The 45,714-nt window shown below is 43.9% G+C and carries 48 protein-coding genes, 1 riboswitch and 1 other annotated feature (1 of these 50 running past the window's edge); of the genes, 8 read left to right on the top strand and 40 right to left on the bottom strand.

Annotation, left to right across the window (positions count from 1 at the left end):
• From ABLT31_RS22860 to ABLT31_RS22975, 24 genes are all read right to left on the bottom strand, one after another.
• Positions 1-494: the 5' portion of a carbohydrate kinase family protein gene (locus ABLT31_RS22860; RefSeq protein ID WP_367756044.1), read on the bottom strand. 478 nt of this gene lie to the left of the window's left edge; 494 of the gene's 972 nt are visible here — the first part of the coding sequence; the start codon lies at positions 492-494; its stop codon lies off the left edge, out of view.
• A 22-nt stretch (positions 495-516) separates the two neighbouring features.
• Positions 517-1,971, bottom strand: coding sequence for a glycoside hydrolase family 32 protein (locus ABLT31_RS22865; protein WP_367756046.1), 1,455 nt, complete (start codon positions 1,969-1,971; stop codon positions 517-519).
• 10 nt (positions 1,972-1,981) lie between these two features.
• A complete protein-coding gene (locus ABLT31_RS22870; RefSeq protein WP_367756048.1) occupies positions 1,982-2,815 on the bottom strand; it encodes a carbohydrate ABC transporter permease in 834 nt (277 codons plus the stop codon).
• On the bottom strand, positions 2,812-3,744 hold the full coding sequence (locus tag ABLT31_RS22875) for a carbohydrate ABC transporter permease (protein ID WP_367756050.1): 933 nt from the start codon (positions 3,742-3,744) through the stop codon (positions 2,812-2,814). Before ABLT31_RS22875 ends, ABLT31_RS22870 begins: the two co-directional genes overlap by 4 nt.
• A 262-nt stretch (positions 3,745-4,006) precedes the next feature.
• Positions 4,007-5,398: an ABC transporter substrate-binding protein gene (locus tag ABLT31_RS22880; protein ID WP_367756052.1), complete on the bottom strand. Its 1,392-nt coding sequence runs from the start codon at positions 5,396-5,398 to the stop codon at positions 4,007-4,009.
• Positions 5,399-5,555: 157 nt separating this feature from the next.
• Positions 5,556-6,749, bottom strand: coding sequence for a response regulator (locus ABLT31_RS22885; protein WP_367756054.1), 1,194 nt, complete (start codon positions 6,747-6,749; stop codon positions 5,556-5,558).
• Entirely contained in the window at positions 6,739-8,499 is a 1,761-nt protein-coding gene (locus tag ABLT31_RS22890; RefSeq protein WP_367756056.1) for a cache domain-containing sensor histidine kinase, read from the bottom strand. The genes ABLT31_RS22885 and ABLT31_RS22890 overlap by 11 nt, the downstream gene beginning before the upstream one ends.
• Positions 8,500-8,527: 28 nt before the next feature.
• Positions 8,528-9,769 (bottom strand): ABC transporter substrate-binding protein, encoded by a 1,242-nt coding sequence (locus ABLT31_RS22895; protein ID WP_367756058.1) that lies wholly within the window; start codon positions 9,767-9,769, stop codon positions 8,528-8,530.
• Positions 9,770-10,340: 571 nt separating this feature from the next.
• The gene (locus ABLT31_RS22900) at positions 10,341-10,526 is read right to left on the bottom strand and encodes a tautomerase family protein (protein WP_367756061.1); all 186 of its coding nucleotides are present in this window, start codon (positions 10,524-10,526) and stop codon (positions 10,341-10,343) included.
• A 14-nt stretch (positions 10,527-10,540) separates the two neighbouring features.
• Positions 10,541-11,614 carry an NAD(P)/FAD-dependent oxidoreductase gene (locus ABLT31_RS22905; protein ID WP_367756063.1) on the bottom strand — a complete coding sequence of 358 codons (1,074 nt, stop codon included), beginning with the start codon at positions 11,612-11,614 and terminating at the stop codon, positions 10,541-10,543.
• A gap of 2 nt (positions 11,615-11,616) precedes the next feature.
• Positions 11,617-11,946 (bottom strand): (2Fe-2S)-binding protein, encoded by a 330-nt coding sequence (locus ABLT31_RS22910; RefSeq protein ID WP_367756065.1) that lies wholly within the window; start codon positions 11,944-11,946, stop codon positions 11,617-11,619.
• Positions 11,939-13,072: an NAD(P)/FAD-dependent oxidoreductase gene (locus tag ABLT31_RS22915; RefSeq protein WP_367756067.1), complete on the bottom strand. Its 1,134-nt coding sequence runs from the start codon at positions 13,070-13,072 to the stop codon at positions 11,939-11,941. Before ABLT31_RS22915 ends, ABLT31_RS22910 begins: the two co-directional genes overlap by 8 nt.
• Complete coding sequence (locus ABLT31_RS22920; protein WP_367756069.1) at positions 13,062-13,388, bottom strand: (2Fe-2S)-binding protein; 327 nt, start codon at positions 13,386-13,388, stop codon at positions 13,062-13,064. The genes ABLT31_RS22915 and ABLT31_RS22920 overlap by 11 nt, the downstream gene beginning before the upstream one ends.
• Before the next feature lie 29 nt (positions 13,389-13,417).
• On the bottom strand, positions 13,418-14,524 hold the full coding sequence (locus ABLT31_RS22925; RefSeq protein ID WP_367756071.1) for an adenine nucleotide alpha hydrolase family protein: 1,107 nt from the start codon (positions 14,522-14,524) through the stop codon (positions 13,418-13,420).
• Positions 14,525-14,534: 10 nt separating this feature from the next.
• Positions 14,535-15,275: a GntR family transcriptional regulator gene (locus ABLT31_RS22930; RefSeq protein ID WP_367756073.1), complete on the bottom strand. Its 741-nt coding sequence runs from the start codon at positions 15,273-15,275 to the stop codon at positions 14,535-14,537.
• 42 nt (positions 15,276-15,317) lie between these two features.
• Complete coding sequence (locus ABLT31_RS22935) at positions 15,318-16,124, bottom strand: ABC transporter permease (RefSeq protein WP_367756075.1); 807 nt, start codon at positions 16,122-16,124, stop codon at positions 15,318-15,320.
• Positions 16,121-17,026 carry an ABC transporter permease gene (locus ABLT31_RS22940; RefSeq protein WP_367756077.1) on the bottom strand — a complete coding sequence of 302 codons (906 nt, stop codon included), beginning with the start codon at positions 17,024-17,026 and terminating at the stop codon, positions 16,121-16,123. Before ABLT31_RS22940 ends, ABLT31_RS22935 begins: the two co-directional genes overlap by 4 nt.
• A gap of 1 nt (position 17,027) precedes the next feature.
• The gene (locus ABLT31_RS22945; RefSeq protein WP_367756080.1) at positions 17,028-18,104 is read right to left on the bottom strand and encodes an ABC transporter ATP-binding protein; all 1,077 of its coding nucleotides are present in this window, start codon (positions 18,102-18,104) and stop codon (positions 17,028-17,030) included.
• 11 nt (positions 18,105-18,115) lie between these two features.
• Entirely contained in the window at positions 18,116-19,210 is a 1,095-nt protein-coding gene (locus tag ABLT31_RS22950) for an ABC transporter substrate-binding protein (RefSeq protein ID WP_367756082.1), read from the bottom strand.
• A 607-nt stretch (positions 19,211-19,817) separates the two neighbouring features.
• Positions 19,818-21,494 carry a 2-isopropylmalate synthase gene (locus ABLT31_RS22955; protein ID WP_367756084.1) on the bottom strand — a complete coding sequence of 559 codons (1,677 nt, stop codon included), beginning with the start codon at positions 21,492-21,494 and terminating at the stop codon, positions 19,818-19,820.
• A 64-nt stretch (positions 21,495-21,558) separates the two neighbouring features.
• Positions 21,559-21,819: a binding site (T-box leader), on the bottom strand.
• Between the two features lie 231 nt (positions 21,820-22,050).
• Entirely contained in the window at positions 22,051-23,175 is a 1,125-nt protein-coding gene (locus ABLT31_RS22960) for a chymotrypsin family serine protease (RefSeq protein ID WP_367756086.1), read from the bottom strand.
• Positions 23,176-23,398: 223 nt separating this feature from the next.
• Positions 23,399-23,596, bottom strand: a complete 198-nt coding sequence (locus ABLT31_RS22965) for an MBL fold metallo-hydrolase (protein ID WP_367756088.1) — start codon at positions 23,594-23,596, stop codon at positions 23,399-23,401.
• Between the two features lie 150 nt (positions 23,597-23,746).
• Positions 23,747-24,019: an MBL fold metallo-hydrolase gene (locus ABLT31_RS22970; protein ID WP_367756090.1), complete on the bottom strand. Its 273-nt coding sequence runs from the start codon at positions 24,017-24,019 to the stop codon at positions 23,747-23,749.
• A gap of 513 nt (positions 24,020-24,532) precedes the next feature.
• Positions 24,533-24,985, bottom strand: coding sequence for a hypothetical protein (locus tag ABLT31_RS22975; RefSeq protein WP_367756092.1), 453 nt, complete (start codon positions 24,983-24,985; stop codon positions 24,533-24,535).
• A gap of 735 nt (positions 24,986-25,720) precedes the next feature.
• On the opposite strand from ABLT31_RS22975, the gene ABLT31_RS22980 reads away from it, so the two are divergent.
• The 3 genes from ABLT31_RS22980 to ABLT31_RS22990 are packed head-to-tail and all read left to right on the top strand — an operon-like array spanning position 25,721 to position 27,366.
• On the top strand, positions 25,721-26,344 hold the full coding sequence (locus tag ABLT31_RS22980; protein ID WP_367756094.1) for an HD domain-containing protein: 624 nt from the start codon (positions 25,721-25,723) through the stop codon (positions 26,342-26,344).
• 26 nt (positions 26,345-26,370) lie between these two features.
• Entirely contained in the window at positions 26,371-26,961 is a 591-nt protein-coding gene (locus tag ABLT31_RS22985) for a polyphosphate kinase (RefSeq protein ID WP_367756096.1), read from the top strand.
• 18 nt (positions 26,962-26,979) lie between these two features.
• Positions 26,980-27,366 (top strand): hypothetical protein, encoded by a 387-nt coding sequence (locus tag ABLT31_RS22990; protein ID WP_367756098.1) that lies wholly within the window; start codon positions 26,980-26,982, stop codon positions 27,364-27,366.
• 264 nt (positions 27,367-27,630) lie between these two features.
• On the opposite strand, the gene ABLT31_RS22995 is transcribed toward ABLT31_RS22990, so the two are convergent.
• The gene (locus tag ABLT31_RS22995; protein WP_367756100.1) at positions 27,631-28,008 is read right to left on the bottom strand and encodes an Hsp20/alpha crystallin family protein; all 378 of its coding nucleotides are present in this window, start codon (positions 28,006-28,008) and stop codon (positions 27,631-27,633) included.
• Positions 28,009-28,199: 191 nt separating this feature from the next.
• Here ABLT31_RS22995 and ABLT31_RS23000 point away from each other — a divergent pair, with 191 nt between their 5' ends.
• A complete protein-coding gene (locus ABLT31_RS23000; protein WP_367756102.1) occupies positions 28,200-28,643 on the top strand; it encodes a cupin domain-containing protein in 444 nt (147 codons plus the stop codon).
• A 96-nt stretch (positions 28,644-28,739) separates the two neighbouring features.
• Here the strand turns inward: ABLT31_RS23000 and ABLT31_RS23005 are convergent, their stop codons facing one another.
• From ABLT31_RS23005 to ABLT31_RS23020, 4 genes are all read right to left on the bottom strand, one after another.
• The gene (locus tag ABLT31_RS23005; protein ID WP_367756104.1) at positions 28,740-30,524 is read right to left on the bottom strand and encodes an LTA synthase family protein; all 1,785 of its coding nucleotides are present in this window, start codon (positions 30,522-30,524) and stop codon (positions 28,740-28,742) included.
• Between the two features lie 112 nt (positions 30,525-30,636).
• Positions 30,637-31,182, bottom strand: coding sequence for a class I SAM-dependent methyltransferase (locus ABLT31_RS23010; protein WP_367756106.1), 546 nt, complete (start codon positions 31,180-31,182; stop codon positions 30,637-30,639).
• A gap of 552 nt (positions 31,183-31,734) precedes the next feature.
• Positions 31,735-32,100: a phage holin family protein gene (locus ABLT31_RS23015; protein WP_367756108.1), complete on the bottom strand. Its 366-nt coding sequence runs from the start codon at positions 32,098-32,100 to the stop codon at positions 31,735-31,737.
• An 85-nt stretch (positions 32,101-32,185) separates the two neighbouring features.
• A complete protein-coding gene (locus ABLT31_RS23020) occupies positions 32,186-32,683 on the bottom strand; it encodes a CBO0543 family protein (RefSeq protein WP_367756149.1) in 498 nt (165 codons plus the stop codon).
• A gap of 345 nt (positions 32,684-33,028) precedes the next feature.
• Here ABLT31_RS23020 and ABLT31_RS23025 point away from each other — a divergent pair, with 345 nt between their 5' ends.
• Positions 33,029-33,547 carry a DUF3231 family protein gene (locus ABLT31_RS23025; protein ID WP_367756151.1) on the top strand — a complete coding sequence of 173 codons (519 nt, stop codon included), beginning with the start codon at positions 33,029-33,031 and terminating at the stop codon, positions 33,545-33,547.
• A 163-nt stretch (positions 33,548-33,710) separates the two neighbouring features.
• Here ABLT31_RS23025 and ABLT31_RS23030 read toward each other — a convergent pair whose 3' ends face one another.
• The 5 genes from ABLT31_RS23030 to ABLT31_RS23050 all read right to left on the bottom strand — a co-directional run bounded on the left by ABLT31_RS23030 (position 33,711) and on the right by ABLT31_RS23050 (position 36,491).
• A complete protein-coding gene (locus ABLT31_RS23030) occupies positions 33,711-33,866 on the bottom strand; it encodes a hypothetical protein (RefSeq protein WP_367756110.1) in 156 nt (51 codons plus the stop codon).
• Between the two features lie 100 nt (positions 33,867-33,966).
• Positions 33,967-34,842 carry a pirin family protein gene (locus ABLT31_RS23035; RefSeq protein WP_367756112.1) on the bottom strand — a complete coding sequence of 292 codons (876 nt, stop codon included), beginning with the start codon at positions 34,840-34,842 and terminating at the stop codon, positions 33,967-33,969.
• Between the two features lie 38 nt (positions 34,843-34,880).
• Positions 34,881-35,297, bottom strand: coding sequence for a DoxX family protein (locus ABLT31_RS23040; RefSeq protein ID WP_367756114.1), 417 nt, complete (start codon positions 35,295-35,297; stop codon positions 34,881-34,883).
• 34 nt (positions 35,298-35,331) lie between these two features.
• Positions 35,332-36,036, bottom strand: a complete 705-nt coding sequence (locus ABLT31_RS23045) for a pirin family protein (RefSeq protein WP_367756116.1) — start codon at positions 36,034-36,036, stop codon at positions 35,332-35,334.
• 62 nt (positions 36,037-36,098) lie between these two features.
• Positions 36,099-36,491, bottom strand: coding sequence for a DoxX family protein (locus tag ABLT31_RS23050; RefSeq protein WP_367756118.1), 393 nt, complete (start codon positions 36,489-36,491; stop codon positions 36,099-36,101).
• Positions 36,492-36,625: 134 nt separating this feature from the next.
• Between ABLT31_RS23050 and ABLT31_RS23055 the strand changes: the two genes are divergently transcribed.
• Positions 36,626-36,952 carry a winged helix-turn-helix transcriptional regulator gene (locus ABLT31_RS23055; RefSeq protein WP_367756120.1) on the top strand — a complete coding sequence of 109 codons (327 nt, stop codon included), beginning with the start codon at positions 36,626-36,628 and terminating at the stop codon, positions 36,950-36,952.
• Positions 36,953-37,222: 270 nt separating this feature from the next.
• Here ABLT31_RS23055 and ABLT31_RS23060 read toward each other — a convergent pair whose 3' ends face one another.
• From ABLT31_RS23060 to ABLT31_RS23085, 6 genes are all read right to left on the bottom strand, one after another.
• On the bottom strand, positions 37,223-37,402 hold the full coding sequence (locus ABLT31_RS23060; protein WP_367756122.1) for a Spo0E family sporulation regulatory protein-aspartic acid phosphatase: 180 nt from the start codon (positions 37,400-37,402) through the stop codon (positions 37,223-37,225).
• A gap of 76 nt (positions 37,403-37,478) precedes the next feature.
• Positions 37,479-37,566: riboswitch (cyclic di-GMP riboswitch) on the bottom strand.
• A gap of 211 nt (positions 37,567-37,777) precedes the next feature.
• The gene (locus tag ABLT31_RS23065; RefSeq protein WP_367756124.1) at positions 37,778-38,068 is read right to left on the bottom strand and encodes a PAS domain S-box protein; all 291 of its coding nucleotides are present in this window, start codon (positions 38,066-38,068) and stop codon (positions 37,778-37,780) included.
• Positions 38,069-38,175: 107 nt separating this feature from the next.
• Positions 38,176-39,264, bottom strand: a complete 1,089-nt coding sequence (locus tag ABLT31_RS23070) for a GerAB/ArcD/ProY family transporter (protein WP_367756126.1) — start codon at positions 39,262-39,264, stop codon at positions 38,176-38,178.
• Between the two features lie 51 nt (positions 39,265-39,315).
• Positions 39,316-39,546 carry a hypothetical protein gene (locus tag ABLT31_RS23075; RefSeq protein ID WP_367756128.1) on the bottom strand — a complete coding sequence of 77 codons (231 nt, stop codon included), beginning with the start codon at positions 39,544-39,546 and terminating at the stop codon, positions 39,316-39,318.
• Positions 39,543-40,784, bottom strand: a complete 1,242-nt coding sequence (locus ABLT31_RS23080; protein WP_367756130.1) for a Ger(x)C family spore germination protein — start codon at positions 40,782-40,784, stop codon at positions 39,543-39,545. Before ABLT31_RS23080 ends, ABLT31_RS23075 begins: the two co-directional genes overlap by 4 nt.
• 5 nt (positions 40,785-40,789) lie before the next feature.
• On the bottom strand, positions 40,790-42,361 hold the full coding sequence (locus ABLT31_RS23085; protein ID WP_462976525.1) for a spore germination protein: 1,572 nt from the start codon (positions 42,359-42,361) through the stop codon (positions 40,790-40,792).
• Positions 42,362-43,280: 919 nt separating this feature from the next.
• Between ABLT31_RS23085 and ABLT31_RS23090 the strand changes: the two genes are divergently transcribed.
• On the top strand, positions 43,281-43,484 hold the full coding sequence (locus ABLT31_RS23090; RefSeq protein ID WP_367756132.1) for a copper ion binding protein: 204 nt from the start codon (positions 43,281-43,283) through the stop codon (positions 43,482-43,484).
• 596 nt (positions 43,485-44,080) lie between these two features.
• The gene (locus ABLT31_RS23095) at positions 44,081-45,454 is read left to right on the top strand and encodes a DJ-1/PfpI family protein (RefSeq protein WP_367756134.1); all 1,374 of its coding nucleotides are present in this window, start codon (positions 44,081-44,083) and stop codon (positions 45,452-45,454) included.
• The last annotated feature ends 260 nt before the right edge of the window (positions 45,455-45,714 follow it).

The following is a 45,714-nucleotide window of genomic DNA, read 5'->3' on the forward strand; positions in this document are numbered from 1 at the left end:
AAGGAGATGAATCGATGATGTTCTTTCGCTCGTTTCATCACTTGAAAATACGCATCTTGTGAAGGGCCTTCCAGCATCGCGGTAGCGGATCCGAAATGGATCATTTTCGACTGCATCATCCTGGGGAGATCCAACTCATCCAAGGCCAATAAGCCGTCAGCGCCCCTATGGAAAGTAAAGTCCCTTTCCCCATCAGCCTGCAGGGAAACGAAAGCCAATGTCGTCCGCGAATGAGGATCCAGAATAAGCATCGAGGTATCGACCTTAGCCTCCTCCAGCGTTCTCTTCAAGAAGTGTCCAAAAGAGTCGTCTCCCACCTTTCCGGCAAAAATGGCATGTCCGCCCAATTTGGAAATCGCTGCTGAAACGTTCGCCGGCGCTCCGCCCGCTTGTTTTGCAAAGTGAGCGCCGTCTGCTAAATCCACCTCAATATCCGTACAATAAAAATCAATAAGCACTTCCCCCATGCATACTACTGTGCAGGTATTCTTCATGCCTTCCACTCCTTTGCTGCTCTCATCCATGAAAAGCACCATAAGTCACTTGCTTGAATGCTGTACTGCCTTGCCCGTAAATGGATAGATCGCTTCCTTTATCCCGATCATAGGCGGCAAAGCTGACTACCTTCTCCCCCGAGTTAATGAACAGCTCGATGGAATGAAGGTCGATGAAAAATTCCAGCGTCCATTCTTCTTTTCTAGAATCGAAGCAATCCGTAATGATGATCGAATCCTGGCTGCCGTAGTCAGAGGTCAGGGAAATCCGGCTGCCTTCCGCATCGACTTCAACACGTGTAGATTTTGCTTCGTTTTTGTGAAGTTCCACCGTAAAGCGTTTCGTCCTCGAAGGGGATAGACTCAGGCGCAGATACCCTGTTTGTTCCCCTTGTATCTCCATTCTTTCATCCGGCCGCAATTCCATTTGTTCATGATGGATAGACGGAGTGAAATGGCTGCCCATTTCAATGGCTGGCTGTTGAATTAACGCATGATTCTTTATGGCCAATCGTCTTGGCAGGGACATCATCCCATTAAATCCATAGTCTTTCGGCGGCGCTGTTTGATGCCATCGGTGCATCCACCCGATGAGCAGTCTTTCGCCGTTTTGCCCTTCGGTGGATTGCGGGGCATAAAAGGTATGGCCGTAATCAAGAAGGCCGCTGCTTTCCGGCTTGAAGACTCCTCTTTCATAATCCATCTCCCCTAGGACATACGCGGTCTTATGGTTGACGTCCCCCTGAAACTCCGGATCGCAAGGCATAACGGAGTAGACGAGCACATCCTTATGGCCCAGGCGGAACAAATCCGGGCATTCCAACAGCGTATTTTCTTCAAATCTGCTTTGATAGATGGAAGCATGGAAGGTCCAGTCCAGCAGATTGCCAGACTTAAACATCAGGATTTCTCCGCGCCTCTGTTCATTTCTCACCGATAGCACGCAGTAATAGACACCATTCACTTCCATTACTTTGGGGTCTCTGAAATCACAAATCAAATACCCTTCCGGCAATTCTTTCTCCCCGATGACCGGATTCTTTTCAACCTTTTCAAATCGGATTCCATCCTCGGAAAAAGCCAGACATTGGCGTTCGATGACTTGCGCCTCATCCCGGTCAAATCCCAGGTTCGGATCAATGTGCCCGGTATACATCAGGAAAAGTTTACCGTCCTTTTCAATGGCACTCCCGGAAAAGCACCCATTGGCATCATACACTTTATCATTGGCCAGCGCGACGGGCTGGTATTGCCAGTGGACAAAATCATGAGTCGTGGCATGGCCCCAATGCATATCGTTCCAGTCCACATCATAAGGGTAATATTGATAAAACAAATGGTATGTTCCCCGATAAAAGCAAAACCCGTTGGGGTCATTCATCCACCCGATTTCAGGGGTGAAGTGAAAATAAGGCCGATTCGTTACCTTTTCTTTATTTAGTCGGATATATTCATTGGCTTTCTCTAATTTATTCATGGTTCCCCTCCTATTTGATGCCGCTTCGCATCGAGCCTTCAACAATGTATTTCTGGAAGACCATATATAAGATCACGATCGGAATGGTCACAAGGGTTAAAGCTGCCATAATATGGCTGGTAAAGATATTATAGGTGTCGCTGAAAATCGCGTTTAAGGCAACCTGAATCGGCATTAAATCCGAATTCGAAAGGGCCATCACCGGCCATAGGAAATCATTCCAGGAAGCCAGGAAAGTCAGGATCCCCACTGTGATATACATATTCAAACTCGCTGGAACGACGATGCGAAAGAAACTCCCGACCTCACCCAGTCCATCGATTTTTGCTGCCTCGATCAGTTCGCCCGGAAACGAGAGAAAATGCTGCCTGAATAAAAAGATATTCATCACGTTGACAAAGAACGGCAGTAAGTATCCGGTGACCGTATTGATCATCCCCAAATCATTCACGACTAAGAACAGCGGAAGAATCGTTGCCTCAATCGGGACAATCATAAGGGCGATAATAAAAATCAATACACTATCTTTAAAAGGAAATTGAAATCTGGCTAAGGCATAGCCTGCCAACGAGTTAATGGTTAATCCGAAAACGACGGTGACAGACGCATAAATCAAGCTGTTCAGCAGATTTCCAAATATACTGTAATAGCCTAGCAGCTCGATGTAGGATTTAAGGCTTAAGTCTGAAAGTTTTGGAACGACAGCATAGATCGTGCCGACATCCTTATAGATCACTTCATCGATTTTAAAAGAAGAAAGGATCATCCATACAAGAGGAACCAGGAATTGAAGGGCCAGACCCATCGCCAGCATGTAAAATAGGACTTTCTTTATGATCTTCACGCTGCTCGCTCCTCCTTAAACAGTTTTTTGATTCCCATGGATAATACCACCAGGAAAACGGTAAACAGCAAGGTAATCGCACTGGCATACCCTATATTTCTGTGACGGAATCCGTACTCATAGATGTATTGCAAAATGGTCATGGTCGAATAGTCAGGTCCCCCGCCCGTCATGACCATCGGCTGGACAATCAGCTTAAAGGCTTGAATGGTGGTGGTAATCACTAGGAACATGGTAATTGGCTTTAATGAAGGGAGAGTAATATACCAGAACTTTTGCAGGGTATTAGCGCCATCCATCTCTGCCGCCTCATATAATTGGGGGTCAATGTTTTTTAGGCCCGCTAGGAAAATCATCATCTGATAGCCGCAGCCTGACCAAGCGGAGATAAAAACAATGGTAACCATCGCCTGGCTGGCGCTTGCAAGAAATGGCTGTTTGGATAAGCCCATGTTGGAAAGAATTTGGTTGATCAACCCGGAGGTCGGGTTCAGCATGACGGTCCACAAAATCGAAATCACGACTAAGGATAAAACAGCGGGAGAAAAATAAGCCGTTCTAAAGAAGCTGTTTCCTTTCATCTTCTTGTTCGCGATCAGCGCCAGGCCAAGAGCCAGGGAAAGCTGAAGAGGCACCACCAGCAGGACAAACTTCAAGGTGTTGAAGAAGCTTTGGATCAGCACTTCGTCCGTCATCATCCGCGCAAAGTTGTCTAGGCCAATAAATTGCTTGTCGTTTGGCTTCAATAAATAATAATCCGTAAACGCGTACGTAAAGGCTAAAGCAATCGGCATGACAATAAAGAGGATCGCCAAGACCATGGCAGGCGTCAAAAATCCGAAGGCGGACAAGAGATCGGTTGATTTATAATTTTCATTCAGCTTTCTCACTTTTACAAATCGTTTAAGATGGAGGGTTAGACTTCTCACGGTTTCACATCCTTTATCTTATATGATTAACCTTGCGGACATAGGGTTCGTTATATGCGTACAGATTGCTATTTATTCAAATTGAGCGGACATTGTTTCCGTTATTTCGGTAAAATGCTGCTCTCTCTCGTTGTTTTTTAACCATTAGCGAACTCAGTGTCCTCTAAAACCTCCAATATGGCGTTTTCGAAGAAATAGCGAACCCTATGTCCTTTAAATAAAGAGGCGAGACCGAAGGCTCGCCTCTTCCTTTCTCCCTTGACTATTTCCGGTATTTCTCCAATTCCAAATCAATTTTCTTGACCGTTTCATCCAAATATTTTTGGATCGTTGCCGCGTCTGTTGCTTTATTCTGCGCAATCTTCAAGATGACATCTTTTGCAAACTTTTCGGACAGATAAGGATATCCCGGGGATACCGGACGGGACTTATTGGTGTTTTCCACTTGATATTTCAATACCTTCCATGCCTCATTGTGGTATGGATTATCCGTATTGGTATCAATCGCATCGATTGAATTCACCCTTCCCGGAATCGCGCCGATGGCCTTAAAGTACTCCCGATGCGCATCATCACTGTTAAGCCATTCCATGACTTCTACGGTCTGCTTGATGCGTTCTTCATCTTGGACCTGGCCATTTCGGACAAAGGTCCAGCTTCCGGATGGCGTATATAATCCATCGTAGGTTTCACTCATCTTTGGATAGCGAAGGGTCTTAAACTTCAGGTTAGGATAATTGTTGACGAAGTCGCTGATAAACCAGAATCCGCTTACAGATAAGGCCGTTTTTCCTGAATGGAATGCTTTTTGGGACTCGGAGGCATTGGCCAGCGGGTTGCCTTCAAACAATTGCGCATATTTCGTTAAAGCTTCCACGGTCTTTTCACTGTTTAACACCCCGTCTACGGTTACGCCATCTTCTGCCACGATATTGGTTCCATTCGCCCATAAAAGCGGGATAAAGAAATAGGTTCCCAGCTCATATCCGCCTGCAGGAATTTCATGCAGCGATAGACTGACGGCCGACTCATAATCCTTAAACGCGGGATCGCTGGTTGTTTGGGCGAAATCGTCTATTTGTCTGGCAAGAGCCACAAATTCATCCCATGTCCAATCTTCATCCGAAGAAGGGATCATCGCTTTGATATCATCCGGCAAGGCGTTAATCATGTCTTCATTGTAGGTCACGGCCACACCGGAATCCTGGTACCCCATCGCATAAAACTGCCCATTGATCGTTCCCTGGTCCATCATCGACTGAGTGAATCCTTCTTTAAATCCTGGCGACATATAATCATCCAATGGTCCGACAATGCCCGATTCAACATAGGCTGCCACATCCGGTCCGTCAAGCGTAAAAATATCCGGCACATTATTGGAGGTAATGGCTGCATTCAATTTGTCAATATAGCCTGATCCGGCACCGGCTCTGGTAATGTTTTGAATCTCGACTTGCGGCTTATCCGGGTTTGCCTCGTTATATCGCTTCACGCGATCCGCAAACATTTTCCCTTCGGGATGGTCGGCTGAAGCCTGGGTCCAAATGACAATTTTATCGCCAGCGCTTTCCTGGTTTGAAGCCTGATTGGAACCGCAACCGGTTAATGAACCGGCTAGAACAGCAGTTAAAACTAACGAAATCCATTTTTTCATCTTTTGTTTAGCCCCCTTTATTCCTTCTTGCTTGTTCCTATAAATTAATTGTAAATGAAATAAAACGGTTTCAAAACGAGGCATACCTTTGATCCATGTTCAAATTTCTATGATAGGGCTTTCATTTCTGAGAGAAAACAAACAGCCCCATCTTCTATCACGGAAGATGAGGCTGTTCAATAGTCTTTACTTTACGGTACTCGCTGGGAGTCATCCGGACTTTTTTCTTGAAGACTTGGCTAAAATATCGCTGATCCGTGTAACCCACTTTCTTTGCGATTTCATTCGTTTTCAGGCTGGACTTTTCCAGCAAGTAACAAGCATGCTTCACCCTCTGTTCGGTCAAATACTCCAGGAAGGTTACGCCCGTTTTTTGCTTGAACAGCACGCTGAAATAACTGACGCTTAATCCGATTTTCCCCGCCACTTGTTCAATCCCGACGTCTTCGTAAAAATATTCGTCCAAGTAATCCATCGCTTTCTCGATGAGATCCCAAGGGTTATTCCTGGACTTCAGCTCTTCCTGGAACTCCTCTTCTGTAATGACCGTCGCATTTAGGAAAAGCTTTCCTTTTAGCATGTCTTTGGCTTGCCCATAGGACTCCGTGATGCGATCCAGTTCGGTTACGACTTTCCCAATGGAGATGTGCAGATCGCTGCAGCATGCAGATAATTCGCTTGCCATGCGCTTCATTGTCCGTTTGGTCTCCGATTCGTCTGCCGTTTGAGACGCGTACACGATGGTAAATTCCATCGGTTGGAGCTTCAAGAGGAACCAGCTCTCGGGCTCGTTCTGTTTCACTTTTTCACTTAACCACTGCCAAATGGCATCTTGTTTTTCCGCGTTTTTATCCCATTCTATAATCATCGCTGCAAAGGCGCCGTGTCGAAGATCGCTAGCGATGTCAGCCGTTCCTAGGGTCAGGAGCTCGTAAATTTGACGTTTGATCTCCTCCTGCCTGTTTTTCTGCAGCCGTTCCAGTTCACGGATGGCACGGGACACGCATTCTTCCAATTCATCGTAATCAATGGGCTTGAGGATGTAATCAAAGGCCTTGTATTTGATCCCTTCCCGCGCATACTCAAATTCATCATACCCGCTTAGCAAGATCACCTTGGGCTGACGGGGCAGCTGGCTGACTTCTTTGAGCAGCTCAAGGCCATTCATCGAAGGCATGCAGATATCGGACAGAACCAGATCCGGTTCCAAGGCTTTAATTCTTTCCAAAGCTTGCTTTCCGTTTTCCGCCGTTCCTGCCACCAAACAGTCAAGGTCCTGCCAATTAATGATATTCGCCAAACTCTTTACAATGATCGGTTCATCATCAACAATGAATACTTTAAACGCCATGCGAATCACCCTTATCTAGTGGAAACGTGATCTTGATCGTTGTTCCTGCGCCCTCCAAAGAGCAAATCATCAGTCCATAAGCCTGGCCATAATATAGCTTCAAGCGGTCGTGAACATTTTTTAAGCCATGTCCGCTGTTTTTGTGGCGATCCTCTAGCCATTGCTGATTATTCCATTTGGTCAAGGCTTCATGGCTCATCCCTTTTCCATTATCCCGAATGTAAAAACAGCCTTTCCCCTCTTCCATACATCCTTTTATCGCAATGAGCCCGGATTCCTCCTGCAGGTCAAAAGCATGATAGAGGATATTTTCCACCAGCGGCTGTAAAATCAGTTTCAGTACGAGACGATCCTTCAGCTCATCCTCCACGTCGATTTCATATTCAAACCGGTTATTGAACCTAATCTTTTGGATTTCCAAGTAACTGATCACATGGCGGATTTCAGCGCTGACCTTTACCTCGTAAGCGCCATTGATGCTGATGCGAAACAGCTTGCCAAGATTGATGGTCATTTTGCTGATTTCCTTTTGTCCGTTCAAAGCGGCCATCGCATTAATCGATTCAAGGGTATTGTACAGGAAGTGCGGATTGATTTGCTGCTGGAGCACTTGAAACTCCGCTTCCCTCTTTCGTTCCTGCTCACGCTTCACTTGCTGCAAAAGCAGCCCAATCTGCTCAATCATTCGATTAAAGCCCAAAGCCAGGTTCGTTAGCTCCAAATAATCAAAGGCAGGCATGCGAACCGCCAAGTCCCCTTGTTCCGCCCGTTTCATTTTCTGAAGAAACTGAGAGATAAAACCCAAGATTTTCTTCACATAAAAAAGCTTATACAGCAATGCCATGATCATCCCTACAATGACGATGGAAACCGTAGTATTTCGGATAAAATGAATCTGATTGGACAGGGTACCCCATGGCTTAATCGACACGAGGATCCAATCCAGATTAGCCTGTTCATTTAACTCCAAAGGATAGAAGGTAACCAAGCTCTTTTTTCCTTCCCATGTATCCATGAAGTGCCCCGGGTTTCCGGAAATCATATCTGGGAGGTCCCTCATATGCAGCTGTTGCCCGATCCATTGATGATCGAAGCTGTATTGGATTTTTCCTGTCCGGTCGATGATTAATTCCTCTGCCCCGGGTTGATGCAGCTCGGCATAGATGCGGTCGAGCAGGTCGATCTTGATATGCAAAATGGAATATCCTACATTTTCCAGGGTGTCATAATCCTTGATCATTCGCCCTTGTGTGAATACAAACTTCTCCAGCGGAACATACGAATCATGTTGAAGCGGCGATAACCAAACGGGCCTCCCCTTCTCCTTGAGGATCTCTTGAAAGAAAAGGCTTTCTTGAAATTGCCGAAAAGAGGGAGGAAGTGACCTTTTCAATTGAAACACGGTTCCTTTCTCCGTATAGAGGATAAAATCCTCCACCAGCGGATTGCTGTACATGAGACTTCTTATATTCATGCGCTGTTTGTACAGCTCCGCCGCATTGTTTTCTTTCGCTTTCAGAAGAGCTTGGACATCAGCGGAATCAACTACGGTATCCGAAAAGGAATGGATTTCCGAAAAGGAGGAGGACAGGTTCATATCCAGTGCTTTTAAGGTCTGGAGCACCTGCTGGCTGATATTTTCCTTCAAGGTGTTGGCGGAAGTCTGATAAGAAACCCAGCCCACGATCAGGATCGGCAAAAGAATGAATAACAAAAATCCAATGATCATTCGATGTTGCAGCTTCAGCATCATAGCATTATATCTTCGCCTCCATTTTCTACTCTTCCCTATAAAAGGAAAACATTTGATCCAATCGGTGCAGATAGGCCTCGACATCCTTGTCCATAAAAAATTGCTGGCTGTATATCCGATAATCCCGTTCGGCACGGGTTCCGCCTATCCAGTAATGATTGGGCCAATTCACGCTTTTCCCTTTTTGGACGCGCTCTGCCAGGGGCCAAACGACCGCCTTTTTCACGGTCACTCCCTGGACAGCGCTGATGGAGCCTTCATAATCGGATAATCTTTGGGCATTTTCTTTCTTGACTAAAAATCTCAGAAATTCCTTTGCCGCTTCGGGATGCCGCGTGTCCGATGAAATCGCCAGTCCAATGTCTACACCGCCCAGGACTTGATTTTTCTGCGGATCATTCGAGCCCGGAAAGGGAAAAATCCCATACTTCAACTGCGGATTCCATTTTTCGATCACCGGCAGCATCCATGTGCCGGTCACATACATGGCTCCCCCGCCATGGGCAAAACGCTTGTTGACTTGATCCGTATCCGCTTCAAAAGAGTCCTCTTGGGCAAATGAAACCACTTTCAACATTTTTCCGGCCACATCCAACCATCTTGCATCACGTGATAGGCTTGCTGTGCCTTGGTTAACCTGATCCCAATAATGGCTGTCAAATTCATTGGCGACAAAATTCAAATTCAATACACTGGTTGAATCTTCGTCTTTATTGGGCATAAGAATGGGCGTAAAGCCGGCGGCGCGGATGATCTCCAGAACTCGAATAAACTCATCCCAGGTTTGGGGGATCTTGATTTGCAACTGCTCAAAAATATCCTTGTTATAGAGGACACCAACTGCATTTTGGGTTAAAGCCACTCCATACATGCTGTTATGGACCAGATACCTGTTTTGCACCGTTGGGTTAATCTCTTGAATAAAGCCTTCATGAGTTAGGTCGAGCAAATAGCCTTTTTCTGCCCGAATCACATAATCGCGTTCAAGGGGATACGTGATAAAAATATCCGGGGCCTGCCCTCTTGCTATCCTTCTTTTCAGTACATCCATCCCGTAGGGGATCGTGGTCTGCTCAACATGAATATTCGGATGTTCCGTTTCGAATTCATGAATAAGCTGATTGAAAATTTCCACCGTCTCCACTTTAGGCGAAAAAAATTCAAGACGGACTTGTTCCTGATTTTTCGCTGCCTGATCTTCCTGCCTCAACGGTGTTTCAGTACAGGCCGCCAAGAAAAATACACATAGGAGCACCAGAATCTGCACGGTGCCTGTCACCACCCGTTTTTTGTCGATTTTAGTTAACGCTTACAATTCAATATAAGAATTATATTTCAGTATAGACGAATTGAAGCATGATAGAAAACGGGACATTCTTTTGATTGTTGTTTAAATTCTTATTCGCTCCCGTACAGTCTCCTACCTGTGGGGGTAGGCTGCCATGTTTACGGACATGGCAGCCGCTATCGAATCATGAGGAGGAACTTCTACGCTCAAACGGACATAGGTTCCTTTATTTTAAGGAATGGGGCACCTTTTACGTGCGTTTCTAACAAATAGAGGATGAGATGTCCTTTAACAACTTCAACTTGTATGTTTGAGGGGAAATAAGGGATCGGGTGTCCGCCTAGAGATCGAGCCTATAGGTTCGCCCGCGCTGATTTCCGCTTGCAACGCTATGGACAAAGTATCTTTCAAAATAAAAAAATCCTGCCTAGTATATAGGCATGGATTTTTTTAGCTGCAATAAGGTAAGATCGCAATCTAATTATCTTGCAATTATGATGAAAGAAAGGGGCTAGTCGCGAAAAATACGTCTTTTTGCTTCCTTCCATTCCTATAGTTTATCCCAAGTCATTCCTCCCGTTGCCCAATCCTTGCGTTTAATTTCTTGGACAATGATATCGACTTCGTCCCTCTCAATGTTCAGCGACCGAGCCATCGCATCCGTGACTTCGCGAATCATCATAAGCTTCATTTCTTCACTTCTGCCTTCCAGCATTTCAATTCTTAGTACGGGCATATTCGATTCCTCCTCTAGTTAAATCGGGTGATACTATACCGGTCGATGGGGATGGAAGGTTCCCCTTCCAAGATCAGTTCCGTCATGAGGGTTCCGATCAGCGGAGATAAGGTGATGCCGCTATGCGTCGCCGCAATATACAGCCCTTCATAGCCGGGTACCGTCCCGAGAATCGGAAACTCATCATCCGGCATGCATCGGATTCCTGAAAAGCTGCGAACCACATTGGCCTTGGCCAGGCTAGGAACGTACTGGACGGACATTTTCGCAGTGGCCTGGACAATGTCTAGGGTACTGCGCCGGTCAAAGCCCGCTTCTTCCTTGGAATAGCCGATGAGGACTTCCCCGTTATGGGTTTGCCTTAAGCCGCTGATGGTGTAATGAAGCAGAGGCGCAAGCGGCTCCGTTATCAGGATTTGGCCGCGGACCGGATGAACCGGAATATGGATGCCCAGCAGCCTTCCGACTTCTTTGGACCAAACGCCTGTTGCCAGGACGAGATTCTTGGCTTTTACTTGTCTATTATTGGAGCTGATGAGGTAATGGCCTTCTTTTTTCTCCAATGCATTCACATGATTATAATACTCATACTCTACCCCGTTCTTTTTCGCGGCCCTCATATACATCTCGACCAGACGCAAAGGGTTGACATTGCCGTCAATGCGGCTGAATGTAGCGCCAGCCACTTCCGGGGAAAGGGCCGGCTCCATGGCCAACACTTCATCCCTGGATAGCACTTGAACCTCGATCCCCACCTTGGCTTGGTTTTCCGCAAGCCTTTTGGCATGTTCTCGGTCAGACTCCCTGAAAAAAGGAGATAAGCCTCCCGTACGGTGAAACTCGAAATCCCCAATCTTCTTCTCTAAATAGGGGTAGAGTTCCGCACTATACATGCTGAATTCTCCATACCACGAGGGCGTCTTGGTATGAACCCATACCCAGGCCTGGGTCGAACCGGATGTGCCGGAAAGGGGATAGTCCTTTTCAATCAATAAGATGCCTTCTTTCTGCTGTTCGGAAAGATGGTAAGCGATGCTGTTGCCAATGACACCGCCGCCCACGATCACCGTGTCGTATTCCTTTATCACCTTTACTCCCCCCTCCCTTCTTCCGGATCCGCTTCCGCCAAAACGGAACGGATGGCGGAATCTTCCCCTTGATGGTTGGCCAATACGCCCATAAGGATGGGGTACAGGGGAACCCGCAAACGGGGGACCGGAATCTCGGATCGCGGTTTTCCTGTGACCTCGGCAATGACTTCAGCCACAAGCGATCGGCATATTTTCGATTGGCAGGGCCCCATCCCGCATCGGGTCAATCTTTTGATATCATCATGATTCCTGGCTCCCAGGCGAATGGCCTCCTCGATTTCCTGGGCATTAATCTCTTCGCATCGGCATACCATGCACGTTTTATCCACGATACAGCCTCCCCTCTCTTGAAACCAGGCTCCACTGTTGAGGATCCAAGGGAAGACGATGGTTCATGAACTTCTCCATGTGCTTTACCCTAGCCTCCCATATCCTAAGGGAAGGTGCGGATTCCACCCGGCAAAGAGTTTCCCACAGTGCCTGCTTTTCTTCGTTGTCACGTTCTGTCAGCTTATGAACCCGTTCGGCGACGCTCAAGCCCGCAATCCGCCCGGATAGCAGAATTCCTGCCTGATTGGTAATGCCTCCTGCATTCCCCGCCACAAAAACCCCTTTTTCACTGGTTTCCAGGTGGTGCGAATACCCCGGAAGCCAGCCTCCCAGCCTATCATCATAAAGCAGATCGCAAGAAAGCATAGTAAAAGGTTCAAGAATGGGATGCCGTCCCGCGTCTATAGCGATAAAGTCTACCTGGTATTGGTCAGAAAGCTGATCATTCCCTCTATCAGCTATGGTCACGGATTCCACTCGGCCATTGCCTCTCGCTTGCAGCACTCCAGTATTCAGATATATAGGTATATTCAGTCTATTTACCTTATGAATTAGTGTTGGATCTTGGCATGTTATTTGTTCGCTCTTTTCGACAATCGCGCTAATCTTTATCTCTAACTCATTCATTTGGATCGCCATTTCCAGTGCAAAGTCGCTCGATCCCAGGATCAGCCCGGTTTTACCGGGGTACACCCATTCCCTATTGATCAGAATTTGAGCTGCCCCTATCGTCATGATCCCCGGCAGCGTCCACCCGGGAAATGCCGCTGGACACTCCGCCGCCCCCGTTGCGACAATGGTATGATCTGCTGATATGGCCACTAGTTGTTCTCCATTGCTTAGCCCAAACCTTCCATCTGCATATAGTCCGATGAGACTGTGGCCTAACAAATAGTCAATCGGGACATCTTGCAATTTCTTGACCCAATGAGCAGCCAACTCATAACCTCTCCAATTTTCATAAGGGGCCGGCATGTTGTTCAGCACTTGCGTCTGCTGCTTCAATTGCCCTCCCAGTGTCCGGGACTCATCGACAATGGTGACCGACAGCCCCCTTGAAGCTGTTTCATAAGCGGCAGCCATCCCCGCAAGGCCTCCGCCAAGAACCAGTACGTCAGTTTTCATTCGAATCCCTCCCAACATCAGGATCCCCCATGTTCATGCGGATGCGCATGCCTTCCTTCACCTGCGTCATGCAAGCGCGGACATGCTCCTGGCCATCGATTGTCATAAAGCAGCTGCAGCAGCGGCCATTGGCACAAAACAATCCCCTGGCCTGAGCCATCTTCCGGCTTTGCCCCAACTTATAGATCCCCTGTGACATCAAAGCGGAAGCAACGGTTTGATTTTCCCGTGCCTGAAGCGACTTTCCTTCGAACGTAATGGTCACATGGTGTCCGCCTGGCCTTTTGCCAAGTATGGGATGATTCGAGATTTCCATTCCCTTTCCCCTTTCATAAGGTTATATCATTATAATGTTATAACGTTAAGTTCTTCTTGATTTCCTTTAGATTTCTTATTCATTGCTAAGCGGACAGTGGCTAAGATCGGTTCCGATTTTCCTTTTTTTCGGAGCATGTAATGGTCGGGAGTTCGGTATGTAAAGATCACTTCTCCGTCCTCCACGCCGATGTCAGCACAATCATCAGCCACACCAAGAGCTAATTTGCCAGAAACGAAAGAAGCAAGCTCGATTTCATGAGGACCGTGATGTAGCAAAATGATGCTCGGTTTGATCTCCCGAATAGCTTTGACCAATTCGGTCGCATGGGAATATAATAGGTTTTCTGACGAATGCGGCAAATTCAACAGCGTCACGCGTCCGCCGCGCGCGATGTTTTCGGCGAGTGCCAACAGACCTTCGGCGGTTGGCAACATCCGCTCCTCTTCCTCTCGCACGACCACGAGAACATCTCTCTGCTTGATGTCTTGCGAAGCAAGCCGATCCTCAGGATGCTGCTCGATCCTAGAATCCTCTTTTACGCGAACAAACTTCGGGCCTATAAACTCGGAAAGCCCCAAGTCCTCAACACCCAAGCATTCCAAGCTGGATGCATGGGATCGCTTCGCAGCATATGGCACAGCCGCACGCTTAGGCAGGTTGGTCGTTAGGATGACGGGCCTGCACAAGCTTAGCCCTTCGCTTAGCCCTTCTTTTATCATGGAAAGGCGGGTGTTCCGGATTTCCACATGCTGAACGGAGGAGTAAAAAGGTTGATCCAAAATGCCGGCCAGACAGGCCATCGCTTGATTCGCCCGGAGACGATCCGTATCACCGGAAGACAAGATAAGCTGGATGGACCGTCCTTGCAGAACAGCTTGCAAAACCTTGGCATACGTCCATACGTCTTGATCAGGGATCGAGGTGTTCACCCAAATTCCATGATTTGCACCCATTTTCAATGCCAGCTCCACATCGTCTTTTGCCGGCTGGGACCCGACGGCCAAGGCCGTTACCTTGCCGCCGGCTGCCTCCGCCAGTTCCGTTGCGATTTGTACCGTTGATTGATCTCCCGGATGCAGGAGAGAGGAATGCTCCCCTTTGAACATAGACTGAACAACCACCATAATATTCATGAAATCCGCCTCAATTCGTTTCCGATAACGAAATCTCTAGCAAATACTTGGCTTTATCCTGCCTGATGATGAACTCGGAATATTCCACTAACTGATCCGTCTTCGCATAGGTCGATCTTTCCCAGAGAATTAAGGGCGCCCCTTCCTCCACATTCAGAATAGACGCTTCACTTGAAGAGGCTGCTGGAAGCGACAAATAAAGTTTGGCCCGATCCAGCTGAATGCCATACCGGTTTCGCAAAACTCCGTAGATCAGTTCATTTTCAATCATTTCGGGGTTAAAGTTCGGATATAGGTGACAAGGGAGATAGGTATGTTCAATGCCGATCGGTTTCTCTCCCTCCATCTTTAGCCGATAGATTTTAATAACCAATTCCTCAGGACCCATATCCAGCTTGTCGGCAATCGTCATGCCGGCTTCTTCTATAGAAAATTCGATCAGCTTATGGGGATGCGCCTCTTTCAGGGTTTCCTTCGCATTGGCTAGGGACATGATCTTAAATAATTCTCTTTCTTCCCGCTCATGGGAGACAAAGGTTCCTTTCCCTTGTTGGCGGTAGAGCAGACCTGCCTTGACCAATTCCATAATGGCCCGCTTGATGGTAATGCGGCTGACATCCAGCAGCTTTTCCAATTCCACTTCCGTCGGAAGCTTATAACCCGGAGGCCATTCCTTTGACACGATTTTGTCTTGCATGATTTTCATCAGCTGGTGATAAAGGGGAACCGGCAATTCTTTATCAAGTTTCATAAAGCTTCACACTCCATTGAGGACAAAAACGAATCCATTCGTTTAACCATTCTTTCTTACCGCGAATAATTTTCCTACCCCGAAAATTCTCTCGATCACGATCATCAGCACAATGGTAATAAGGATCATGACGCTTGAAACCGAGGTAATGATGGGGTCATATTGATATTGGATGTAGGTGAAAATTCGCACCGGCAGGGTGACGACGTCCGTACTCACAATAAATAGCGCGACTGTCAGATCATCGAAGGAAGTAATGAAAGAAAAGATCGCTCCCGCTATGATCCCTGATTTTATGACGGGTAAAGTGATTTTATAGAAGACTTGAAAGGGGGTAGCCCCCAAATTTGCAGCCGCTTGTTCAATGGATCGGTTAAATCCTACCAAACTCGCTACGACAAGCCTTACGACGTAAGGAACCGTGAGGATGATGTGGCCTAAAACCAAAGCGACAGGGCTTGCAGCGAGACCGATCATAGAGAAATATTGAAGCAGGGCCACGCCGAATACGACCGAAGGAATAAGCAAGGGTGAACCGAACAGGTTCATCAGAACTTCCTTCCCCCTAAAATTATATCGGACAAGGGCCATTGACGCCATAGTTCCGATGGCTGTCGCGATCAGGGCTGTTCCTGCCGCAACCCCTGCGCTTAAGGATAAGGACTCCATAAACTCCGGATGGTTCAGCAGTTCGACATACCATTTCAGCGTCATTCCTTTTGGGGGAAAGACGACATATTCGGTTTCCGTCAGCGATGACAGGATAATGACAATCACGGGTCCCAGCAAAAACAAGTATACCAGGAACACGTATAGGTTGAGTATCCATTTTCCCGGCTTGAACCTCATTGGATGGCCACCCCCGATTTGGTCTTGCTCAACAGCCGGCTGTAAACGAGAAGCGTGAGCGATGTCATAAAGATCAGAATGAATCCGACGCTTCCCCCATATGGCCAATCCAGCAATACAGCCACCTGTTCATAGGTTAAATAGGACATCAGCTTGACCTGCGGCCCTCCCAAAATGGAAGGAGTAACAAAGGAACTGGTAGCCAGGCTGAAAACCATAACCGATCCGGCAAACACTCCCGGCAGACTCAAAGGCAGAATGACAGAGAAAAAGGTTCGTACCGGGCCCGCTCCTAAATTATTGGAAGCTCGGATAACAGAAGGATCGATTCGTTCCAATGAACCCGCAATACTAAGCACCATATACGGAAACAGAACATGGACCATGCCAATTTCCACGGCAAGCTCGGTATAAAGAAGCTTCATGGGGGCTTCAATCAACCCGAGTGCGATAAGGGTGTTATTGACTACTCCGTTATTTGACAGCAAGATCACCCAGCCATAGCATCGGATCACCATGCTGATTAGCAACGGGGATAGCAATAATAAGGTAAAATAGTTTCTGGTTCGGCCTGTTGTGCGAACTAAATGGTAAGCAACGGGATAACCGATGAGAATGGCGAACACGGTGGTTACCAATCCTACTTTAACGGTTCGCCAAAGGACCGAAAGGTAGAAGGGATCTCCGAGAAATTTCATGTAATTCTGCAGCGTCCAAGCATCCCCTACCCCCTGGGATGGATCAAAAGGACGAAAGCTGTTCAGAAAAAGGTAAAATAGAGGGACCACAAAAAATAGGACAAAGATTAGCAGACAAGGAAGAACAAGAAGCCATGCATCCCATGATTTCTTTCGCTTCGATGGATAGGGCGAAACCAGCTTTCCCACGATTGGCGTATTCATGTCAGCCCCCTTTGCCGGATACTAAGAGATCCTGCGGGTTCCAATAAACATAAACCTCATCCTGATCAGTGAACTGTTCATGCGCTAGCGAGGAATTGGGCATTTCCGCAATGAGGTGGCGATCCGGAAGTCCGATAATAAATCGCGTCTTAGAACCCAGGAATATTTTTCTTTGCAGTCTGGCCGTCATAAAAGGCTGACCTTCCGGAACGGTCTTGGAAATCTGCATTTTTTCCGGTCGAATGAATAAGGATACATTCTGGTTTTTTTCTTGCTGCACCGGAGTCGGCAGCTTTACTACATTGCCGTGTATATCAATCTCCGCCATCTCTGGAGTGGACGCTACCACTTTTCCCGCAAACTCATTGACTTCACCGATAAAGCCGGCCACAAAGGCGGTTTTCGGATGATTATAAATATTTTGCGGCGTATCCAACTGTTCAATCTTCCCCTGATGCATCACGGCAATTCTGTCAGAAATCGCCAGCGCTTCTTCCTGGTCATGAGTGACAAAGATCGTCGTAATCCCAACCTTTCGCTGGATTTCCGTAATCTCATCCCTCATTTCCTGGCGAAGCTTCGCGTCCAGATTGCTGAGCGGTTCATCCAGCAGCAAGACCGTGGGCTCGATGACCAGCGCCCGGGAAATCGCCACGCGTTGCTGCTGTCCGCCGGACAGTTCCCTCGGATACCGATGCTCGAGGTGTTCCAGCCTCGTCATGGCCAATGCATCTTTTACTTTTTTCTCGATCTCATGCCGGGGAATCTTGCGAAGCTTCAGTCCGAAAGCCACATTCTCAAAGACGGTCATGTGCGGGAACAAGGCATAATTTTGAAATACCATCCCCATATTCCGCTTATAGGGAGGAAGATGGTGAACGCGAATCCCGCCCACCTCAATCGCCCCTCCATCCACTTCAAGAAACCCGGCTATCATGTTCAGCGTCGTCGTTTTACCGCAGCCGGATGGACCCAAGAAAGAAATCAATTCTCCCTGCTTAATTCCGAGTGTCAGCTGTTTGACAACCTCTACCTGATTAAATCTTTTCACCACGCTATCCAAATACAAGTAGCTCATGCTCCACCCCATTACTTGGCAATTTCAATCTCTTTGTTGACTCTTTCTGTCCATGCGGCCCGGTTTTCATTGATCGTCTTCCAGTCCATTCTCGTAAGGCCCTTTACCTGGTCTTCTCCATAGACAACTTTTTCGGCGATGTCCGCTTCAAGTTTGACATTCTTGTTCACTGGACCGAAAAACACGCTTTCGGCAAAGGTCTTCTGCGCCTCTTCACTCAGCGCAAAGTTGACGAAATCCTGGGCAAGATCACCGTTTGGCGCATTTTTAACGACATTGCCGGTTGCCACAAGGGCCACGGCCCCTTCTTTCGGATAAACAAATTCAATAGGGAAATCCTTGGCTTTTAACGTATAAACGCGACCCGTTCCCCATGCGGAGGCGACGGTTTCCCCTTGGAGGAAATAATTAGAGACGTCTGCGGTTTTATCATATGTCAGCACATTTTGAGCGACTTCCTTCATCTTGGCAAAGCCCGGCTCAATATTGGCTTCACTTCCCCCGTTCGCTTTTGCCATCATTACGAGCATGTGAACCCCGTAGGTATTGGCAATAGAAGGAAGAACCAGTTTTCCTTTGTATTCCGGATTTGCCAGGTCATTCCATGAACTTGGAGGATTCCAGCCGTTTTCTTGGAAGATTTTCGTATTGTAGGCTAATCCAGTCGCTACTAAGCCGATCCCTACGCCGATATTCTCGGGGTCTTTGGCCACATCATGGATTTCCGACAGATTGGTTACCTTGCTTGGATCAAGAGGAGCAAGCAATCCGAATGCTTTCGCTTGGGCTTGGGGACCATCATCCAAGAATGCGACGTCAATCTGGGGTTTGTCCTTTTGGGCTTGGAGCTTGGCTAAAGAATCTGCAGAACTTCCCGTGATGTAGGTCACTTTCGCATTGTATTTCTTCTCGAATGCCGGAATGATGGTCTCCTTCATTCCTTTTTCAAAACTTCCCCCATATGCCGCTATCACCAGCTGTTTCGGACCTTCTGTTTCTGTGCCCGATTGGCTTGATCCTGAAGAATTGCTTGGGGAGCTGCTGCAGGCCGAAACCACGAGGACCGTCATACCCAACAATAGGGAAACCCATTTTTTCTTTAACACTTCATAACCCTCCTTAGTAGATAAAGATTATATGGATATAACCTTTTGCAAAACGGCTCGACCTCCACCCCCTTTCAAGCTTCTATTTCTTCTATGTAGATTCATGATCTTTAATCCAACATTTGAATATATTGATATAACGTTATAACCTATTAATAATGGATTATTTTAAATTAATATTATAATCTGAATATTATATTACACATATAAATTATGCTTGTCAATCCAATTTCTCCATATTTTTGGACAAAAAAGAAAAGACATAGCAAGTATAATGACACTGCCTTCAGACAACGGACTTTACGGTGGCTTCTCAAGATCTGCATTTCACAGCCGATTAATGAGATTGGTCATATTGCCTGTCGAACAATCCTAGATCAAATCGAAAATCAAAATGCTAAATCAACAACCATTCAATCTACCTTAGAACCCGCTCTCACATCACGTAACTCCGTAAAAAATCTATACGCAAATTAAGCTTACTAAACATCAATATACCTAAAGTCATTAAACGAAATATATTATTTGCCTAGTTAAAGAAAAGAAGCCAGAGAAAATGCTTCTCTGGCTTTTGTTAGAACAATCTTTTCAACCTAATTATCAGGGATTACCGTTTCAATGAAGCTCCGCCTAACAGCTTGTTTACCGCACTAAACAGGGCTTTTACAGAACAGATCATGATATCTGCATCCATTCCGCAACCCCAATAAACCGTATCATCCGCAGAAGTAATGCCGATGAACGTGACGGCTTGTGATCCAGAACCAATTTCTAAAGCATGTTCTTTATAAGTCAAGTTGGTAAAGGCAATGCCTAGGGCGTTTTGCAAGCCGTTGCTGATGGCATCCAATCTTCCGTTTCCTGTACCTGCAAATTCCTGAACCTGATCCTCTGTTCGGATCGTGACCATGGTTTCAAATCCGGTTTTTTCAGCAGACCTGTACTGGATGAACTCTACAGGCGCTTGAATATTCACATATTCCTTTAGGAAAATATCATAGATCTCTTCAGGCAGAAGCTCCTTTTGCAAGTGGTCCGATACATTTTTCACATGATACCCAAAGCTTTCACGCATTTGTTGAGGTAAATCAAGCCCGTATTTCTGCTCGAGAATATAACCGATTCCACCTTTGCCAGACTGGCTATTAATTCGGATGATATCTCCTTCGTACTCTCTGCCAATATCCATCGGATCAATCAATAGATAAGGTACCGTCCAATATTCACATTCTTCTTCCTCACGCCATTTCATTCCTTTGGCAATCGCATCCTGATGGGAGCCGGAGAATGCGGTAAAGACGAGCTCGCCGCCATAAGGGTGTCTCTCGCTGACCTTCATTCTTGTCAATCTTTCATGCACGGAGATAATCTCTGGGATTCTAGTAAAATCAAGCTTCGGATCCACGCCGTGGGAAAGCATGTTCAAAGCAAGGGTTACAATATCCACATTGCCCGTTCTTTCCCCATTTCCAAACAGCGTTCCCTCGACTCGCTGAGCACCCGCAAGCATGGCCAGCTCTGCATCGGCAACCCCTGTTCCTCTGTCATTGTGCGGATGGACGGATAGAATGACATGATCCCGGTAACTTAGATGATCACTCATAAATTCAATTTGGCTTGCATAAACGTGAGGCATGGAAAGCGACACCGTAGCGGGAAGATTGATAATCACCTTGTTATCAGCCGTCGGCTGCCATACATCCAGCACCCGGTTGCAAATATCTAATGCGAAGTCTATCTCGGTTCCCGTGAAGCTCTCTGGGGAATATTGAAATTGGAAATGGCCCTCGGTTCCCTCTGCATATTTCTTCAACAGCTTTGCCCCTGTTACGGCAATATCGATAATTTCTTCCTTTGATTTTCTGAAAACCTGTTCCCTCTGTGCAACCGAGGTGGAATTGTACAAATGCACGACCGCTTTGTTCACCCCGCGCAGCGATTCGAAGGTTTTCTCGATAATATGCTCTCTTGATTGCGTCAAAACCTGGATCGTCACATCATCCGGGATCAGATCCTGTTCGATCAACGTACGCAAAAAAGCAAATTCCGTTTCCGATGCGGCAGGGAAGCCGACCTCTATTTCCTTAAAGCCAATTTTGACGAGCATTTGAAAGTATTCGAGCTTCTCTTCTAAATTCATAGGAACGATTAAAGCCTGATTTCCATCCCGCAGATCTACGCTGCACCAGATCGGCGCCTCCGTAATATATTCCTTCTCTGTCCATTTCAAGCTCTTAACCGGAGGCATAAAGTAACTTCTGGAGTATTTTCGATGACTTTGCATTTCCCATCCACCCTTTTCTATAAATAATGGCGATACAAAAACAAAAAAGTCTTTCATCTCTAAACATAGAGACGAAAGACTATTAACATCTTACGCGGTACCACTCTAATTCATACCCAGACATCGGATATGCACTCCAACGGATACGGGTTCTTTTAAACCTTATATCCTCCTACTGTAACGGTTAGGCTCCGGCTCCACCTACTTCTGATGTTTCAGCGAGCTACTCCAAGGCGAGTTCGGATTTTCCTTACGACTGTTTCGCACCACCCAACAGCTCTCTGATCGTCCCGAAAATCCTACTATTCCTTTTCAACGTAGTTAATATTTGAGAAAAATCATACTTCATCCGGCCTAGATTTGTCAATCCTTAATTGTGCACCTTATATTTGCAATCGTGATGAAAGGTATAATCCCTCTCTCCATCTGCTCTCAGCGATACGAAAGCTAATGTTGTATTCGAATGGGGGGCAAATTTGAGCATGGATGTGTCCACTTGGACATCTGCTATTAAATAGACAACTTCTTTTGTGTTATCGATCTTTATCTTGATTTTCTATCTTTTTGCTCTTGCATTTACCACTCTAATAGTACTTAATTGGGCTTTAGTAAGCGGTTGAATATAAGAAAAATTGCCTTTATGAGCTCTCCCTCTGACCGATCCGGACTTACTTGCAGGTAAAGCAACTAAAGTCCCAAAGGCTTGCATGGCCCAATGAATCGGGTAGCTGATGGAGCGGCCATCTGAATATCTACCATAATTAACAGCTGCCGCATAGGTAGAGGCTAAAGAACACCAAACCGAACCTGAATCTCCCGGTTCAGATACTGAAAGTTGTGATGATGTAACAATGGTTTGTCTTTCAAAGGAAAAGGTACCTATACCAGTAAAGGTGACATCTACATCTGTATCGACCGATTCCACGACCCCGGATTTAAAGCCTGTGGCGCGTCCGGTCTTAAAGACCTGGAGTCCAACCCGATAACTCCTGAGATGACCTGGTATGGTAATAAGCCTTGTAAAGAATGGCCGATCCGGTTCACTGCCAGAAGTGAGGTATCGTGGATCCAGAATCGCATCTGAAGTGGGGAGACCAATTGCAGCATCGATATAATTCACTTGTGGCTGGGGGCGGAAAAGAACAATTTGGGATAATTCACCTATTTTATCATTTGGAAATGATCCTCCATCTAGAAAAGCAGGCTGGACGATTTGTGTTAATTGGTTCGTGTTATTGATCCCTAACACGTGATTGTTTCCCAATAAAAATAACTGCCCACCTTTGATTACTGTAAGTCCATAGGTCCCAAAAGAACCGTTAGAAAGACCAACGCTTACCCCTCCCGGAACCGGACGATGTCTGTTCCGATAAATCTGTGTTAGCCTCATATCTTTTGGACTGGGTCCAGGCATAGTTGCCGTTGCTGTTCCAGCTTGAATAATTCGCACTGGCGTAGATGTACTTGAGCCTGTCGCTCTGATCATGGCGGATACGGCAGATTGCAGATCATCAATTTTAGAAGTTGATAAATTTTGCTGGGTATATAGAATAATTGCTGCCTCTCTATTTGGGCGTTTAGGATCTGCAAAACCCACCCCAATACCCGTAACTTCCGGACGAGCAAGAATTTTGCGCTTAATTTTATTCTTAGTCATCACTGCCATCCGAAAACTGGCCATATGAATGCCTCCCCGTATAATAATCTATATATCTATATGGGATTGTTTTTCAAATGACAGGGCTTTAGACTATGACTGTACCTATGTATCGAATGGTGTATAGGCCCGAAAACCTAACGTGCCATACGATTGAAGGTCAATTCGTATCTTTCCATGCATGAGGAAAGCCCTCCTAAAGAATTATGCGGCTTTTTGTTTTACACCTCAATAAAAAGATCTTTATCTAAGAGAGATTCAGTGGCTCACCGGGAATCAATATCTCTAAATCGACCTTTTGTTCTTGTGCCCTGCACTGCAATCTTTCCATTAAATTAGGGGTTTCGATATAATTCGGCGGATTATTAAATGTTCCATAATGAATGGGTATTAACTTTTGTACCCCCAATATCTTTGCAGCTTCTACTGCTTCTTCAGGGGTCATGCACGCCGGCGGAGCTTTGCATGGGCATGCCATAAACATTCAGAATAGGCCCATTCACCGGTAAACAAGCGATATCGATCGGACCATGTTCACGCGCAATTCTCTACCAATACCCATGCCAGAGTGTATCACCGCAATGAATGATCTTTCTTATTTTCCTTCTGCTATCCATGAAACTTGAGGAGTTCCATATCCATCCATGGACTGTACTGCTTTTACGACCAAAGTACAAAATTCCTCCGAATATCCTATTGGAACACCGACCACATTCTTTAAACCTGTTTTTTCAGCTAGCCCAGCAGACTCTTGAGGAACCAGTACGGGTATATCTGAACCCCAATGTATTTGTATCGACTCGTAATCAAAATGGTCAGCATGAAGGTGTGTAATGCATATTGCAGTCGGCTTTGGGATCTGGTCCAAAGTAAAAATCGTCAGGCAGCAGGATGGACATCTGAATCCCCAACACTCGATGGGGAAGCAACTGTTTTGAACTTGGCAACGAGGGATATCACTCGTTTTCTATTAATATCCGAAACGGGGATGATGGATCATGGCAGATGCTTGGTATGGTTCGTTATCATTTCCGGAACACCAATAAAAATCAATAGAGGCCGTCCCTTATAGGAAATAAGAAGCGACTTTTGGGGGTCAGCCTGAAATAGATGGATATTCTCCAATTACACGTCCATATCATTTCTTTATCCTATATTTAGATGGAAAAACGCCCACTATTGGTGGTGAAACGGCCAAAATGAAGGACCTAAGTTAAATTAGATGGCGATCTTCCCACTATTTTGATTTTTTCTAGTTCGATTTTGATTTTTAGTGGCGATTCTCCACTTATTTACTTCTTCATCCATCAAAAGGGAGGGTGTCCTAAAAACCGAGTTTTGGGACACCCCCTTTAATTTAATCAGCTATGACATTCGCGGCTCACTCCTTTTCGAGTCCCCACATCCGAAAAGATACATGCGGATAATTCCCATAACGCATAGATACTTCTCTTTCAGATAACGTCATACGTTCAATCGTCCTATTATTCTTAAGTTCTCCGCCATCAATTAATCGAAATGAAATGCTTTCGAGCAAATCATTTACAATGCTTTTGGCCTTTTCATCAGCACTGGTTAAATAAACATCGCTCTTCAATCCTTTGTGAAGGGGCTCATTAAATACTTTAAAGAATGTATTTTTAAAAGCACCAACTATACTTGTTTCCGGTAAGACTTTTTGGAGTTCTTCTGAAGCCGATGTTCCCCAGTCCAAAGTAAAAGCACACCAGGCAGTGTACGCTGTTCCCTCTTTACTGCGACTGAAGCCAGGAGTGAGAACCTGGTATTTCAAAACATTAGAAACATGTGCACCTGATTTTTTAGCCGCATACACGAAGCAATACCAATCAGCGTACCCCTCACGCACCTATGTTTAGACTCTTATGAACCGCGTATACTCAATACTAGAAGCGTACGATTTACCCTCTCATATCCCTGAAAAGGAACAACCCCTATCATCTGAATCAAGGGATAAGGATGAACAACTGGCATTTGTGTTCTAACGCAAGAGGAGTTGCTCCTTCTTCCATATTTCTGAAAGATTAGAAAAGCTAAGAAAAAGTAGAAGCCAGAGTTATTGGCTTCTACTTGACATATGTTTTAAACTACCTTCCAACCACCGAACCTTCTGATTTTCTCCCTGTTTTCTTCGTGATCCATCTTCTGTCCATATAGAACGCGACCAGTAAAGCAAGCTGTTCTCCAAGAGAGTCATTAATAAGTTCATTCTTCTTACCGGTTTACTGCTAGAACAACCCATTGGTTGCCCAGTTTGTTCAACTATTCACAAAAGTAAGACCATTCTGTTCCTGATAACGAGTACTATAAGTACCTATTCATCCTTTCTTTTCTCTATTAATGGTAAAGGTAGGGTGTTCGCTTTCCCCATCTAGTAGAGGCTGGTTACTCGGATTACCAGCTTCCGACTGAAAATGAACACTCCCAGGTGTCATTTTATCCAAATTCTTAGTAATGATTGCAACAATAATAGGATATAGATATAATATATTGAATATTTCATAAATTAAAAATAGTTTAGTAGACATCAGATCGAAGGAGGACATAGACATTGCCTGACAAAATATCATCGGCATTAGAAAAGATGATAACGAAATATCATAGTGATCAAGCACATGTTGAGTATGTATCCCATCTAGCGCAACACCTATTTACTTCTTTGCAAACACTGCATAAACTTGATGAAATTCACTTAAAATATGTTACTTTAGCCGCTTACTTGCACGATATTGGCCATTTTATTGGGAAAAGGGAACATCATGAACATAGTCGTTATCTAATTATGCATGACCGATTTTTAAATGATCTGGAGGAGAAAGAACGTCGTACGGTGGGGCTTATCGTATTGAATCATCGGAAACCGGAGATATTGGATTTGGATAGTTGCGATCAAGATCTTCAGGAGTTGCAGTCACTAATATCGATCCTACGAATCGCTGATGTATTGGACTATGAACATAAGCAAAGTACAAAAATTAAAAGCGTTCAATATGATCCAGAACAACAAACCGTGGTAATAGATATCAACTGGAAAAATTTTATGAAATACGAAAAGAAAATTCAAAAAAAGATACAATGGGCAGCTAATTCGTGGCAGGTAACACTTGTCGTGAGAAGCAAAAAAGATCAAATCATCATTTCACCGGTGCTTCAACCAGTGATGGAAGTACTTTAATTAAATTTGTTTGAGGGTTAAACGAAATGATCATCTCCGGTTCTCACAATCCGCATTTTAGACAGAGTTTAGAATGGTGTACTGTTTTACAGCGCCTTCATAAGGCTTTAGATGAAGAAAAACCTCTCTTAGAGCTTCTAAATGATCTTGCTGCAATCACATCATCCTTTGATGAATGGCTTTTCTCACATGTTCCTTACCGCGACAAACGTTATGATAGACTGTTAAACAGCATGGGTTGTTGTTTTCCAAAAGAACCACTATTGAATCATTGTCGCATTGAAAATAAAATCAAAAAATTAACTCGGAGTCTATCTGTCATTCTTTCTGCATTGGAACCGAAAAATATTCAATTTCTTTCGATGGATCAAATCAATCTTGAACAAGAAACATTTTTGTATCAATACTATTTTAATCATATTTTTCCTTTGTTAACTCCTATGGCCGTAGATGTTTCACATCCGTTTCCGGTGTTATCGAATAAAAATTATTTGAATTTGGTGGTATTGCTTAAAAATAACAAACTAGAAAAAAATAACCCCTTATTTGCAATCGTCGGAGTCCCTTGCGTGGTGCCAAGGCTTTTAAAACTGCCCTCGGTGGAAAATGAACTATAGTTTATATTGGTAGAACAATTGATTGAAAAATATTTGGATACGCTTTTTCTTGGATATGATATTCAGTCTGTTAGTCCAATCCACCTTATCGAAGAAGAGAAAGAAGAAGAAAGTATGAGGGAAAAATATTTCAAAAAAAGCAAAACCAGGAGAGTTTCCCTGCTTGTTGCGGTAGAAAAAATCTCCCCCTTCTTAAAGGAGGCCATAAAGCATTCCCCACAATGGAATGACGAAGTCATTTATTATATAAAAGAACCATTAGATCTTACTTTATTTCACAAACTTACCACTCATATCAAATTCGGTTATAGATTAGCCAGGAGCAAATCCTTCTTTTTTGAAAGTAACGGGCATTCTATCTCGATAGAAAAAGATCCTTATGATTTAAAGTGGAAAGTCAGATAACAAGCGGTCACATTTGTTTCATTTGGCGTTACAGGTTGGTTGTACAACTGACCTTCCTCAAATAGGTCTGCTCAGGTTCAATGACATAGACCGCGGAGTTCATAGCTCAAGGGCGGTCAATTCCTTTTTCAGTCAAGGGTCAGTATGGAAAACTATACCAACAGACTATGGTTTAACTCGCCCTGACGGCAGAATTAAAAAGAAAAAAAGAAAGCCGTTTTTTTCCAGATTGGCTTTCTTCCTTCCACTTTCCTTTGACAGTCACTATTTGACTTTTGGCATGAAAATTTTTACTTCCTCGTTTGAATAGGTTGTGCTCCAACCCCGAACGGGTGAAGGCAAAGGAATGGCTTGTCGGTAATAGCCACAAAATTGTTTGCTCTTGTACACCCTTTCGCCTTTCATTTCATACGAGCCTGACGTTTTGCGCCCTACGACAAGAACCCTTCCACCTAGTTCTAGTTCAACTTCCATTTCCTCTTTTCGTTTAAGCCCTGGTACATGGCAAATGGCAATCAGCTGATCCTCCGTTTCATCCAAACGGATGGAAAAGGCTCCGTTCGAACCTGAAAATAGGCTAAAGTTCATTTCATTGAGTACTTCACTTAAGTACCGAAAAGGATCATTAGGGATGAGTGCCATGGAAATCCTCCTCGAGATGATTTTTCTATTAGAGTATTCATCCTCCCAAAGGAAAGACACTTTTCCCGCCTATCGAGAGATTTCAGCAGGGATCTCCGCAAAACCAGGAATTTATTTCGCATTTTTGAAGTAATTAATACAAGAGAACTTCCAATATAGTTCCAACCCAATGAGGATAGGAGGCACAATAAGTGGATACACCACGCACTTGTCGACTCATTCGCTCGTCCAAAACTTATCACGGAAAGCAGGGTTTTGACTACAACGAGGCCATTTCAAAGCAAAGCGTTGGTTCACAAGGAATCTGCATGCATCTATTAACCATTCCCCCCGGAAGACGGGCCAATGCTCATCTCCATGAAAGTCATGAGACGGCCATTTATGTCCTGCAAGGCAAATCTGTTATGTGGTATGGCGAGAAGCTTGAGCAACGAATGGATATAGAAGAAGGCGACTTTCTTTACATCCCAGCAGGCATACCTCATCTGCCCTATAATCCAAGTCAAACGCACTCTTGCACGGCTTTGATTGCCCGCACAGATCCAAATGAACAAGAAAGTGTGCTCCTCCTCCCAGAACTCGATGAAGCTTGGGAAAAGAAGCAGCTAGAAACCTTGGATGACGCCAAGATTTAATTCTCACTGCATAACTGGGTGTCCAAAAAGTTTATCAGACACCCTCTAATCTTTTCCTTATGGATATGAAAGGGATTCGATATCACTTTCGAATTTCTATGACTCCGGAAAGAAGTTGCCCTGTATCACCTTGTCACTGATTTCCGTGCCTCGCTGCCGGTGATGCTGGATATCCTCGGCAGGCCTATCATCTGCTACATATTGTTGATTTCTCAAAACCGCAAATCCCCTAGGTGAACTGAATAAATTTCGACCCACACGATAAGCAGCTCGAGGATCCGTCTTCAGTCCTAATAAATAGTGAACCGTTGGAAGGATATCTACCTGTCCTCCCATTTGGTTTAGCCTTACCCCTTCCAAAGAGGGATGATAAATCAGCAGAGGCAGATTCTTATTATTTTTAAGCCAGGTAAGCCCGCTTTTTTGTACATCCTCCGCATAATACTTGTTGACACCTTGGTGATCTCCGTAAATGACAAGGACGGTCTGCTCCAATAACCCCTCTTTCTTTAATCCCTCGATAAAAGAACCTAACGCCCGATCCACATAGTGGACACTTTGGAGATACCGAGTAACGCCATTGTTTTTCATCCCCTTCGTCAAAGAAGGATTTAGCAGGTGTGGGGGGAGCCTATAAGGTACATGATTCGTCAGGGTAATCATATAAGCAAAAAATGGCCTCTTTAATTTCCTAATATAGCTTAGAGATTGCTTAAACATCTCTTGATCAGGTATCCCCAAACCAATTTTTTCAGGAGATTGATAATAAGGGAGGGAAACGATTTGCTTGAACCCGTAATTAGGCAACACAATGGCCATGTTCATAAACCCTTTCTCCATTCCCAAGAATGCCGCTGTCTCATATCCATTCTCAACAAGTTCTTTAGGGAAAGCAAAATAGCTATTCGAAGGATAACGCAGGCTAATGATGCCCTGAGATAAAGGATATAGAGAATTAAATACCATAAATTCAGCATCAGCTGAATTTCCTTCCCCCACTTGTTCCTTGATCTTCTCAAAATAAAAGCTATGAGCGAGCAGCTTATTCAAGTGAGGTGTGATCTCCTGTCCATTTATGTGCTGATTGATCACGTTGCTTTCCAGGGACTCGAAATGAACAAAAATGACATTTTTGCCTTGAAATATCCCCTTGTATAACTGATCATTGGCTGCCTGCTGCCTGTTGATTTCCTTATTTTTAACAAACCATTGATCCACCTCATCCCTCTCATGATTTGTCAAGGAGACAGGCTGGGATGCTCGCATGTAATCATAGAAGTCGAACATATGGTAGCCAATGGAAGTAACTTTTTGGATAGCAAAAATGGGCCGATGCTTAATTTTTAACACTTTCTGCACTAAGCCCTCCGGATAAGCGGCTATGCCGACCACAACCGCAAAAGCCAGGCAGATGATAAACCTCGGGACCTGGATTTCCGTCCTTCCATCGCTTTTCCGGTAAATCAAAAGGAGAATAGACCAACAGATCACATCTCCCCAAAAAAGGAAATCCGACGGGTGAATAAGCTCAAATGCGGAATCCCCCACATCCCCTAACTGTCCAATCATCGCTAAGGCGAATAGCGAGGTGGGTACCCCGAAGCCACGAAAATAGACTAAATCGATGATCAGGATAGAACTGAAGATGAAATTGAGGAAAAGAGCCAGGTAAGCCTTTCGCTTACCCAAAAAAACAAACGACAGAAAGGCTAAATAGATAGAGAAATGCAATGGCAAGGATCCCATTGCATCTTCCAGGTGAAAAGGAGATAACGAATACGTCATACCCGTCGCAAGGTAAACAAACAAAAAGGACTTCAGCATGATCCCAAGCAACTGCAAAGAAATAAAGATATCGTCTTTCCATAATATCTTCAACATAACCTGTACCTCCCGACCTTCCTTATTACATTATTCCTAAAAACGGAAATACGGATGAAGGAAATAAAAGGAAATAACCATACATGGGAGGTAACGTATGGTTATTCATCGTTCATTTGGTACAGGTATAAATCCAAGCTGGCGGAATATTAATCCACTCTAGCTGCACACTCATTTTCGAGAAGCATTGTTCAAGCTTCTGCCTCATTTGCAAACTATATTGATACGTAATAAATATTCCCTCATCATCAAGTGCTTTGTGGACCTCCTGTAGGATAAAATCCTGCTGCACATCGGGAAAATTGGAAAAGGGCAAGCTCGAAATGATGACGTCCGCTTTTTTGTTTTGCGATTTCAAAACCGTATTTAACGCTTGTGCATCTTCATAGATGGGCAAATCAGGATACCTTTTCTTAAGCAAGCTCCGAAAATTCGAATTCCGCTCAAATAGCGTGATCCGGGTCGGTTCTTTATGTAGTCGCTTTATGATTTCCCGTGTTATCGCACCTGTCCCGCAACCTAGTTCAATAACAACCCTAACCTCCTGCCAGTTCACAGGGGCCAGCATTCGTCTAGTCAGGTATTTAGAACTTGGAACAATACTTCCGACCATCCCGGGATGTTTTGCAAATTGTGTAATAAAAGTTAGAAATTCCATTATCAAAACTCTCTTTCGCCTGCTTGTTTTGAATTTAACGGTATTATCACCAATTACTACCAAATTATTGCAAAAGGGGAAGCATATTGAATATCATCCGGTTGAGATTTGTCTTTCTTTAGTGCCTCTTATTAGAATGTTCAAGAAATATACAGGAAGCTCCCCTCACCAATATTTGCTTGACTATCGTATTCATCATGCTAAAGACCTATTAAAAAATTCGAACAATTCTGCCCTTTCCCATACGCTGTCAAGCGCACAAAAGAAGCCTTTTAGTACAAGTTGCAATATCAACTCAGATTCTACGTTATACAAAAAAATAAGCCTGCCGAAGCAAGCTCATGAGTGTACGAGAAGGAGATGAAGATCTCACTCAAGTTTGATTATAATGATAAATTATTATAAGACTATTATCACTCTTTGTCCTAAAAAATAAAAAAGCTCCAGCTGCAAACTGGAGAAATAAGTTGAGATATTGAACGGTTTACGGTTGATAAATAAAACCATATAAACAGTCAAATTATTTTTCTACTCTGATCTTATTGCAAGGTTTTAATCATCATGCCCTCCTCTTTCTTCCTGAGCAATACGAGGTTTGGCCGGCGCGAACAAGTCAGCAATCCCGATTGCGATAGCTGCCATAAGTGCTCCAATCATGGTGACTCGAACACCTGCAATAAAAAACTGAGTAATGTAAATGACAATCGCGCTTACAATAAACCCAATAAGCCCGCGGCTATAAGGAGATATTCTTGGCCCCATGAATGCCTCAATCCCCCATCCAATAGCTGCGATAATAATGGCAGCTAAGAATGCACTCCAATACCCTACAACCTCAAATCCTGGGACAATCCATCCGACTAATAGCAATACAAGTGCTGCAACGGCAAAGCGAATGAGGTGACGAATAATAGTCATTTTAAAATCCTCCTTTCGTCGTTTAATCTTGTTATGTCCATTATAGGCATGAATATACAAAAGATACACCCCAACCGAAGCCAGGTTATTTACTCTGGACAGTTTGAAATTTTATTTTCTCGATGAACCATTTCATTATTACGGGAAGTGTAAAATAAATTGGAAAAGAATAGATATGTTTCCATTTATTCATCTTATAAATATCTGACCATACAAGTATAGGCTCTAAGACGAAAGTAAACATACATGCCAACAAAATATGTACCCAAAGGAATGCTTTCCATCTCGAAAAATACTGGTAGGTTAACATGTAGATAACTGGCAGCGCTGATGTATCAATAGGTAAGAATCGATTCATTAACGGTTCAAGATTATATGGATATCCCCAAAGTGTTAATTCTTTTCCGATTGCATCCAAAATGAATACAAAATGAGCTAAAGATACGCCGTATAAAAGTATTTCAAGAATACGTTGCTTATCCAGAACACTCCACCAAATAACCCACGGAGTTATAAATAGCGTCAATAACATCCACCATTGAAATGTAAATAAATCATGTTGAATCCAATATTCATAACGCATTTCAACTAATTTTCGCTGGATCTCTTCAATATCTGAATATGAATAATGATAATTGTTCAATTTGGAACCCTAACCTTCTAATATTTTATTTCTTCACCTAGCTTAATCATTTCCAAGAAAAGTAATAAACTATCTTCAACAATCTAATTTTTTCTGAGCTGAACAAAAAAGGACTTCCTAATGCAGCCCAACTTATCGAACAATCGATTCCCGTTAGCAACAACTTGGGAATTTTTTCATTATTGAAATCTCCCTACTTTGCCAAAAATATACTTGGGTTAAGTTCTTTACAAAGGAGAACCCAAAATGAACTTTACAACATTAATGAGTGTAGAGAGGACGATTATGGGAGTATTGAGCGGCAATCCTCAAAATGAACCAATGCATTATGGTGAAGTATTTGGTGTTTGGAGCTACCTTTCAACAACCAAGGGATTGGTGGCAGGATACCAAACATTTATTAATCATACAGGTGATACTGATCTAAAAAAATTTCTTGAAGACATGCTTAGTAATATGAAGCAATCAATTGACCAAGTTGAGACACTATTAAAAGCCAACGGGATTGGGCTTCCTCCCTCTCCACCAGAACGTCCAGTTGCAAATTTAGAAAGTATTCCGGCTGGGGCACGTTTTACAGATCCTGAGATAGCCGCTGCTGTATCTAGGGACATTGCAACAGGATTGGTATCTTGTAGTCAAGTTATAGGACAATCTATCCGTGAGGACATCGCTATGATGTTTGGACAGTTTCATACCGCTAAGGCTCAGTATGGTGCAAGACTATTAAGAATCAACAAAGAAAAGGGCTGGTTAATTCCACCTCCTCTACATGTTCAAACGCCTGAATTAGCCCATGTTTAGGATTGTAAATTCATTAATGCTTGTAATTAAAACCCGCAAATAAACTTTCCTCGTAACAAAAAGACCGACCCTTATGTATAGGTCGGTCTAAATTATTGTTTTGATAGTCCCGGTGGATAATAGTATGGAGGAACTTTTCCTTATAGGTTTTAATCCCTAAGTATTACGCAATGTTGCCCTTTAGCCGAACAAAAAAGGACTGCCGAACGCAGCCCAACTCCTTATCGAACAATCGAACCCCGTTAGAATAAATTTTTATTAATCCGATGCCAATCGCATACCCTGCAATTGAATCGCGATAGTTAAGTAAAAAGCTCATGAAACACAATATAATTTCCGTAAGCTGCTATGCAAAGGAAATATTCCCGATTCTTCTAAAATAATGTAAGCAGTGAACTTCCTTCCTCTTATGCCTTTACTTATTCATCTTTTTTTAATTTAACTCTAAGCTTAACCTCTTTATACGAAGGATAAGGGAGCACACTTGGCACTTGAATTAGAATGAGGCGAGTATCGTCGTTAGCGCTCGCTTCGATTTTTAAAGCACTGGGTGTAGTAGCTTCGCATACTACAAACTCTTTTGTATCTACCGATCTTGTTTCAGATTCGAAATGCCAATCCGACTGACCTTCCACGACAAGACCTGCAATGGAGTAGCTTTTGGGTATATCGCGCTCAAACTTATGTCCAGCAGGGATTATGACATCCCACATTTTAGAGTCTGCCACTAAGTGAACGGGAGAATTTTCACCCACTATGGTTTTAACAGTAACACCATCCGTTACAACAACGGGAAGTTCGTGATCCTCATAATCAGCATAGGTGGGTGTAACGTAGTTGGATTCGCCCATGAATGGTTCAAACCAAATTTGAAATCCGGAAGTACCTTCTTTATATTTTTCGGAGTGCTGAACCCCACTACCGGTTTGCATGACCTGTAAACCACCAGTATGAAGAGATCTTTCATTTCCAAGCGTATCTTGATGATGCACGGTTCCATTTAAAAGGTAGGAAATGATTTCGAATCCTCTATGAGGATGAGGCGGGAGATAGGCATCTTCTTTTGCTTGAAACCACGCCCAATAAAACAAAGTTCCCACACGGTCTACGGCTGATCCTTCTCCCGGAAAGCCAATAGGCTTCTGCTCTACCAGTTTTCCTTCGTCAAATCCTCCGGATGCCTGTTGATCTGTTGAAGAAATGCGGATAGACATCATGATCATCCCTTTCTGTTTAATAAATAAGCCCGAGTCATGTCGGGCGCACCGTTTATTGCGTTCCTTGGTGGCTTCCAATCGTTTTTAGCTAAGAAACCTAGGGAATTGTTAATCTGTTAAGCAGCAGCTTCTTCTCTTTTTGAAAGTCCCAAAGTCCTATCTAGGGAATAAGCGTAACTGCCATTTAAAGCTAGATATACAGCCATAGCCAAGAACGCAAGATCAAGTTCCCATCCAGCCATTTGACCGTTCCCCAAAAAGCCAACGGCTAATTTCACTTTTAAAGTGGCGCCAATCATAATGATGGCTAATAGTGCAGATACCAATCGTGTTCCTAATCCAAGAATAAGGGCTAATCCTCCCAATAATTCGATCGTTGCAATCACATAGGCTAGAAATCCGGGAAGTCCGATGCTTTCGAACCATCCAGCAATATTACCAATGCCCCCTTGGAATTTAACAAAACCATGAATGCTAAAGGAAATCCCTAACACTACTCTTAAAATGAATGCTCCTAGTTGATGATTGTTCATTTTGTTTCTCCTCCTGATCTATTTTTTTAAAAACTTAAGGTAAATCAATCAACATCAATTTCGCGTTTGAATTCGCCTCTATTTTCAATTCAGTAAGGTCAGTAATCCTTGCTGAATCGCGTGTTTTCAGCTTGGTTTGCTCGTTTAATGCGAGATCGCCTTCGATTACAAAGAGAAAGATTTTACGATTTGACTCTTGGGTGAAGGTGAGAGTTTTTCCTGCGTCTAACTCTGACAGATACAAGGTCAAATCTTGATGGATGAACGCGACCTGTTCAGATTGAACACGGTTCGAAACGATTGGGAGCAAATTATTTTTCAATACATTTTGGTCATACGCTTTTTGCTCATAAGATGGCGATAATCCACTTTTCTCTGGCATAAACCAAAGTTGCAGAAAGTTGACCTCTTCGGTGTTGGAGGGATTATATTCCGAGTGGACGACACCCGTTCCTGCGGTCATCCTTTGGATTTCTCCGGGTCTAAGGATCTCGGAACCGCCCGTACTATCTTCATGCTTCAATTGACCTTTTAGAACAATGGAGACAATCTCCATATCCCGATGCGGATGTGCTCCAAATCCATTGCCTGCGGCTACATAATCATCATTTAGTACGCGGAGAGAACCAAAATTCATGTTATTCGGGTCATAGTATTCGGCAAATGAGAAACTATGAGAAGTTTTTAACCACCCGTGATTTGCTGTAAAACGCGATTCTGCTGGATATACCTTAATCATGATAACCTCCTGTGTTTTCGTTTATATTTCCCATTTTAATGATCTAAACATCTCAAATTACCTTATAGCACCGCATCAAGAGAATAAGAACCTGCACCAATAAGAGCCACACCGATTACCACCGCAATCAAAACCATTTGGTACTCGAATCCTCCCTTATCACTCCAATATCCGTTTTGTCCATGAACTTTCAAAATAGCCACCACCATGGTAGCAGCGATGAGTAGTGCGCCGATAGGCGTCAAAAACCCCGCAGCAAAAAGCAAGCCTCCTACTAATTCACTTAATCCTGCAAGGATTGCCATTTGGACACCGGGTTTCATCCCAATGGATTCCATCCAACCGCCGGTTCCTTTCGGTCCATACCCTCCAAACCAACCAATCAGTTTTTGAGCGCCATGTCCCATAAATGTTAGACCAATGACTAAACGAATGATTAAAAGACCAAGATTCATTAAGACTGCCCCCTCTTTTTACCTTTTATTATTTACTGACTTTTTATTATAACTAACTTTATGTAAGTATCATACTGTGTTATACTTACTTACGTCAAGTACCTTATAAAAAATTATAATTGGAGGTGGTTTCCATGAAAGACTTTACGCTCTGTCCTACATTTGAGTCCGCTTTTGAACTACTGGGCAAACGATGGACAGGTTTAATTATTCGTGTCTTAATGAACGGTCCAGCCAGATTTAAAGATATATCCAGAATCATCCCAACCCTCAGTGATAGAGTGTTGTCAGAACGATTTAAGGAGTTGGAGGCAGCGGATATTGTAAGAAGGAACGTGTATCCTGAAATCCCAATCCGCATTGAATACGAACTGACGGAAAAGGGTCGATCATTAAAACCCATGATGGAAGAGTGTGAAAAGTGGGCAGAGAAATGGATAAAAGAAAACCCAGCCAAATAAGGCTGGGTTTTAACTTATTAATCTCTATACGAAAACACAAAAATGATATTCTGGGTTTAGAATAACTGCTTTAAAACAAAAAAATGGCGTTAGGGATAAAACTTACTGAAGATAACTGCCCAATAGCTGAACAAAAAGAGGAGCCGCTATCATCATGGCTCCTCAACTATTGACTCCGTTAGCAAATAATAAGCTACCGGGAAGAATTGTTCAATAAGTGACGATTTAAAAGGAAAAAGCCTACAGCCTTGTATTATGTAGGCTCTCATTTTATGCACATGTATGGATGGCTAGCTCCTCCTGCATCACTTGTACAATCAGCTTGTCTAATAACTGACTTAGATGGACGACTTCCGGGTGCAAAAAGTTCAATTGATGCTCCATGGCCTTATTCTCCATCTCCGCCCTTAATTGTTCGATCTCTTTTCTTATTTCATCAATAGAAACCATGCTAATCCCCTCCAGTAAATAAAAAAGATCACTCTAATGAAACTGAGCGGTTCTCTTTATAAGGAATATGCACAATTTCGGTAACCCGGCTGCCATAGCTTTTATCACCTTAGACCCGTAGGCTTTGCGTCCTCCCCTTTCGGGTGAGTATGCCATTATCGATTTGTAAGTATTAAATTTCTATCCAAATTATATCATGGGCAAAAAAGGAAAAATGTGACGGTTTTTGGAGCGGTTTCATTGATACTGCATTGTCTTGCAAGTGTACTAACATGATACCAGCAGCTAATTCTCCTACAACGGATAACTGTTCTGATCTAATGAATTCTTCGGGTTGCTTTTGTTCTGTAATATCTGTGACAAAGAAAGAGAGGTCTACCTATTCCCCTTTGATATAATTAGTGAAAGGGTAGTCCTTACCTCTACTCGTTTCCCACTTTTATGCCTTATAAATAATTCAAAATCGATTAATTCACTTTCTAATAAACCGCTGAGTTTCTTATCCGTTTTTACGACTAGCTCTTCTAGTTCATAACCAAGATGAAGACTGGAAGCAGGTGATACATAGGTTAAAATCCCCAGTGACGTGAAACGGATAATCATATCTTGGGAATGTTCAGGTATCAGATTGTGCAACTCTTCAATTTTCTTTAGCTCATCTTCCATGGGCTCTAGCTACTCCCAATATTTCATGAATGGCCCATGAAACCTGGAGAAATCAATGATGCGCGGATAGGAACTTGCTACGGTACTAACTCATTTGGGCTTTAAATCTACTTCGAAACCATCTTTTTCCTTATGGTATGGATGAGTAATAGTAATAGCGGGATGATCATTTCATAGGCCAAATTATTGAATACTACATATGTCAGTAAATAGTTGACTTCTTGAAGATTTGGCAGCGACCAAAGGCTAAAAACCAACAAAAGAAGGCCCAGCGGAAAGACGATAACTCGATAATCGGAAATATCCAACCATTGAGAAGTGCCTAGAACAAGCGCATAATAATAGGCTGAGATTTTAAGGAAAGCGCTCGCAACCCAAATCGCCATCACGAGGGATTCAAGATGTTCCAGGAAGTCGGCAATACTAACATACCGTACCGCGCTCATCACCGGGTAAGCTAACATGGATGTAAGGCCTCCAAATAGGAAAAGGGTTCCTATATTGATGATAAACAAAGTCATCATCACACAGATGACGGATATCATCCCCGACTTCATTCCTTTTTCCCGGTCCGTCAAGAAGGGAAGAAAAAAGGAAAGCAGCACAAAATGGGTGAACCAGGCCATCGGAGTAATCGCCCCCAGGAGGGAAGGCATCATTCCCTTCCCCATAATGGGAAGCATGTTCTTCACTTCCATATCCGGTATAAGCAGGGTAAAGATCAATGCCCACAATAAAACCACCACCGGTACGATCATCTGGGCTACTCTTGACAACGATTCTAATCCACCGCGCACAACAAGGGCACAGGTTAGTACCATACTGCCCATGATCAATGTCAACGGCGTTTTCGTAAGAAAGCTGCCGACGATGAATTCTCCATATTGTCTAATGATAAGACCGTTTGTTAACAGAAGAAATAGCAAAAACAGAAACCCGAGTACTTTTCCTGGAATCTGACCGAGTATGCGTCCGCTGTATTGAATGATGGTCTCCTGCGGATAGGCCTTGTTTAACTGATTTACTGTGTACACAACAAGAAACCCGGTAACGGAAGCCAAAATGGGAGAGATCCACATATCCTGCTTGGCGTACTTCGTGGTAATCGCCGGAACCAAAAGATCGGCAGTTGCTACAACTACCGGATACATGATGATTCCCATTTGCAAAGCGGAAATTTTTCCTTTTTCCAGCATGCTTTCACCTCTTTTCCCTCTTTTGAGGATACCGTTAAAATTCCTCGCTTTTTATTGCTCTAAAATTTTCCCAAAGGGTTTGTAGATCGTCATGATCAACTGCTTGGGCCCCGGCATGTCCGGAAAGAATACGAGCAGGAGGGAGAGAAGCCATCCTGCCGCTGTTAGTGCCAAAAAAGCAGCTTTTTCTTTTTGGTTTTTCTGGGGATCCAGTCTAGCGATTTGAAATAGCGCCATAAGGGCAACAATGATGGTGATCCCCAATGCGGCTACAATTTTCATTTTTTCTTCACCTCTTTTTCAGGCAATCCTTGCGGAGCAGTCGACGAACCGGGTCTGCGCACATACACTTTGGCTTCTACCTTGACTTCCACCTTGGGGAAGACATCATCCCATTCGTCTTTCATTTTCTCCCACTCTTTCGGATACTTATGATAAAAAGCCTCTGCGAATCCGAAGATGTCCGCTCTCATTTCTTTTTGAACTTTCTGGAGTGTTGATTGGATGCGATTTTCAATCTCCTTTTCCAATTCCTTTCCTACCATATTTGTAATTTCGGGATCCATTAGGCTCAAATTTGTGCCGTTGAGAACCAAATCATCTTCCGCTACCGTTTTAACGGTCATCTTCCATTTCCCATCTTCGATTTCGGGAAGCAGCTTTGTATGGGCACGAATCAGAGCTGCCGAGACATGCCCTCCCTTCGCCGCTTCCGGCCTCACCGTAATAGTGGCCTGTTCGATTTCGTCTCTCAGCCAAAGAACTCCTCTTGTCAGCCTCGCATCAATATGACCGATCATTTTATCCTTTTTGAAAATAGCCGTGCGGTTAACAAAGCCTATCGATTGCAGCTTGCTTTGCCCCTTCTGAGGCGGCAAGATGTCGACCATCGGGACGGCCGCTGTAGCTGCTTCACTGATTAGCATCTGCAGGAAATCTTTTAAGGTTGTTTCTATCAATATTTCGGATTCCGACAATTCTCTCAGCACTTCCGCGGAGCTTCGTTCCAGAGGGGGGAGCAAAGCCATGACATCCTTTGCTTTGCCCTTGCTGACATATACATGGGCCCTCAGGCGGGGCTCAGGATGACGGGCCAAGTAGTCCATCGGTTCGCGAATGCCTTCTTTCGCCAGCTTCTCACTGATCACGATGACCTTGGTGTGACCCCAGAAAACCTCCCGTGGAATTTTCTCCTGAAGGTTTGCGAGAGCATTCGCAATCGTCGTTCCCGTCCCGGACCTGTAGAGGGTTTCTCCTCCTCCACCACCTCCTCCACCTCCTCCTCCGCCTCCTGCCTGGCCTCCGCTTACCATTTTCGGAACAAACATTTGAATAGTCAATTCGATTCCCTTCTCCTTCTGTTGATCCAAGCCAATTCCCGTCACAATGGCCAAATCATTGACTTCAGTTCGATCCCAGCAGCCTGTAAGCAAACATAGGTTCAGGCAAAGAAAAAGAATCAGGCTGATTTTTTTCATTGGAAAGACAATGGGACGGTAGTTAGAAAGATTCAGTCGCATTCATTTCACTTCTTTCTTGCACTTGTCTTGTCATCCCCATGGATGGGATTCGGTTTATTGCCAGGAGCCTGCCGGTAAAGGTTATCTTTTCCGGTTAAGTGCGGGCGTGTGTTCAGCATCCACCAGGGTGCCCGCATCAGGACGTCCTTCATGTCCCGCCCCTTCATCGGAGCCATCGGAGTCAAATAAGGCACACCGAAGGAACGCAAGGTGCTTAAGTGGATCAGGATGAGGAGTATCCCAATCATAATTCCGAGCAATCCGAGCGTTCCTGCAAGAATGATCATCGGGAAGCGCAGCATCCTTAAGGCAATCCCGGCTGTGTAGCGGGGAATGGTAAAGGAGGCAATGCCCGTAATCGCTACCACCATAACCATAGGAGCGGAAACCAACCCGGCCTGAACCGCCGCTTGACCGATGACCAAGGCTCCTACAATGCTGACGGCAGCGCCAACCTGTTTAGGCAGCCTGATCCCTGCTTCCCGCAGCGCTTCAAATGTAATCTCCATGATCAACGCTTCTACCAGAGCCGGAAACGGCACGACTTCCCGTGAAGATGCCATGCTAATCAGAAGGGTAGTCGGGACCATCTCATGATGGTAGGTAAGAACCGCTACATAGAAGGAAGGCAGCAGCAGGGAAATCACCACGAATAAATACCGCAGCCAGCGGATGGCTGTTCCGATCCAAAATCGTTCATAATAATCTTCGCTAGACTGCAATAAAGAATAGAGAGTCGTTGGAGCCACTAAAGCAAAAGGGGTTCCATCGACCAAAATGACGACCTTCCCTTCCAGCAAGCTGGAAACGGCAACATCAGGACGTTCCGTACTTAAGATTTGGGGAAACGGCGAAAAAGGATTGTCTTCGATCATTTCCTCAATATACCCGCTCTCCAGGATCCCATCGATATCGATTCGCTGCAGCCGATTCATCACTTCTTCGATTAACGTTTTATCAGCAATATCTTGGATGAAAGCGATGGCCACCTCGGTCTGGGTATAGCTGCCCACTTTCATCGTTTTCATTTTCAATTTAGGGCTTCTAAGCTTTCTTCGCAGCAGGGATATATTAACTCCTAATGTTTCCGTAAATCCATCGCGTGGTCCCCGGACAGTGCTTTCAGCCGTAGGTTCCTCAACCGATCGCTTCTCCCATTTGGCCAAGCCTAAAGCGAAACCCTCATTTTGCTGTTCCAACAATAATAGTGGATTACCGATAGAAAGCTTTTCTACGCAATCGGCAAAAGTCTTCACCTTTTGCACTTTCGTAACGGATAATTTCTTTTCCAGCAATTCATTCAGGGTATTCAGTTTCTCCGTTGATTCCTGCATTAGCGGAGCGAGTACGTTCGCATCCATCTCTTCAATATTGGATAGTCCTTCTATATAAATAAGGAAAGCTTTAACTTTTCCTCCGATTAAAAAAGGACGAAAGGCGACATCGGAACATTCCTCATATATGGCACTAAGGACCCGGATATTTTGGGTTAAGTTTGCAGAGAGCGGGTCTTGTTGTTTCGTCATTTGCTGTTGCATGTGGGCTTGTTCTTTCTTCCGAAGCTGATGAAGAATCATGCGAATCAACATGACCGGCTGCTTCCCTCCCTTTTCATCAAGGTATCTTAAATTTAATTTTACTAGATGGTTTTGTTAATGAATATTTTACCAATAAGCAACTGAAATATTCGTACATAATTTCCACAATTAATGGAACTGTGGGGCGGCCGTTCGGCATCTAGCCGTTTTTTTAATTGATGTAAAACAAAAAACAGCCGACATGGGCTGATTTTTGCTTTTAATCTATCGATTTTGAGATTCTTATACACTAAGAAAAAAATAAAGAAGACTGCCATAGCAGTCTTCCTGAACAATCGACTCCCGATAGTTAAATAGTTTTTAGGATATGTAAATGGGATTTGATAAAGTATTGAAACATTGTTATCTCCATTCAAAGTCCCAATAAGGTTTACCCTATTGGGATGCGAACACCGCATAAAGGTGGATCAATTATGACCGCCGATACAACTTAATTACGCATTGTGTTGTATTGGTCACTTTATACATAAACGTTCCATAAGCCATCGTTTTTTCGTGATGGCAATACATTCAGCTTATATTCAACAGTTGCCATACCAAAGTTACTGGATAGGGGTCCTCTCATCATTGGTTACACATGAGCATTTTATTTCTTTTGGGAGGTTCCACAAGCACACTGGCTACAATGTCGGGTATATTATGGGTTCGGCGGTTGATGATTGTGATTACACTCCTCACCACTGCATTTTCGATACGAACATTCGTTACACAGCGGAACCAGCCAAAGTACATCAAGTTATTACCCTATGGTGTCAGTGGTGTTATCCATCGGATTTGTGATATACACTCTGATTAACTTTGGATGGTAAATAACTTAGAGTAATCAAGATCAATGTGATTAACGGTTCAACCACGTATCATATTGACTAATCTAAACATTCATTTAGGAGGTATGACCATGAAAGCTGTAACTTTAAACGTAGAAGGTATGTCGTGTGGCCATTGTGTCGCAGCTATTGAAGGATCTTTAAAAAAAGAACTGGATATTGTCGCTAAAGTCGATTTAGGAGCTAAAACGGTTTCTTTAGAATTCGATGAAAACAAGGTCTCCTTAGAAAAAATTAAAGATGTGATCGAGGATCAAGGATACGATGTAAAATAACATAGATCACTCCGAGCCGATACCCGGCTTGGTTTTCTCCCTAAGAGTGTAAATCATTGTGGTCTTAGGAAGAAAAAATCATCCACTCGTTTTACCTATCGGGGGTATGTATCAAACAAAATCTATTTTGGGCCTTAGCCTACAATTCATTAGGCATCCCTGTCGCTGCCCTCGGATTCCTAGCCCCGTGGTTAGCTGGTGCTGCTATGGCGTTAAGTTCTGTATCGGTTGTGTTAAATGCTTTGAGATTACAGAGAGTGAAAGTCTAATGAACAAGGAGGAGAACGATTCATTCTTTCTCCTTGTTAAATAAATAGGCTTTTTAATGGTAATTTTTCCTTGACATATACCTTATAGGGGTATAGTATAGTGAATGTGAATGATATGGGAAAAGGAGCGTTTAATGATGAACAAGAAAGCCGCTATGTTAAACGGATGGTAAAGTATTTATCGTTCCTTTCGTAGTAGATGTTCCCTAGATTTACCTAGAATGGTGTCATTGGTTAAAACCGGATAGTAGTCAGAGTATTTTCACCCTTAATATACCGTACCTATGTATTGTAATTATAAGAATATATATTTGAGGAGGAAAATGAGTGAAGACGTTATTAGTACGTATCCTTGTTTATGTATTGACTTTTGTAGTGTTTGTGGGAGGGATCGGTGCGTTTGGGTATGTTCGCTCCAATCAGGAATATTGGATTCCCACTCGGCCAACACCAATCCCTGCTTTACAAGGCGTGAGCGTGCCTGAACATAATCCAAAAAAACCCACAGTAGCTGTCCTTTTATCCAATCCGACGACAGAAGTGATCGATTTTATGATTCCGTATGAAATGTTTGCGATGACTGAGGCTTATAACGTATATGCAGTTGCTCCGGACAAAAACATGAAAACACTCTCTGGTGGTCTGGATCTGATGCCGCACTATTCTTTTGATGAACTGGATCGATTATTAGGAAAAAGTCCCGACCTTATTGTGATCCCGGCCATGCCTATAGTTGACGAAGCAAAGTATAAACCTGTCCGGGAATGGATACAAAAACATTCTGATACGAAGTTGTTAAGCATTTGCGCTGGAGGGTTGAATCTGGCCGATACAGGTTTATTAAAAGGGAAAGAAGCAACTACCGACTGGAAAAGTTTTGCTTTTAAGGAAACCAATAAATATCCTGAAACAAAATGGAGAAGGGATGTGCGTTATGTCGAAGACGGGAACATCGTCTCTTCAGCAGCTCTCACTTCAGGAATTGATGCCGTCCTCTATGTGATCTCACAGCAATTAGGCGAACCTATGGCGGAGAAAATAGCGAAAGAGATGAATTACCCTTCTTATCATTTCGTTAAAAATCCGAAGGTAGACCCTAATTATGTTGATCGAACCGAATTGATTTATTCGTTCAACCTAGCATTCCAATGGACCAAAAAAACAGGGGTATTGCTGTATAACGGGATGGATGAAGGAGCACTTACGACGATATTTGATACTTATGCCAACTCTGGAACAACAAAGGTGTTTACCATTTCCAGCTCACAACAGCCTATCGTTACAAAGTATAATCTAAACCTGATCGCCAGATATCAAATGTCAAATGCCCCGAAATTAGACAAAATGTTTGTTACGGGAACGCAGGCAAAAACATTAGCTGCAGAGGATGTAAAACAGTGGAACGAAAAGGGCAACACAAAGGAGGTTCACTTCTTGCACAGTGATTCGACGCACCGATTTGTATTCGATGCACCGCTTGAAGATTTAGCCAAGCAAGAAGACATTCTAACCGCTAAATATGTTACCAAACGACTCGAATACCGTGCCGAACATCTAAAGTTTGAAGGCAGACCGTTTTCCTTTGAAGCATTTAGCATACCACTACTTCAGGGTTTACTGGCATTGCTGGTAGCATTCTATATTGATAGAAGATTTATCTTGAAGAAAGTCATTTTCAAATCGTATAAACAAGCCATCTAATGAAAACCGCCTTCGAGCGGTTTTTTTCAATCTTACCATTAACGTCTAAGTTGCATTAGGATAAATGAACGAACCGAGAAAGTTGAAATTCCGTGTACTCCCTATTCAGCCCTTTACTTCCCTCAGTAAAAACAAAAGAAGCCACCGTAGTAGCTTCCACGCTATAGAATCCCGTTAGTCATCATGCAGCGCAAAACCAGCGCTGCACCACAGAGAATGAAAATTGGGTTTCAGTGTCCATACTGCTACTACGGCTGGCG

This window comes from Ammoniphilus soli (assembly GCF_040813775.1).

Excerpts from the sequence above, each read along its gene's own strand:
- ABLT31_RS22865 (WP_367756046.1), bottom strand. The coding sequence starts at position 1,971 with ATGAATAAATTAGAGAAAGCCAATGAATATATCCGACTAAATAAAGAA.
- ABLT31_RS22880 (WP_367756052.1), bottom strand. The coding sequence starts at position 5,398 with ATGAAAAAATGGATTTCGTTAGTTTTAACTGCTGTTCTAGCCGGTTCA.
- ABLT31_RS22885 (WP_367756054.1), bottom strand. The coding sequence starts at position 6,749 with ATGGCGTTTAAAGTATTCATTGTTGATGATGAACCGATCATTGTAAAG.
- ABLT31_RS22890 (WP_367756056.1), bottom strand. The coding sequence starts at position 8,499 with ATGCTGAAGCTGCAACATCGAATGATCATTGGATTTTTGTTATTCATT.
- ABLT31_RS22900 (WP_367756061.1), bottom strand. The coding sequence starts at position 10,526 with ATGCCCGTACTAAGAATTGAAATGCTGGAAGGCAGAAGTGAAGAAATG.
- ABLT31_RS22915 (WP_367756067.1), bottom strand. The coding sequence starts at position 13,072 with ATGAAAACTGACGTACTGGTTCTTGGCGGAGGCCTTGCGGGGATGGCT.
- ABLT31_RS22920 (WP_367756069.1), bottom strand. The coding sequence starts at position 13,388 with ATGGAAATCTCGAATCATCCCATACTTGGCAAAAGGCCAGGCGGACAC.
- ABLT31_RS22925 (WP_367756071.1), bottom strand. The coding sequence starts at position 14,524 with ATGAATATTATGGTGGTTGTTCAGTCTATGTTCAAAGGGGAGCATTCC.
- ABLT31_RS22930 (WP_367756073.1), bottom strand. The coding sequence starts at position 15,275 with ATGAAACTTGATAAAGAATTGCCGGTTCCCCTTTATCACCAGCTGATG.
- ABLT31_RS22935 (WP_367756075.1), bottom strand. The coding sequence starts at position 16,124 with ATGAGGTTCAAGCCGGGAAAATGGATACTCAACCTATACGTGTTCCTG.
- ABLT31_RS22940 (WP_367756077.1), bottom strand. The coding sequence starts at position 17,026 with ATGAATACGCCAATCGTGGGAAAGCTGGTTTCGCCCTATCCATCGAAG.
- ABLT31_RS22945 (WP_367756080.1), bottom strand. The coding sequence starts at position 18,104 with ATGAGCTACTTGTATTTGGATAGCGTGGTGAAAAGATTTAATCAGGTA.
- ABLT31_RS22955 (WP_367756084.1), bottom strand. The coding sequence starts at position 21,494 with ATGCAAAGTCATCGAAAATACTCCAGAAGTTACTTTATGCCTCCGGTT.
- ABLT31_RS22960 (WP_367756086.1), bottom strand. The coding sequence starts at position 23,175 with ATGGCCAGTTTTCGGATGGCAGTGATGACTAAGAATAAAATTAAGCGC.
- ABLT31_RS22965 (WP_367756088.1), bottom strand. The coding sequence starts at position 23,596 with ATGACCCCTGAAGAAGCAGTAGAAGCTGCAAAGATATTGGGGGTACAA.
- ABLT31_RS22985 (WP_367756096.1), top strand. The coding sequence starts at position 26,371 with ATGATCATCTCCGGTTCTCACAATCCGCATTTTAGACAGAGTTTAGAA.
- ABLT31_RS22995 (WP_367756100.1), bottom strand. The coding sequence starts at position 28,008 with ATGGCACTCATCCCTAATGATCCTTTTCGGTACTTAAGTGAAGTACTC.
- ABLT31_RS23005 (WP_367756104.1), bottom strand. The coding sequence starts at position 30,524 with ATGTTGAAGATATTATGGAAAGACGATATCTTTATTTCTTTGCAGTTG.
- ABLT31_RS23010 (WP_367756106.1), bottom strand. The coding sequence starts at position 31,182 with ATGGAATTTCTAACTTTTATTACACAATTTGCAAAACATCCCGGGATG.
- ABLT31_RS23015 (WP_367756108.1), bottom strand. The coding sequence starts at position 32,100 with ATGACTATTATTCGTCACCTCATTCGCTTTGCCGTTGCAGCACTTGTA.
- ABLT31_RS23020 (WP_367756149.1), bottom strand. The coding sequence starts at position 32,683 with ATGCGTTATGAATATTGGATTCAACATGATTTATTTACATTTCAATGG.
- ABLT31_RS23025 (WP_367756151.1), top strand. The coding sequence starts at position 33,029 with ATGGGAGTATTGAGCGGCAATCCTCAAAATGAACCAATGCATTATGGT.
- ABLT31_RS23030 (WP_367756110.1), bottom strand. The coding sequence starts at position 33,866 with ATGAGCTTTTTACTTAACTATCGCGATTCAATTGCAGGGTATGCGATT.
- ABLT31_RS23040 (WP_367756114.1), bottom strand. The coding sequence starts at position 35,297 with ATGAACAATCATCAACTAGGAGCATTCATTTTAAGAGTAGTGTTAGGG.
- ABLT31_RS23045 (WP_367756116.1), bottom strand. The coding sequence starts at position 36,036 with ATGATTAAGGTATATCCAGCAGAATCGCGTTTTACAGCAAATCACGGG.
- ABLT31_RS23050 (WP_367756118.1), bottom strand. The coding sequence starts at position 36,491 with ATGAATCTTGGTCTTTTAATCATTCGTTTAGTCATTGGTCTAACATTT.
- ABLT31_RS23055 (WP_367756120.1), top strand. The coding sequence starts at position 36,626 with ATGAAAGACTTTACGCTCTGTCCTACATTTGAGTCCGCTTTTGAACTA.
- ABLT31_RS23060 (WP_367756122.1), bottom strand. The coding sequence starts at position 37,402 with ATGGTTTCTATTGATGAAATAAGAAAAGAGATCGAACAATTAAGGGCG.
- ABLT31_RS23065 (WP_367756124.1), bottom strand. The coding sequence starts at position 38,068 with ATGGAAGATGAGCTAAAGAAAATTGAAGAGTTGCACAATCTGATACCT.
- ABLT31_RS23070 (WP_367756126.1), bottom strand. The coding sequence starts at position 39,264 with ATGCTGGAAAAAGGAAAAATTTCCGCTTTGCAAATGGGAATCATCATG.
- ABLT31_RS23075 (WP_367756128.1), bottom strand. The coding sequence starts at position 39,546 with ATGAAAATTGTAGCCGCATTGGGGATCACCATCATTGTTGCCCTTATG.
- ABLT31_RS23080 (WP_367756130.1), bottom strand. The coding sequence starts at position 40,784 with ATGCGACTGAATCTTTCTAACTACCGTCCCATTGTCTTTCCAATGAAA.
- ABLT31_RS23085 (WP_462976525.1), bottom strand. The coding sequence starts at position 42,361 with ATGATTCTTCATCAGCTTCGGAAGAAAGAACAAGCCCACATGCAACAG.
- ABLT31_RS23090 (WP_367756132.1), top strand. The coding sequence starts at position 43,281 with ATGAAAGCTGTAACTTTAAACGTAGAAGGTATGTCGTGTGGCCATTGT.